Origin of the sequence: Sutcliffiella deserti, from assembly GCF_020037475.1 — a bacterium.
GTDB lineage: Bacteria > Bacillota > Bacilli > Bacillales > Bacillaceae_I > Sutcliffiella_A > Sutcliffiella_A deserti.
Map to the genome: position 1 here is coordinate 1 of NZ_JAIQDB010000009.1, position 57,671 is coordinate 57,671.

Consider the following 57,671-nt stretch of genomic DNA (forward strand, 5'->3'; position numbering starts at 1 on the left):
ATGTACTTACTTCACTCTGGAATGGACATCATCCCGCACCATCCCCTCTTTTCATGTACTTACTTCACTCCGGAATGGACATCATCCGGCACCAACTTCACTTTTCATGTACTTACTTCACTCTGGAATGGACATCATCCGCTGCCACCTCCTCTTTTCATGTACTTACTTCACTCTTCAATGTACATCATCCGCAACCAACTTCACTTTTCATGTACTTACGTCACTCTGGAATGGACATCATCCCGCACCATCCCCTCTTTTCATGGACTAACTTCACTCCGGAATGGACATCATCCCGCACCAACTTCACTTTTCATGTACTTACTTCACTCTGGAATGGACATCATCCGCTGCCAACTCCTCTTTTCATGTACTTACTTCACTCTTCAATGTACATCATCCGCAACCAACTTCACTTTTCATGTACTTACTTTGCCCTGGAATGGACATCATCCGCTCCCAACTCCTCTTTTCATGTACTTCCTTCACTCTTCAATGTACATCATCCGCAACCTCCTCCTCCCTTCATGTACTTACTTCTCTCTGGAATGGACATCATCCGCTCCCAACTCCTCTTTTCATGTACTTACTTTGCCCTGGAATGGACATCATCCGCAACCTACTCCTACCTTCATGTACTTACTTCACCCCTGTTCATTACAACTGAAGAACTAGCGCAGAGGAAAGTGAAGTTCAAATATTATTGTCAACGGACCCAGACACCCCGCCAAAAAATTTGCATTCTTATCAAATAAAAAAAACAATCCAGAACTTGTCCTGGATTGCTTTTTTCGTCGTATTGGAGAAGACTTATTCTTCTTCGTCCTCAGCCATGAATGTGTTTAGCATTTCTTCGATCATATCCCACTCTTCATCTGTTTCTACAGGCTGAAGTTCACCTTCTTGGTTTTCTTCGTTAGGTAAGAAGCTAGATGCGTGGATTTCGATATCATCTTCATCGTCGTTTTCAGCGCCGATTGGATAATATAGAACGTATGACTTTCCGAATTCTTCTGATTCAAATGTAAACAATACTTCACAAAGTTGTTCGTTACCGTCTTCATCTACTACTGTAATTTGTTTTTCTCCATGTTCCATTCTATTCACCTCATATTATTGTTGACTATCCAGGTAGCCTTGAAGAATTACTGATGCAGCCATTTTGTCAATTACCAGTTTTCTCTTTTTTCTACTTACGTCAGCAGAAATCAATATTTTTTCTGCTGCTACAGTAGAAAGTCTTTCATCCCAATAAACGACAGGCAACCCGGTCTTAGCAGTAAGCATTTCACCATAATGCTTACTTGCTTCGCCCCGTGGCCCAATGGTTCCATTCATGTTCTTTGGCATCCCAATTATGACTTTTTCCGGCTTGTATTCAGCAATAATCTGTTTTAATCGCTTAAAGCCAAGGTTTTTTACTGCTTCATCAATTTTTATCGTTTCCAATCCTTGCGCAGTCCATCCCATTTCATCGCTGATGGCAACACCTACTGTTTTGGAACCAACATCTAAGCCTAAAATTCGCATCTGCTACTCCTTGCGGTGTTGGTCTAGATAAGACTTTACTAATTCTTCAATTAGCTCGTCCCTCTCAATTTTACGTATTAATGATCTCGCGTCTTTATGACGTGGAATGTATGCAGGATCTCCTGAAAGCAGGTAGCCAACAATCTGGTTAATCGGGTTGTACCCTTTTTCGTCCAGTGCCTCATACACAGTTGTTAATACTTCATTTACATTGGCTTCCATTGTGTCTTCTTGGAAGCTAAACTTCATCGTTTTGTCAAAGGAGCTCATCATTTGCACCTCTCTTTTAGACTTCAAATTTCTGCTTGTAAATTGTTACTTTTATTGTACACCAAAATTCTTCAATGTTAAACGGATTTTATCCATTCTTCTACACATTGTAGAGCATTGTCGACTTGTTCAGGATTTTTCCCGCCAGCTTGGGCCATGTCTGGACGCCCTCCGCCACCACCGCCGCAGCGTGTTGCAACTTCTTTCACAATTTTTCCGGCATGATACCCTTTTTCAATTAAGTCTTTTGTAACACCAGCAGATATATTAACTTTACCATCCTGAATACTTGCTAATACTATAATAGCAGAACCTAGCTGGTTTTTTAAATCATCCACCATCGAGCGCAAATTATTCATGTCAGTTCCGGCTACCTTACTAACTAGCATCGTTACCCCATTTACTTCTTTCGTATTACTAGAAAGATTAGATGCTTCAATATTTCCTAATTTTGAAGCAAGCGATTGATTTTCTCTTTGAAGCTCTTTAATTTCTGATAACAAGACATCGATTCGGTTCCCAACTTCTTGAGGCTTTGTTTTCAGTTTAGAAGCAGCGGTTTTCAACAGTTGCACCTGTTCGTTTAATGAACGATAAGCTCCTTCCCCTGTTACAGCTTCAATTCGGCGAGTTCCAGCACCAATTCCCGATTCTGAAAGGATTTTAAATAGACCAATACTTGAAGTGTTGGATACATGGCAACCTCCACAAAGTTCTAAACTATAGTCTGCCACTTGCACTACGCGAACAATATTGCCATATTTTTCACCAAATAGTGCCATCGCACCCATCGCTTTTGCCTCGTCTAGTGACTTGTATTCCATCTTCACATCTAGGCTTGCCCAGATTTTTTCATTAACAATGGCTTCAATTTTCTCCATTTCTTCTTCTGTAACTTGTCCAAAATGAGAAAAATCGAAACGCAGGCGCTCTCCTGTAACAAGGGAACCTGCCTGATTTACGTGAGTGCCTAATACATCTTTAAGTGCTTGATGTAAAAGGTGGGTTGCCGTGTGGTTCTTCACGATATGAGCTCGACTCATGGAATCCACTTCTGCTCGAACCGTTTCCTCCAGTTTCAGAACACCTTGCTCGATGACGATCGTATGCAGATTTTGCCCATTTGGTGCTTTTTTAACTTCTTTAACAAACGCTCTTCCATTTTCCCCTGCAATGTAACCATGGTCCGCTATTTGTCCGCCACTTTCTGCATAGAATGGAGTTTCCGCAAGAATGATCTGGACTTCTTCACCAACTTCCGCCTGTTTTACAAGCTCTCCTTGTTTGACGAGTACGGAAATCGTGGTCGTCGTTGTAAGATTATCATAGCCAACAAAGGTACTCTCGGCTTGGATATCGCCTAATACACCTGACTGGACCTGCATCGAGTCTACATCCTGGCGAGCTGATCGTGCACGCTCTCGTTGGAGATGCATTTCTTTTTCAAAACCTGCATGATCTAGTTTCATTCCTTGTTCTTCCACATACTCTTCCGTTAATTCGACTGGAAAGCCATACGTGTCATAAAGGCGGAAAGCATCTGCTCCAGAAATGATTAGTTCTCCTTCTTCTTTTGCTTTTGAAATCACGGTGGACAAGATAGCCAAACCATCGTTTAATGTTTCATGGAACCGCTCTTCTTCTGTTTTGATGACGCGTTGAATAAAGTCTTGTTTTGCTTTTACTTCAGGATAGAATTCTACCATGACTTCTGCTACCACCGGTACAAGCTCATACATGAATGGTCGGTTGATTCCAAGTTGTTTTGCATAACGGACGGCTCTTCTAAGTAAACGGCGAAGGACATATCCGCGACCTTCATTGGAAGGCAATGCCCCATCTCCAACAGCAAAGGTAACCGTTCGGATATGATCTGCCACTACTTTGAATGCTACGTCTTTTTCTAAATCTGTACGGTATTTTTCTCCAGAAACACTTTCTGTTGCTTCAATAATTGGAATAAATAGATCTGTATCAAAGTTTGTCGGCACATCTTGGATGACAGAAACCATCCGCTCTAATCCCATACCTGTATCAATGTTCTTTTTCGGCAGAGGGGTATATGTTCCATCTGGATTATGATTGAACTCCGAGAATACAAGATTCCATATTTCCAAATAGCGCTCATTTTCTCCGCCGGGGTATAATTCAGGATCAGACTCATCATTCCCATAAGCTTCACCACGATCATAGAATATTTCGGTATTAGGACCACTTGGGCCCTCTCCAATATCCCAGAAATTCCCCTCTAGTCTGATAATTCTTTCTGCAGGTACGCCGATTACCTCATTCCAATAGTTGTAAGCTTCGGTGTCTTCCGGATGGATGGTCACAGAAAGCTTTTCAGGATCAAAGCCGATCCAATCTTTGCTCGTTAGGAATTCCCATGCCCAATCAATCGCTTCTTTTTTAAAATATTCACCAATAGAAAAATTCCCTAACATCTCGAAGAATGTATGATGACGTGCCGTCTTTCCTACATTTTCAATATCATTCGTCCGTATTGATTTTTGTGCATTACAGATTCGAGGGTTTTGTGGGATCACTCTACCATCAAAATATTTTTTCAATGTAGCAACACCACTATTTATCCATAATAAGGATGGATCTTCGTGTGGTACAAGTGGTGCACTAGGTTCTACCGAATGACCTTTTTCTTTAAAGAAATCTAAAAACATTTGTCTAACTTGTGCAGATGATAAGTGTTTCATCTTATTCTTCCTCCTTTTTCTGATAGGCTGTTTTCCAAGCCATTGCGTAAAGATTATAAAAAGAGCACGACAGCGCGAGTTGTACCAACTTGCGTAGAGTAACAATCCATGCGAATATTGCCAGCCAAAACAAAAAACTCCCGTCCCCAATAACAGGGACGAGAGTATTCTCGCGGTACCACCCTGATTATGGTAGAAAAGTTTCTACCATCTCTCAGATGCTTTAACGGTGCATACCGGCAGGATTTTATTCTGCACTCTGGATTAGCGTTCTGTTACACTTCATTTTAGAATTCTTTCAGCCAAGGAATTCTTCTCTTTTAAAATGGGCTGTAACATACTCGATCCTTCTTTGAATTAAAATATGTATTTGTTAGGCTCTTTTGCTCGTAATAATATCAAAAACAACCAGTTGTAAAGATTATATGAGAGGTCATGCCTATTTGTCAATGATTGATAAAGTGGCTGCTTATATGAGTGATGGTAACCTTTAAAACCGCAAAAATAGGGACGGCTAAAATGAGACCCACCACACCGCCAATTTCCCCTCCAATGAGCAATGCTAAAATAATTAAGACTGGGTGGATATGAAGACTTTTTCCGACTATAAGTGGTGAAAGTATATTTCCTTCTATAAATTGCAATCCAAAGATAATAATTAACACAAAGATCACCATTTTTACTGAAATGGTAGCTGCTATAATAACTGCTGGAAAGGCACCGATAATTGGCCCAAAGTATGGGATGATATTAGTTATTCCAATAATGATGCCAAGTACTAGTGGATATTTCATTCCAACTAACCAAAGGCTAATGGTCGCCAGTCCTCCAATGATAATACAAACCGTTAACTGGCCTCTTATGTAGCTTCCTAGAGATTTATCAACATCCTTTAAAAATAACATTCCAGATTGGCGCCATTTCCGAGGAGTCAGGTACCACATCGTTTTTTTTACTTGATCAAAATCTTTGAGAAGATAGAAGACAATAAACGGGATGACGATAATAATGAAGAAGGAATTGATTATCCCTTTTAAACCTGAAATTACTTTTACAAGCAGATTTGAAAGCATTCCCTCGAATTCCGTAAAGGTCTGGTCCACCCTTTCGTGAATGCCATCAGGCCAACCTGATGTACTGCTATGTATCTGCTTTATCCAGTCGCTATAAATCCTGGAAAGGCGAGGGAAATTGTCCGACAGCTCCCATAGCTGGTCGATGATAATCGGAATTCCTTTATAGCCAATTAGTCCAAGCGCACCAAAGAAAATGAGGTAAATTAAAAGGATGGCCAACGGTCTTGGCACCCCTCTATTATAAGTGTACTCAACAATAGGGTGAAGAAGATAGGTTATAAAGATACTGATAAAAAAAGGGATACTTACCGTCATTATTACTTTTAGAACAGGGGTCCAGAACGGACTTAGTTTCATAAACACATATAAAATGATCATAACGAGTAGAAGTGTACCTAGGCGTAATAGCCATTTCCACTGATTGTTCAAGCGAAACGCCTCCTACTCGTTATTGTTTATTTAGTTGGAGTAATTTATACAGTGCTTTTAACTCTTGCGGAAAAGAGTATAACAGCAATGAATGTAACGGGTGTAACAACTCTACGTAAAATGCAAAAATATATGCGTAAACAGCCTAACTAATAGATTGGATTGCATCTGATACAGTTCTTATTATAAATTGAAGATCTGCATCTGTTATTGATAGCGGAGGGGCAAGGGTAATCACATTGTTGTAGCCTGCAACCGTTGCACCATTTTTCCCGATAATAAGACCATTTTGTTTACAATAGGAAATAACATGGTTGATTTTATCAAGGCTAATCGGCTCTTTTGTATCTTTGTTTAATACAAGCTCTATTCCTACCAATAGCCCCTTTCCTCGCACATCTCCAACAAAGGAGTGGACGGATAGCCTGGATTTTAACTCACTTAGTAAAACCGCCCCTTTTTCAGCGGAACATTCTATTAGTCTTTCGTTCTCCATTATCTCCAAGTTTTTCAGGGCAAGCGCACACGAGGCAGGACTTCCTCCAAAAGTGTTTACATGACGTAAGTAATCATATTCCTCTGAACCTTTGAACTGCTCATAAATCTCCTTTTTCACAGCTGTTGCTGATAATGGCAGGTAAGCACTTGTTATCCCCTTGGCCATTGTGATAATGTCTGGTTTGACTCCATAGTTCATAAATCCAAATGGCTTGCCTGTGCGACCAAAACCGCAAATCACTTCATCTACTATTAGGAGAGAGCCATGCTTTTTGCAGACTTCCTCTACTGCCTTCATGTATCCATCTGGTGGGGTTAATATTCCTCCTCCTGTAATAATTGGCTCCATTATCATAGCAGCTATCGTTTCACTTAGCTCCCATGTCATGGTCTGATCAATATCCTTCACACTCCGGAGATTTTCTGGGTCCGTTGTGAGCGGTTCTTCCATTCGGTATGTGTCAGGAGGGGCAACGTGTACAAAACCTGGTGCTAGCGGCTCGTATTTATATTTCCTCTGCGCCTGACCCGTTGCAGCCAAAGCCCCCATCGTATTTCCATGATAGGAACGATACCTTGAAACAATTTTGTATCTACTCTGCTCACCTCGCTGTAAATGATATTGACGAGCAATTTTAAATGCGGTTTCGTTTGCTTCCGAGCCACTGTTGGAGAAAAAAATCACATATTCGTCATTTAGCCAATCATTTAATTTCTTGGCTAATTTTATTGCTGGTTCATGACTTTGTGTTAAAGGAAAATACGCCAGTTTTTTTAACTGCTCATAGGCGGCTTCAGCAAGTTCGGTGCGCCCATATCCAATGTTGACGCACCAAAGCCCACTCATGCCATCCAAATATCGGTTTCCATCTATATCCGTCACCCAGGCACCCTTTGCTTCCTTTACTACCATTGTTCCTTGAGGACTATAAGGTTTCATTGAATGCCATACAAACCGATCATCATCCGCTAACAAATCCTGCCCATTTGCCTGATCCATCTTCACCAAATATATTCCACCTTTCGACAGGGGTTTGGCCCCTTTTTCCTTTTTTTAACACTCACTACATTCCATTAGAAATCGAATCTGGAGGTGATCATTTTTTTTCGAGTGAAAAAATTCAGGCCGTCTTTTCCGTTTACGTGTAAGTCTCCGTAGAAGGAATCTTTCCAGCCTGAGAACGGGAAGAATGCCATGGTGGCAGGGACACCCACATTGACTCCAATCATGCCTGCATCTGCCTCTTCTCTAAACTGTCTGACTGCCCTTGCATCCTTTGTATAGATTGTCGCTCCGTTACCAAAGCGGGATTTTTCAATGTGCTGCAACGCTTCATCTAAATCTTTGGCGCGCAGCAAGCTCAGAACGGGAGCAAAGATTTCTTCTTTTGCTATCGTCATTTCAGGCGTAACATGATCAAAGATAGTAGGCCCAAGGAAGTTTCCTTCTGTTCGCTCTTCCATTTCTTTTCTGCCGTCACGTATTAGCGAAGCTCCTTCCACTACTCCTTGGTTGATATAACCTAAAACCTTTTCCCTATGACTCTCCCGAATCACTGGCGTAAGAAGGACTTCTTCATCCATGCCATTACCGATAGACATTGCATCTGCTTTTACTTTTAGCTCTTCGATAAACTTGTCATTGTCACCAACTACCACAACAGCGCTACAAGCCATACAACGCTGACCTGCACTACCAAACGCTGAAGTTAATATATGCTGTGCTGCTTTTTCTATGTCACAATCAGGCATCACAACATGATGATTTTTCGCTCCCGATAATGCCTGCACTCGTTTCCCCATTGCTGCAGAACGCTCATAAACATATTTCGCCACGGGCTGAGAACCGACAAAGGAAATTGCTTTCACATCAACATGATCAAGCAAACCATTAACAACATCGTGTGCACCATGGATCACGTTTACTATCCCGTCCGGAGCACCCGCTTGTGTGAACAGTTCCACTAAACGATTAGCAAGCAACGGAGTTCTCTCAGACGGCTTTAACACGAAGGTGTTGCCGCATGCCACCGCAAGAGGGAACATCCATAACGGAACCATCATCGGAAAGTTAAAAGGGGTGATTCCTCCCACCACTCCCAAAGGATAGCGATACATACTTGAATCAATGTCCTCTGCGATATTGGACAACGTTTCACCCATTATTAATGTTGGCGTTGAAGCGGCAAACTCTACACATTCTAAACCTCTTTGCACTTCACCATACGCCTCTTTATATGCTTTTCCATTTTCCTTTACGATGAGTTTAGCCAGTTCTTCGTGGTGCTCCGTTAATAGGTGGTGATAGGAATACATAATTCTAGCCCTTTTTGGGACAGGGGTATTTTTCCATGTTTGAAAAGCAGCCTTTGCAGCTTCAACTGCGTCTTCTACATCCTCTCTAGTGGAAATTGGTACCTTTGCCAAACACTCATTTGTAGCAGGGTTTATAACATCAAGTACATCAGATCCTTTTGAATCCACCCAAATTCCATTTATATAATTCTGTAAAACAGCTGTCTCTTTTGACGTCGTAGTCATCCACGTACCTCCTAGATATTTTTTTGAATTTTTAGAACTTATGACTATTATCCGACAAAATAGAAAGGCTTTCATTAGACATAATGTAAAACCATTAGCCACTGCCTTTCCACATTATGAATAACAAGCTACCGGTGAAGCACAATTATCAACACTTCTCTATATCAGCGCCTTCTATAACAAAAAACGCCAGTCTGCCTTCCATAATTCAAGAAAGCAAACCGGCAAAGGTTTTAGTCAAGCTATATCTCAACAAGGTGGTATCACATGCTGGGTCACAAATCACCGCAGCAAATTAAAGCTAAGAACTTTTTAATCTCTTTTACCCATTCAAGGTTCTACTATTCTCATTAAAATAACTACTACTCACATTTAAGTACTCGTATACCATTATCATAAACTCAATCACTAGCCTTTTTTCCGACTTCATAAAGTCTGCGCCAAGCAAGGTCTCCAACTTTTGGATGCGATGATAGAGCGTTTGCCTTACTATATAAAGCTGTTCGGCTGTTTCTTTTTTTGAACCGTTACAGGCTAAATAGATTTTTAATGTTTCTAATAATTTCCCGTTATGTTTTTGATCATATATAATAACAGGCTCCAAGTATTCCATAACAAATTCACCTAAATCTTGATTTTTCTGCATGTAGGAAATAAGACGATAAATATGTAAATCCTCAAAAAAGGATAAATAAACTCCTTGAAGCAGCTGTTCTTGAATTTGCAGGGCTTCCCAAGAGGTCCAATAGCTCTTTGAAAATTGATCAAGGGTCTGTACATACTTGCCGATTCCTATGCGAAAAAACGGTTTTCCATGTTTATCACTTTGCCTAGCAATAATAGTATTAACCGCAACCTTGAGCCTTTCTTTCCAATTGGTCCTTTCTCTTCTGTTTAGCAGAATAACTGTTAAAGTATTTTTCATTTCAGTAAAAAAGATGGAAAATCCCTGCTGTTCAAAAATAGAACGCAACAATAAAGTGATATAGGTTTTATCAAGTGAAGGTGCATTTGCACTTAGCTTTTTACATAAAAGAACGACCCCGCCCATGTTTAAAGGAGCTTCATGGCGACTCAGGAATCCTCTAATCGAATCTAGCGATTGCCCCCCTTCTAACCAACTACGCAGCCACTCACTCTCTTCTAGTCTCCTCTTTTCTTCTACATAGAGGCCCCTCAGCAAATGCTGGGCAAGTGCTGTGACTGTTCGATCGAGAATTAATAGATCGAACTCGCTAAAAGTCCGGTCTTTGGAAATTAAGTGGATCGTCCCATATTCTTTATCCAATACTTGGATCGATTGTTTCATATAATGACTTTCCTTTTCTTCTACGGATGACAGTGAGTTTAGAATCTCTTTGCGCTTGTGGATGGGTACACTAGGTATAAAATATCGTTCCTGTTTTTCTTTTTCATAAATAATTTGGGTGCCGATATGCTCGTGAAGGTAGGTAAGAATTTCTTCTTCTTGGGAGATGGTGAGAAGTTTTTTGTTTAAGGTTTGTGCATACATTTCCAAATCAGATACCAACTGATATTGCTGATTGATTAAAATGGAATGGATATCCTGGGTAATCTCGACAAAAGATACCTCTTCTTTAAAAAGGATAAGAGGAAACTGATGAAGATTTGCTAGTTCTACTATTTCCTGTGGAATGATGGAAGTATACCTTCCCTTTTCAATACATAAACCTGCTGCATTACAATTAATCAACTGTTGAACAAAAGAGTAAAAAGCATCAGGCGTTTCACCAAAAGCGACCCCTGTTGATAGTATTAACTCTTGTCCATTTAGTAATTTTTCTATTTTGGTGATTTCCACCACATGAACCCATTTCACTAAACGATGAATACCTTTTTCTCCTGCAATTACTTCGGCTTTGTCAAAATGCTTACGGGTCATTATCTCCTGCAAAGAAAGCATATTCCTCATTTAATCACCTCATTTTTTCCGTATCCTTCATAACTAACCCTACTTTCATTATAACGTAATCTAGCTCTTAAATTATTTTAATATTCAGACATATAATAACAAAAGGTGACAGGAATCAACTTACCGATCCTGTCACCTTTATTTTCTTTAATTAGTTGCTACGTTAAAATACCTCTATTAGTTTCGGTTTCTATTTTAAAAGCTGAAGTAAAGGCGATGACTCTGGCAAAGTTTAGGTCACTTTAGTGACTTTTAGCTTCTGGTGTCCCTAGCTGAGGATCGGAATGAAAAGGCGAAGACTCCTTGCTAAGAAATAGGGCTTAGGGAAGACCCCACAGGCGTTAGCCGAGGAGGCTTCCCATGCGCCCCGCGGACGCGAAGCCTTTCGTGGAGAGTAACAGCGGTGTTCAACGAAACCTAACTATTAATCGGAAAAATTAACTGGATCTCTTTTACCATTTCCTGAAATTCACCTTCATCATTAAAATCACTTGAATCCCAATTTTGTAAAATCCAGTTAACTAGTTCTTCTGGTGAGTTAAAAAATTCTCCGCTCGAATCGGCTTTTCGAATTGTAAAGCGGTTGTTGTCTTCATCAATTGTTACCTCACACGGGTAGGCACTTTCTTTGCATTTCAATTGATATTCCATTTTGATTTGCTCCTTTCACGATGCAGTTTACATGATTTTATTCTTTCTTATCAGATTCTATGAGGGTTTTGTTAACATTCTTTTTTCAACTGTTCGATCAATAGAGAAGCAAAATATTTTCTTGAATCTGCATGCTTTATGTGTAAGGTTTCTTCTTGCGGTTTTTCTTTATTGGTACTGTTTTCTAATATCAAGAAAGCACCCTCTAAGTTTTCTTCTACATTCTTAATTCTAAACCCTTTATTTAGAAAAAAATCAATTTTATCTCGCTCGGCCAAGAATTGTTGAAAATCGCTCATCATATCTCCCCTTTAACTTGTAAGCTTTTTAGGCTCCTCCAGAGAGTTATCTTCCTCTCTTATAATCCAATCTCTTCCAACTGTAATCCCCAAATATTTTTCATCGTCTGGATCTAAGATTTCTGCCTGCTCGTATTTATTAAAATACCAGTATTTTGCCAGAACATAATACACACCTGCACCAACAACAAAGCCGACAACAAAAGAGTAGTTTGTTAAATAATATGCTGCCACTCCTCCTGCAATCCACGCGATAAACCCGGCAATATTAAATCCATGAAAATATTTATATTGCCCTTCCTCTTCATACAGGTCATGTACATTCACTCTACGTTTTCTCAGAAGATAGTAATCTGCAAATAAAATACCAACAATTGCCGATAGAATACCCCCTACAATAAGTAGCAGCGGAATCAAGATATCAAATAGGTTCCATGGTTGCACGACAGAACCGACGATACCTGCAATAAAAACACCTGCCCAAAAAGGAACTTTAGGTCCGCCGACATTAGAGAAAATAGTTGCAGCAGGAATGATATTCGCAGAGGCATTTGTAGACCATTGTGCAAAGATAATCATAAGCAAAAGCACCCCAAGAATAATTCCAGAAGCCGCTTCTTGAAGGGCAACTACAGGGTCATAATTAGATACTGCAATATAAGCAACCCCTCCTATTACCACCATAAAGGTTTGTGTGATCGGTAATGCAATCACACTGCCAACAATGCTTGATTTATTTCTTTTCAACCAGTTGCGTTCATACTTAGGAGCTTTTATAAAGCGTGATATTGATGGAATGTCTGCAGCAAGTGTGGCCCAAAATCCCATATTACTAAAAATGACGATTAAAAATGCTGTTACTGCCGCACCACCTGTTACTGGACTTTCAATCCATGTCCATACACTCTTTCCTTGTTCTAATGCCTTATCTGATAAAGTGGTATACATCCACGCTGAAATAATAATAATAATCGGGGCAGCAAGATCAGCAAAACGCTCGACCGCTTTAATACCAAGTGCAGTATTGACCAACTGAACCAATGCAAAAATTAGAAAACACACAAACCAGTTATCAAATCCAAAAAGAGTAAAGAGAATCGCGTTCATGGCCGTAGCACCGAAGAAAGTATTAATACCAAACCAGAACGATGCTGTTAATCCACGGATAATAGAGGGAATGTGTGTGCCTATTGTGCCAAAAGGGGCTCTCATATACACAGGAAAGGACAGGCCATGCTCTATACCAATATCACCTGTGATCGTCATGCACAGACCAATTGCCACACTTCCAATGATGGTAGCAAGTATCACCCAACCTAAAGATAAGCTTTGTACTCCCGCTCCTCCTATCGCAAAAGCCGCAAGCACAACAGCCATACCAACCCACATAACGGCAAATCCGAGCGTTCCAATTTTTCTTCCAGCATGAGAGATTGGTAACAAGTCAGGAGACTTTAGATAACTTGTATTCTTTTTCATCACAACACCCCATTCTTATTGAATATAGTAACCCCCGCCAATTGCTAGACCTATTCATATCCTATAGGGCAAGCAATTAGCAGATTACAGGTATTAAAAATTTGTCATCTAGATAGAGAGCGTCTCGTTCTGCTTTAATGATTTTGTTGTTCCGTACTTCTCCCGCTTCAAATATTGACCGCTTCCTGCTTTGCCTACAAACTGTTTATCACGGACGACAAATTCTCCCCTCACAAGAACTGAAACCGGTTCTCCAGTTATTTTCATCCCTTCAAAAGCGTTATAATCCACAGCCATGTGATGGGAAGCAGCAGAAAGGACTCTTTCTTTATTGGGGTCGAACAAAACCAAATCTGCATCAGCACCAACGGCAATTGTTCCTTTTTTCGGGAACATTCCAAAAAGCTTTGCTGCACGGGTGGAAATAATATCAACAAACTGATGAATCGAGATTCTTCCTTTTTTCACTCCTTCAGAAAACAACACACTTACGCGATCTTCAATCATTGGACCTCCATTTGGAATCTTCGTAAAATCCCCTTTCCCCAAACTTTTTTGACCATTAAAATCAAAAGAACACTGATCAGAGCCAATTGTTTGAAGTTGCCCGCTCTTCAAGGCATTCCACAATACTTCTTGATGCCATTTTTCTCGAAGTGGTGGGGACCAAACAAATTTCGCTCCTTCAAAATTCGGTCTTTTAAGATGGCTTAGGTCCAGAGTCAAATATTGGGGACACGTTTCACCCCAGATTTCCACTCCTTTGTTGCGTGCTTCCGCTATTTTCTCTACTGCATTTGCACAACTAACGTGAACAACATAAAGCTGCGAGTTTGCCAGAGAAGTGAGTTGAGCTGCTCGCCCGGTCGCTTCACCTTCCACTTCCGGGGGTCTAGTCAAAGCATGATAGATTGGATCTGTGTTACCGTTATTCAACGCCTCCTTTGTTAAATAGTCAATCACATCCCCATTTTCGGCATGAACCATCACGAGTGCACCAAGATCCTTGGCCGTAATTAGTGTTCGGAATAGCGTTCCATCATCTGCTTGAAAGACATTTTTATATGCCATAAATACTTTCAGGGAAGTGATGCCCTCCTCATCAATTACTTGTGGTAACTCCGCAAGTACCTTCTCATTTATTTCTCCAATCATAAGATGGAAGCCATAATCAATCACTGCTTTTTCTTTTGATTTGTTATGCCATGTTTGGATAGCATCTTTTAGTGGTTTGCCTTTTTCTGTTAGGCAAAAGTCAATAATAGTAGTTGTTCCTCCAAAAGCAGCTGCTCTTGTTCCTGATTCAAAATCATCCTTTGTTACCGTTCCACCAAAGGGCATATCGAGATGTGTATGTGGATCAATACCACCAGGGAAAATATAGCATCCTTTGGCATCTATTATTTCTGCATCAGTTGAAGGAAGGGTATCTCCTATGGCAGATATGGTTTCACCATCGATGAGAATGTCTGCCTCATATTGATCACTTGCTGTTACAATCACGCCGTTTTTAATTAGTTTTTTTCCCATTCCCTTTAAATCCTCCTTTATTTATTTTACTGTGTTCACTTCCGTCTGTTTGAGCATTCCTATTGCGCTTTGTCTTTCGTTCCAGGTCATTGCAGGCATATCATGTGGTAGTTCCACCATTGAGATCGCATCATCCACCGGACATACGATGGAACATAAATTACAGCCAACACAATCTTCTTCGCGCACCTGAACATAAGATGCTCCTGATGAATCCTTTAACATATCGATACATTGATGCGAGGTATCCTCACAGGCAATGTGACATTTATTGCAGTTTATACAGGTGTCCTGATTAATTCTTGCAACAATTTTATAGTTAAGATCTAAGTTACCCCAATCTGAATACCTCGGAACTGATTTTCCTACAAGATCCATGACAGATTGTATTCCCTTTGTATCTAAATAATTGGACAATCCGTCTATCATATCATCCACTATCCGAAACCCATGGTGCATTGCGACTGTACAAATCTGGACACCCGTTGCACCCATCAGCATGAACTCCACTGCATTTTGCCAATCTGTTACTCCACCCATGCCAGAGATTGGCACATTAATTCTTGGGTTTCTTGCACACTCTCCGACCATGTTTAGTGCAATTGGCTTCACCGCAGGACCACAATAGCCTCCATGCGCCCCTTTTCCTGCAACATGAGGAATGGTGTTCCAGCTCTCCAAATCGACACCTGCTAGACTGTTAATCGTATTGATCATACTTATTGCGTCTGCGCCCCCGCGAACTGCTGCCTCAGCCGTAACGGTAATATCTGTTATGTTAGGTGTAAGCTTAACGATTACCGGTGTATTGGCAACCTCTTTGGCCCAATAGGTTTGCTTTTCGACAAGTTCTGGAACCTGACCAGAAGCTGATCCCATTCCTCGTTCTGCCATTCCATGAGGACAACCAAAGTTTAACTCCAGCCCATCCACTCCTACTGCCTCTACTTTCTTCACAATTTCATGCCACTTTTCTTGGCTAGGCTCCACCATTAAGGACGCAATTAATGCTCGATCCGGAAATCGTTTTTTTGTTTCAGCAATTTCTTTTAAATTCACTTCAAGTGGACGATCTGTGATCAGTTCAATATTATTGAATCCTGCCACTCTTTGCCCGTTAAAGCTTACTGCCGCAAAACGTGAAGATACATTTAGAATAGGATCTCCAAGTGTCTTCCAAACGGCTCCACCCCAACCAGCCTCAAACGCTCGCTGCACTTGATAACCTGAATTGGTGGGTGGTGCACTTGCCAGCCAGAATGGATTTGGTGATTTAATTCCTGCTAGATTTATCGATAAGTCTGCCATGATTTCCCCCCTCACTCCTGAGTATTATGCTGTTTCTGTTACTCTTTTTACTAACCGTTCATACAAAGCGTATGCCGTCTGCTTGCCTTGTTCCGCTGCAGTGACAACCATTGCTTCCCCTTGGCCTTTTCCAAACACAACATCGCCACAGGCATAAACTTTTTCATGCGAGGTTGCATGCGTGTGTTTGTTAATTTTGACTACACCGTCATCATGTTCCAGCCCAAATTGATTAAAGAGGGGAGTATACCGGGTCTGGCCGATTGCCTTTATAACAACATCCACTTTAAGGAGAAATTCAGAGCCTTCCACCTTAACGGGTCGTCTTCTACCATCCGAACCCTGACTGCTAAGTTCCATCTGCACACATTCAATATGAGTTACTTCTCCTTTTTCATTTCCAATAATTCGGTTAGGTGCCGTTAACCAACGGAATTCCACCCCATCCTGCTTTGCAAATTCATATTCAAAATCATAAGCACTCATCTCTTCAAGTGTTCTTCTATAAAGGACCTTTACGTTTTCCGCTCCTAGCCTAACTGAGCAGGTTGCACCGTCTATTGCAGTATTTCCTGCGCCAATGACAACCACATTTTTCCCCTTAAATTTATCTGAGATGGTATTTGTTTTTGTTTCCTTTACAAAATCAATGGCGTCATAAACTCCTTTTAGCTCCTCCCCTTCAATTCCCAACATCGGCACACTTGCCATACCAACAGCTAAAATAACCCCATCGTATGCTTCAAGAATTTCTTCTACTCCTATATCCACGCCAACTTTTGTATTAGTTCTTATCTCCACATCCAAACTCTTCACTTGTTCCACTTCCCAATAGGACACACGTTTTGGTAAACGAAAGGAAACTATCCCATACGTATTCAATCCTCCAGCTTCTTCCTCAGCTTCAAAAATGGTTACTTGAAAACCGAGTAAGGCTAATTCCCTTGCAGCAGAAAGTCCTGCGGGACCTCCTCCAACGACAGCGATTTTCTTACCATTCGGCATCCCTTTTTCAAAAAGAACCTGCTCATTTTTTATTGCCCAATCTGTTGCATACCTTTGAAGGTCCCCAATAACAATTGGCTTGGTATGATGATTAAGAACACAGGCCCCTTCACATAATTCCTCGGTTGGACATACTCTTGAACAGCTTGCCCCTACTGGATTAGCCGACATAATGGTTTTGGCTGAACCTTTTAAGTTTCCTGATGCGATTTTTTTAATGAATGATGGAATATCGATACTTGTAGGACAGGCCACAGTACAGGGAGCGTCATAGCAATAAAGGCAGCGGTTAGCCTCTTCCATTGCTTCTCTGTCGGTTAAGCCTGGTTTAACTTCCAAGAAATTCAAAGAAAGGTCTTTGTAATCAATTCTATTAGCGGATTTCAATGAAACATCTCCTTTCTATATGATCAATTATTGGTAAAGGCGGTTTGTGCATTGAAAAGAGCCATGGTAAAAAAGAGATAACTCTTCGATGTGTCCCCTTCATCTCGAAAGTAAATTAGGTCACAAATGTTACGAAAGAGTTATCCCTTTTTGGCCTTTTACGGCAAAAGTGCTGTCATTTCTTCATAGGTTTCTGGTCTTCTATCACGATAAAACTGCCACACATCTCTCACTTCGCGTATTAATTTTTTGTTCATCTCACCGATGATTACTTCATCCTGGTCACGACTTCCTACAGATACAAAGGTTCCTCTAGGGTCTACTAAATAGGATTGACCATAGAATTCTCCCATTTTCCACGGACTTTCCACGCCAACTCTGTTTATTGCTCCTACATAATAGCCATTTGCTACAGCATGTGCTGGCTGCTCTAGCTTCCACAAATACTCAGATAGACCTGCAACAGTAGCCGATGGATTGAAAACAATTTCGGCTCCCTTTAATCCGAGTAATCTTGCTCCTTCTGGAAAATGGCGATCATAGCATATGTAGACACCTACCTTGGCGTATGCTGTATCAAATATCGGGTAACCCAGGTTTCCTGGTTTAAAGTAGAACTTCTCCCAGAATCCATGTCCCTGATCCCCCACACCAACCTGAGGAATATGCTGCTTACGGTACTTCCCTAAGTAGCTGCCGTCTGCATCAATCACTGCAGCGGTATTATAATAAGTTGCGATTCCTTCGCGCTCATAAATTGGAAGCACAATAACAACCTCTAATTCTTTAGCCAGCTCTTGAAACAGCTTTGTTGTAGGGCCATGCGGAATTTCCTCGGCTGCCTCATACCATTTAGAATTTTGTTCACTGCAAAAATACGGTCCATAAAAAATTTCCTGCAAGCAGATAATTTGTGCACCCTTGGCCTTTGCTTCTCGTACTAATTTAATGTGCTTTTCAATCGCAGCTTTTTTATGGGCTTCTACAGGTTCATTTCCGTCCACATCATTAGAAGCTTGAATTAACCCTATTTTCACTTTGTCGGACATTCTATTACCCCCTTTATGAATAAATAAATGCTTACTAAAAAATAGTTTTAAAATATTTAGAATAGTATGAACTTTATGTATATTGTACTGTCTTCTTAAGAGTATTACATTATACATAATGTTAAACCGTAGAGGGGGAAGACTGTCCATTCTGTAAAATTAGGATCATCCATCAGGTTTAATGCTTTTCATGTCTTACTTTGCTCTTTTTGGTACATCATCCTTAAGGTTCCCGGCTTTTCATGTACTTACTTTGCTCTTGGATGGACATCATCCGCTACCATCTTCACTTTTCATGTACTTTCCTCACGCTAGAATGGACATCATCCGCTGGCATCTTCACTTTTCACGTACTTTCTTCACGCTCGAATGGACATCTTCCGGCCCCAACTACTCTTTTCATGTACTTACTCTGCTCTTGAATGGACATCATCCGTTGCCATCTCCTCTTTTCATGTACTTTCCTCACGCTTGAATGGACATCATCCGCTGGCATCTTCACTTTTCACGTACTTTCTTCACGCTCGAATGGACATCTTCCGGCCCCAACTACTCTTTTCATGTACTTACTCTGCTCTTGAATGGACATCATCCGTTGCCATCTCCTCTTTTCATGTACTTTCTTCACGCTTGAATGGACATCATCCGCTACCAATTTCACTTTTCATGTACTTTCTTCACGCTTGAATGGACATCATCCGCTACCAACTTCACTTTTCATGTACTTTCTTCACGCTCGAATGGACATCATCCGCTGGCATCTTCACTTTTCATATACTTTCTTTACGCTCGAATGGACATCATTCGCTGCCATCTTCACTTTTCATGTACTTTCTTCACGCTTGAATGGACATCATCCGCTAGCATCTTCACTTTTCATGTACTTTCTTCACGCTTGAATGGACATCATCCGCTACCATCTTCACTTTTCATGTACTTTCTTCACGCTTGAATGGACATCATCCGCTACCATCTTCACTTTTCATGTACTTTCTTCACGCTTGAATGGACATCATCCGCTACCATCTTCACTTTTCATGTACTTTCTTCACGCTTGAATGGACATCATCCGCTACCATCTTCACTTTTCATGTACTTTCTTCACGCTTGAATGGACATCATCCGCTACCATCTTCACTTTTCATGTACTTTCTTCACGCTTGAATGGACATCATCCGCTACCATCTTCACTTTTCATGTACTTTCTTCACGCTTGAATGGACATCATCCGCTACCATCTTCACTTTTCATGTACTTTCTTCACGCTTGAATGGACATCATCCGCTACCATCTTCACTTTTCATGTACTTTCTTCACGCTTGAATGGACATCATCCGCTACCATCTTCACTTTTCATGTACTTTCTTCACGCTTGAATGGACATCATCCGCTACCATCTTCACTTTTCATGTACTTTCTTCACGCTTGAATGGACATCATCCGCTACCATCTTCACTTTTCATGTACTTTCTTCACGCTTGAATGGACATCATCCGCTACCATCTTCACTTTTCATGTACTTTCTTCACGCTTGAATGGACATCATCCGCTACCATCTTCACTTTTCATGTACTTTCTTCACGCTTGAATGGACATCATCCGCTACCATCTTCACTTTTCATGTACTTTCTTCACGCTTGAATGGACATCATCCGCTACCATCTTCACTTTTCATGTACTTTCTTCACGCTCGAATGGACATCATCCGCTACCATCTTCACTTTTCATGTACTTTCTTTGCTCTTCAAAAAAAATCCGCTCCTGCCACAAGGCAGAAACGGATTTTAAATATATCAAGAAAACATACGCTGAGCTTTTTTTCTCATTTTTTTCATATTTCGTTTGGAAGTCATGCCACCAAAAAAGTTTTGCACCTCATTGTTTTTACTCATGCGGCTAGCTGCCGCTCCTAGGCCAATCATTAACAAGGACGTCATTGCTCTGTTCATGCGACTCACTCCCTATTGTAGGTTATATGCTAATTTGTCGATCGTCTTCATGAAACAAATCATCCAGTGAACTTAATGTGCCATCCTCTTCTACTTGGTGAGTATGGACTACTCCTTGGGAGACAGAAAGCTCGATAAAACAACCCCAGCAATAATATTGATTAACACCTATTTTTCCGATATCCTTGCTTTTGCAGTTAGGACAAGAAAGAACCATCTCAGACACCTCTCGTTAGGTTAGTACAGAAACGACGACGGTATCTTTGCCAATAATTAAATCAGAAGGATTCTTGATTATCTTTTTTCCTTCTGCAATATCTGCGAAAAAGCCGTCCGTTACTTCATATCCTACGATTGTGCCCGTTTTTTCTTCAAAGTATACATCTTCAAGCAAACCCAGCTTATCTCCTTCACTAGTTATAAAGGATTTCCCTTTTATGCCATGGTAATGATGAAAATAGATCTTACCATGTTCTTTAATGACCGGAGACAACTTAGGGTCTTTTGCCATGACTCCATCTTCTCCAATGGAATGGATGGTCTCGTAACGGAGAAATTTTGTGCGATGGAACATTCCTTTACCGTCGATAAGCAGCCCTTTTACAATTCCAGGTTCCTCAATGCAGAAGTCTGTGATTCGTCCTATTTTTTTACCGGAAGCTGTATCGTATAGGAGCATCCCAACTACTCTAGAGAATGTTCTCAAAGGAAAACCACCTCTTTTCGAACATTACTATTTTCCGTCATTTCCCCTCAGGTAATACTGCGTAAGGTTTTCCAATTAAGGTGGAGCCTAGCGATAAGCAGAAGAACTTAATCCTCTTCCTCCATAAAATCATAAGGACTAATATTCTCCATCCCAATGTTGGCATCTTTCCAAAATGGAATATCAAAAGGAACAACAATATCCTCTGTCTCTTCTTCTACCAGTTCAACCGGTACTTTTTGTTGCAAACGTTCTTTTAACGATGTTTGCCTTGCCTGCTCATCTGCTCTTTGCACACCAAGCTTAAGTGCATCCTCATCGCCACATAAAATTAAAAATCGCTTAGATCTAGTAACTGCTGTATATAATAAGTTACGGCGAAGCATCCTGTAATAGCTTTTTACGACCGGCAAGACTACAATTGGGAACTCACTGCCCTGTGATTTATGAATGCTGCAGCAATATGCATGTGTAATTTGTCCGAGATCCTGTTTTATATAGGTGACTTCATTTCCATCAAACGAAACAATAACCATATCCTGCTTTTCTGTATTTTCCTTTGCATAAAAGATCGAGACTATTTCACCGATATCGCCATTATAAACCTGGCTTTCCGGTTGATTAACGAGCTGGAGTATCTTGTCACCTGTACGGTACACAACATTCCCGAAACTTATTTCACGTCTCTGCTCACTTTTAGGATTAAATAGTTCTTGCAGCATTTCATTCAATTTGTCTATGCCTGCATTCCCGCGGTACATTGGTGCTAGCACCTGGATGTCACGTGCGGTGTATCCTTTATCTTTGGCGTTAGCACAAACTTTTTTCACAACATCCAATATTTGCGCCTGACCACACTTTATAAAGGAGCGATCCTTCTTTGCGGTTGAGATGTCAGAAGGAATCGTGCCCGCCTTCATTTCATGGGCAAGCTCTATGATAGATGAGCCACCTTTTTGTCGGTAAATATCTGTCAGTTGGACGGTCGGTATTGCCTTCGATGCCAATAAATCCTTTAAAACCTGGCCAGGTCCAACAGAAGGAAGTTGATCTTCATCTCCAACAAGCACCACTTGAATATCTTCTGGCAAAGACTTAAACAATTGATTTGCTAACCAAATATCTACCATCGATACTTCATCCACAATCAGCAGCTTCCCTGAGATTGGATTTTCCTCATTATGCGAAAAGCCTTCTGAGCCATTCCAGCCGAGCAGTCTGTGAATAGTAAGGGAAGGTAAACCAGTAGCCTCACTCATCCTTTTGGCTGCACGCCCTGTTGGTGCTACAAGCATGATGGGAAATGGATCATCCTTATCATAATCTTTTGGATCTAATGAACAGCCATGAAGGTCAGAGTATAACTCAACAATACCCTTTATTACTGTAGTTTTACCCGTACCTGGTCCGCCCGTTAATAGAAGCATGGATGTTAACAACGCCTGTTGTATTGCCTCTTTTTGAGAAGGAGCATATTGAACTTTAAGACGGTCTTCCAATTTACCTAAAGCAAGTAAAAATTCCGATTCCGGAAACTGTTCGGTATACTGAGTTTGAGCAATAACACGTTTAATATTCGTAACAAGCCCTTGCTCGGAAAAATAAAGACTAGGTAAATAAACCCTTTCTTCTTCCGCTTTTAATTTACCTTCCTCCGTCAGTTGTAGAATTTCCCGAGAAATGTCGGATTCTGATACTAAACCGTATTGCTTTTCATTTAGCAAACGAACGACTGCTTCTGAAAGTTGAACATCTGTTACATAACAATGGCCTTCTTGCAGGGAATGCTGCTCTATTGTGTACAAACAGCCTGCTCGTATTCGATCTGGATGGTTTCCTGATATTCCGAAATGGCTGCCTAATTCATCTGCCCGTCCAAATCCTATCCCCTCCACATCTTCCACTAGCTGATAAGGATTCTTTTGCAGCATGGCAATGGTTTCATCCTTATAGGTCTGATATATCTTCATGGAAAGCTGTGGACCAAATCCAAACTGAGATAGTGCAATCATCACCTGCTCTAACCCTTGATGTTCCATTAAGGTGCTATATAACTGCTTCGCTTTGTCTGCAGCAAGCTTAGGAACTTCATCTAATATTGAAGGGTTCTCCAGAATTCTGGATATCGCATTTTCTCCAAGTGCATCTGCAATTTTTTCGGCGGTCTTTTTGCCAATCCCAGAAAATAAGTCACTTGATAAATACTGGACAATGCCGTGGCGCGTTTGGGGGATATCTTTCCGGAAGTGTTCCACGTGGAATTGCTGTCCAAAACGGGGATGGTCCTTCATTTGTCCAAAGAATATGTACGTTTCATCTTCATGAATACGAGGGAAATACCCAGTCACGACCGCTTCCTTTTCCTCCTGTGGAACATTCGTTTCGACCACTCTTATACGAACAACCGAATACATATTGGACTCATTATGGAAGATCGTAACGAGGTGGGTTCCTTTTATGAATTTTTCCTTTTCCTCGAATAGATCGAGAGAGGATTGCTGTTTTTGGTCTTTCATGGGAGTTCCCTCCAACCCTTAGTTTTCAGTGATTATCTTTTTTGCATGTGCTGCCAGCATGTGATCTGTTTGTATTTCCAGTGCCTTATCAAGCATTTCCAGTGCCATTTCCCTTTTGTCCTGATAGGCGTACGCAACACCTAAATTGTAACAAGCATCGGCATGGTTATCATCTTCTGTCACAACTGTCTCAAACTCCGCTGTAGCTTCCTTAATTAAGCCAAGTCCTGCTAAACATAATCCAAACTGGAATCTTGCCTCTGTGTCGTCGGGATTCAACTCTACAGAACGCTGGAAGTAAGGAAGTGCAAGCTTTGGCTGCTCAAATTGTAGGAGTGTCATTCCAAGCATAAAGTAAATATCGCCATCCTCGACTCCTTTTTTCATCGCCAATTCAAAATGACCCTTTGCTTTATCCCACTTTTCCTGCTGAAAAAAGAGCGTTCCTAATCCGTAATGCGCTGTTCCCATATTTTCATCTTTCTCCAAGGCACGCTCAAAAAATTTCTTTGCTTTCTCTTGCTCTCCAACTGCACTTAGCACGTTACCAAAATTAACATAGGCCACGGCATTTTCCGGGTTCTGCTCAATTTCCTGTGAAAAGGCTGCAAGCGCCTCTTCGTACTTACCCTGTTGTAAATATTCAATACCTATTGCATTATTGTCTTTCATCTATGTACACCTCTTTAGTTGTTATTCTCCTATTTTTCCTACCAAGTATAACACAAGAAAAACCTCAACTCCCACTATGAGTTGAGGTTTTGATTATCCAACATACCAAAGTTTTTCATTGTTTTTAAAAACATGATCGATGGTGCCTCCACCCAAGCATTCATCACCATTATAGAACACCACTGCTTGTCCAGGTGTGACAGCTCGAATCTGCTCATCAAAGATAATTTTCACTCTGTTATCTTCAATCAATTGCACATTTACTTTATTATCCTGCTGACGATAACGGAATTTAGCTGTGCATGATAACTCCTCGGTTGGAGGGTTATCTGAAACCCAACTAACGTCTGCCGCTATGATGGAGTCAGAATAAAGAAGCTCATTATGGAAGCCTTGCCCAACATAGAGGGTGTTTTTCTCTAGGTCTTTACCGATAACGAACCAAGGATCACCACTGCCGCCGATTCCAAGTCCATGACGCTGGCCAATTGTGTAATACATTAATCCATCATGTTTTCCTTTTACTTCTCCGTCAAGTGTTACCATGCTTCCCGGTTGAGCAGGAAGGTATCCACTTAAAAACTCTTTAAAATTACGTTCTCCAATGAAACAAATACCTGTGCTATCTTTCTTTGTCGCAGTAGCAAGGTTTGCTCGCTTTGCAATTTCACGCACTTCTGATTTTTCAATATTACCGATTGGGAACATTACTTTCGAAAGCTGTTCTTGACCGAGCTGATTTAGAAAATAAGTTTGATCCTTATTTTCATCAAGTCCCCGAAGCATTTTATATTCCCCATCACGATATTCCACTTGAGCATAGTGCCCTGTTGCTAAATAATCGGCACCCAAGTCGACTGCATGCTCGAGGAATGCTTTGAACTTTATTTCCTTGTTGCACATAACATCGGGATTTGGCGTACGTCCTGCTTTGTATTCATCTAAGAAATATTGAAACACCTTGTCCCAATATTGTTTTTCAAAATTTACCGCGTAATAAGGTATTCCGATTTGGTTACATACTCGAATCACATCATTGTAATCCTCTGTTGCTGTACAAACGCCAAACTCGTCGGTATCATCCCAGTTTTTCATGAAAATACCAATAACATCGTAGCCTTGTTCTTTTAAAAGAAGTGCCGCAACGGAAGAATCGACTCCACCAGACATTCCTATTACTACACGGGTATCTTTTGGTGCTTTTGTCATTGTGATCACCCCGTATTATTTGTTTTTTGTTAATCGCTTTACTACTTTTGCAGTTTCTTTTGCAGCAAATGTAATATCTTCTTCTTTGTTTCCTAATCCAAAGCTAAAGCGGATGGAAGAAGCAATCCTCTTCGAATCTTTGCCGAACATTGCCACTAGAACATGAGAAGGATCAATAGAACCTGCAGTACAAGCTGAACCACTCGAAACTGCTATACCTGCTAGATCTAAGTTGACAAGGAGCGACTCCACATTTGTTCCGGGAAAATAAACATTCATTACATGTGGCAAGGTATCATCCAAGGAACCGTTGATTTCAAAGTTCACCTTTTCTTCCAGCCATATACTCATGATTAATTGTTTGAACATATTATATTGTTTAGTCTTAAAGGGCATTTCCTCCACACTTCGTTCAATTGCCGTCTTCAAGCCAACTATACCAGCAACATTTTCTGTGCCTGCTCGTCGCTTTCTTTCTTGTTCTCCTCCAAAAGATAAAGGAGAGAAGTTGGTGCCAAAACGAGCATAAAGGAAGCCTATACCTTTAGGTCCATTAATTTTATGAGCGGATACAGAAAGAAAATCAACACCAAGCTCCACTACATCTATGGAGCAAAGACCAAAAGCTTGAACGGCGTCTGTATGAAAATAAGCTTGATGATTTTTAAGCAGACTGCCCAATTCCCTCACTGGTTGAATAGATCCTACTTCATTATTTCCGTACATGATTGTCACTAGGATTGTCTGATCTGTCATAGCATTCTTCACATCTTGAACATCAACCACTCCTCTATCATTTACAGGAAGATAGGTGATCTGGTAGCCTTCTTTTTCAAGCTGTTCACATGCGTGAAGAACGGCATGATGTTCAATACTTGTTGTAATAATATGATTCCCGCGATGCCTATTGGCTCTGGCTACACCAATTATTGCAAGATTATCGGCTTCTGTTCCGCCGCTTGTAAAGATGATTTCATTTTCTTTTGCACCAATACTCTTTGCTGCAACATTCCTTGCCTCATCTATAAGATGCCTTGTTTTTCGACCGTAGTGATGGATGCTCGAAGGATTACCAAAGTCCTCTTGCATAACAGACAACATACTATCAATAACAGCTGGATGAATAGGTGCAGTAGCTGCATGATCTAGATAGACAGGTTTCATGGATAATCCCTCCTTTCTTTATTAAATATAAAACATATATGCTTCCTGGTCTTCACCGGAATAATTGGCCAGGTCCTCTAATGTTGTATTATCCAATACATCTTTCACTGCATCACGAATACGAATCCATAGCTGCCGCTTTGCTGGCTCTTCATCTTCCAGTACTTCAACAGGACTGATTGGTCCCTCTAGTACACGAATGATGTCTCCGGCTGTTATTTTCCCCGGCTCATCTGCTAAAATATAACCACCATAGGCTCCACGTATACTTTTAACTAACCCGGCATTGCGAAGTGGTGCAATCAATTGCTCCAAGTAATGTTCGGATAAATCATGCGTTTGTGCAATTGTTTTTAAAGAAAGCGGGCCTTCCCCTACGTTTTTAGCAAGCTCAATCATAATTGTTAAACCGTATCTTCCTTTTGTTGAAATTTTCATTCTCTCACACCCCTATTCTTTCTATATCCAGTACTTTATATTTGAATGGTTACTTTATTATTTTTGTGCTGTATTTTATTAAGAATAGTATCGGTTGTCCTCTGACATGCTGGAAGTGTCCAACCTACAATCGCTCCAATGGATAAGCTGAATAGAATGGTCCCGATAAAAACCGGGCCTCCTAAAAGCCACCCTAAACATAATACTATTAATTCCATCGCTAATCTAATATGTTGCACTTTCCACCCGGCAACTTCTGTTAAGGCAATCATCAAGCTATCCCGTGGACCAGCACCGCATCGGGATGAAATATAAATGCCAATTCCTATTCCGATTACTAATACACCTGCTATAAGCATCAATAATTTCCCTACAAAAGACAAAGGTGTATGTAGAAATGGTAGTAGAAGATAAAGATCGATGAAGGCCCCCACCATAAGCATATTGAGAAAAGCACCAATGGATGGAAGCTTTTTTAAAATGATGGAGGAAATAGCCAAAATAAAAAAGCCTACTATAATAGACCATGTACCAATAGTTAAACCTAGTTGAATAAAGAGACCAATATGAAAAACATCCCACGGGGCACTCCCTAAATCTGCTCGGATCATCAGTACAATTCCAAAAGACATAATCAACAAACCAATAAAAAAGATGAACCACTTTGCCAAAAATACGCTTTTCTCCCTACTACGCTCATCTAACATGTCTCTTACTTCCTTCTATCTCTCGACTATTATCTATAAAATCATTCCCATTATAGCATAGAACTAGATTCTTTACATTTCTAACCATGACTTTAAATGTGGTACAGTGGGTAATAAAGAAAAATGTACAGCAAGTAGGATGGTGATATTTTTTTATGAGTAAAAAACCTTTGGCTTATCGTATGAGGCCAAGAACTATAGAAGAAATGGTTGGGCAGGAGCACCTTGTTGGGGAAGGAAAGATCATCCAAAGAATGGTTAAAGCTAAACATCTTTCCTCGATGATTCTCTACGGACCGCCTGGAATAGGAAAAACTAGCATTGCAACCGCTATTGCGGGAAGTACACAGTATGCTTTTCGCAGCTTAAATGCAGTAGTTCATAATAAAAAAGACATGGAAATTGTTGCTCAAGAGGCAAAAATGTCCGGTAAAGTTATTCTTATATTAGACGAAGTACATCGTTTGGATAAAGCAAAGCAAGATTTCCTGCTGCCACATTTGGAAAGCGGTAGCATCACCTTGATTGGTGCCACAACCAGCAACCCTTATCATGCCATTAACCCCGCGATCAGAAGTAGATGTCAAATTTTTGAACTTCATCCGTTATCTGTCGAGGAAATCAAAGCAGTCATCGAGCAGGCCCGTCATGATGTTGATCGAGGACTAGGTAACTATCATGTAAGATTGGAACCTGATGCTTTAGAGCATTTTGCTAATGGCTGTGGAGGAGACGTCCGTTCCGCATTAAATGCATTGGAGCTTGCGGTGCTTTCCACAACAGCTAATGAGCAAAATGAGGTTGTGATAGATAGGAAAACTGCCGAAGAGTGTTTACAAAAAAAGAGCTTTTACCATGATAAAGATGGAGACGGTCACTATGATGTTCTTTCGGCTTTTCAAAAATCAATCCGGGGAAGTGACGTGGATGCTGCACTTCATTATTTAGGTAGACTGATAGAAGCCGGAGATCTTGTGAGTATTGCAAGACGTTTGCTTGTCATTGCCTACGAAGACATTAGTTTAGCCAATCCACAAGCCGGTGCCCGGACACTTGCTGCCATTGAAGCAGCTGAACGACTAGGATTCCCGGAAGCTCGGATCCCTTTAGCCAATGCAGTGATTGAACTATGTTTATCTCCTAAGTCAAACTCAGCTTATAAAGCATTAGATGAAGCTTTGGCAGATATCCGAAAAGGCATCGTCGGAGATGTTCCAGCGCATCTTAAGGATGCCCATTATAAAGGGGCCGCATCACTAGGTCGAGGCCTTGATTACCTTTATCCCCATGATTACCCATCAGGATGGGTTGCACAGCAATATCTACCTGATAAGCTCAAGCACAAATCATACTACAAACCAAAAGGAACCAGTAAATTTGAAACAACATTGGCTCAGGTTTATGAAAAAACCAAAAAGAAATGAAATGCACTTCTCTGAATTTCCAAGAACTAAAAAGCCTTAACCAACACATTCGAGTTTTTGCTTTACGCAATTTCGAACGCAGTGGTTAAGGTTTTTCTATTAACTATTTATACAGGTAAAGTACCGGAATATCATACATACTATGTTTTTCTGTCTTTGCTTACTTACCTTGCAACAAAATTATTTCTTTAGCTTCTACTTCTCTAGCTTTATTTTTTTCAATGTTGGTTTCTTCTGTTAATACGATTTGAACTTTATCTTCCTCCAACAAGTCGGTAAAATATAAACTGTTTCCGTCCTTATCTGTAATACTTGTTATGTCCGTTACTTTTACTTCACATAATTCCTTCTCTGTTGTCTGACTACTTGCCCACCAAGGCTTTTTAAATGCCCATGAACAATCTACGTAAAAACTATTTTCTTCTATAATTTGTATCGAGGTTAATTCAAAAGAAGTTATTTTAACCGTTGAGTTACATCCAACCAAAATAATAATTATTAGAAAATAGATTATTATCAACCTCATTTGCTAACCTCCTCTTTATAAGGAATACTTTAGTAAACTGTCCTTTTCTGGCATAACTTACAAATTCAAGATGTAAAATATAAAAAGAGCGCATATCCTTGTTGTTCCAGGAAAGCGCTCGATAATTGAATAACCAGAAAAATGATTATAATAATTCTTTAAGTTTTCTACAAACCTCGTTAATTCCAATATGTGTAGTATCTATAATAATATCAGACCTTATTTCTATTAACGGTAATACTTTTTCAAAACTATCTAAAACCAGTCCCTACTCCAGATAACCATGTAAGAAAAATTATTGCCATAATGAGCCTCAAATTAGATATCATATTTTTAAACCAATCGGAATTTTCATTATCAATTTAAAAAAGAACTTCGAATAAGAAAAACATAGGGAGATTTAGTCTTCCTATGTTTTCATTCATATTATTTATCTGTTTGTTTTTGCTTCTTTTTCAAATACTCCGCACGTATTTTTTCAAGTTGTTGCTTTTTATCAAATTTAGCAGGTGTCTGTTTTTCATGAAACTTTGTCACAGCTACCTTACCTTTGGTATCCAATTGATATTTCCCCACTTTGTTCACCTACTTTTCTTGTTTTTAAAGAGAATCTATTCAACAAATATAATATACCTTATCTCAAATTCGCAAATTAACTTCTGAAGATTCCCAGTCTTATTCAATTGAATGGCCCGATTGTGGAATATATGATAATCCATCTTCCACCTTGCTTTTCACATACCTAGCACCTCTTCCCCTTCATGGACTATCCACCCCTCTTTTTATATGTCGGAGATCTGCTACTCAAAGGTGGGAAATCAAGAAGCTTTCGATTTACTATACGATGAAACTTGAACATTATAGCCCTTGGATCTAGACATTTGCAAAAAACTTCAAAAGAACAAATTCTCTTAAAATAGTATAAAAGCCATCCAAGAAGGTAACGATGGTAAAAAAACGTTCGTTTTAAAGGAGTGTCGTTTAATGAAAGTGCGTCAGGATGCATGGTCACATGAGGATGATTTATTACTAGCAGAAACTGTATTACGATACATAAGAGATGGTGGAACCCAGCTTGCAGCATTTGAGGAAGTAGGAGATAAGTTGAACCGTACATCGGCTGCCTGTGGCTTTCGATGGAATGCAGAAGTCCGAAAAAAATATGAGCCAACGGTGGCTATCGCAAAGAAACAGCGGAAAGAGCGCAAGCGTGCCTTGGACAAACAAAAAAAAGAACAACAAGCGGCGGCTCAACCCTTGCAAAGAACAAAGCCCCAACTGCAACTGGAATGGCTTCCTGCACCTGCAACTTCTTCTTTACCTTTACATAAAACTAATGCAGACTCCTACCATTTAGAGGTGGGTGAAGAGACTTCATATGAACCGCTTCCACAAAATAAAGATTCCATTACGCTAGACGATTGCATTCAATACCTACAAACCTATAAACGTGAATTGCAATCAGAACAAGGTCTTAAACTGGAAAACGAACGGTTATTACAAGAAAATGTAATGTTAAAAAGAAAGCAGCAAGCTTTAAAAGAACAGCTTCGGAAGATGGAAGAACAACAAAGTATCATTAATGACGATTACGAAATGCTCGTCCAAATTATGGACCGTGCAAGAAAAATGACTGCTCTACATGACGAGGTAATGTAAAAAGAGGATGGTCCAGAGCAATTGTGCTCTAAGCCATCCTCTTATCATTATTGTTTTCCGCCGACTCTTTGAATAGATATATCCTTTAATAGATCATTAATTACATATCCACCAAGAATTAGGCCAGCTACCGATGGAACAAACGCGTTAGAAGAAGGTGGCATTTTCGCTTTACGAATTTCAGCCTTATCGTTTCCTACGGTTTTCCTTACTTCTTCACGAATTATAATAGGACTTTCATCCGAAAACACAACCTTGATACCACGGTGAATGCCTTCTTTTCGAAGTCTTGTCCGAATGACTTTTGCAATCGGATCTGTATGCGTTTTGGAGATATCTTCCATTTTAAATCGCGTTGGATCTGTTTTGTTAGCCGCTCCCATACTTGATACAATCGGAATCTTACGCTTAAGACATTCTTTCATCAGATGAATTTTATAAGAAATGGTATCTGATGCATCTATAACATAATCCGGTTTATAGCTGAAAAATTCTTCATATGTTTCATCTGTATAGAACATTTTTAAAGAAATAACTTCACAATCCGGGTTAATATCTTCAATACGGGCTTTCATTAGATCTGCTTTAGGTTTCCCTACAGTGGACATTAACGCATGTATTTGACGATTAACATTTGTAATATCTACATCGTCTTTGTCTACAAGGATAAGACGGCCAACTCCAGAGCGTGCTAAAGCCTCCGCAGAAAAGGACCCTACGCCCCCAATACCAAGTACAGCAACCGTACTGTTCTTTAAAATATCTAATCCTTCTTTACCTATTGCTAGTTCGTTTCTTGAAAACTGATGTAACATTCCTATCAACTCCATTTATCTCTTATCACATAGTCTTTTTAGTCTTTGTAAAGATTGTACCCGAAATCGAATATATCATACTTCATAGGAAATGCAAGTAGTCTTATAGGAATTTCTAATTAATGACGAAAAGGTTTATCTCCCATATTATAAAGGGAATAGTAGTTGGATATGTTTATATATATTCACTAATAAGATTTAATTAAACATGCACTAAAGAAAGTGGGATTATTATGCTGAAAATCTTCTTAAGGCTCTTTTCCTTTCTTTTCCTCTTAATAGGTGGATTGGTAACAATCCTAAAGCTGAATAACAAAAACCGGCAGATGCTTGATAAAGAAAGGCTTACCTTTCAAGTTAGGCAAACATTAGGAGCCGTTTCTTCCACTTTAGAAGCTAACAAAAACAACCATTCTGATTCTGAACCGGAAGAGTTCCTACTAATTAAAGGAAATAAGAATGCACGTGGAGAGCTAATTTACCATGTACCTGGTGGAGCATTTTATGAGAGAACTAACCCTGTGGAGCTGTTTAGAACCGAGGAAGAAGCACTTCAAAAAGGGTATCGTAAATCTTCTAGGTAGCAGCTATAAAAAGCTGTCTTTCTCAAGAGGCAAGTCAAAGCAAAGAAAGTAAAATACTAATTAAACTTAAAAAACCAACATTCTAAATTTAGAATGTTGGTTTTTACTTCCGTTATGTAAGCAAGTCCCAATTGTGCCGTCGTTGATGCCTTCGTTTTGAACCCGCTAACTGCAGGTGGGTGCTCTGTTTCATGCATTTGTACGTCCTCAAGACAAAGGAGGCATGTACGCAGCAACGAAAACTCTGAGCTCCCGTATAATCTATTGTTCGGTCAAAACAATAGGTTATACGACGAACACATCAGGACTTACTCTTGCTTGAAAATATAATAACACATGCATTTTTCGTTTGCAAGGTCACTTCGTATAGGAAAATCTACTCTTTTTTGACAGCAAGCGACAAGTGTAATTCATCTAATTGCCCGCCTGCAACAGGGCTTGGCGCCTGTGTTAAAATACAGCTCGCACTTGCTGTTTTAGGAAACGCTATCGTGTCTCGAAGATTTGTTCTTCCAGCTAACAGCATAACCAATCGGTCCAATCCAAGGGCAATACCGCCATGTGGAGGTGTTCCATATTCAAATGCTTCGAGTAAGAAACCAAACTGCTCTATTGCCTCTTCTTTTGTAAAACCAAGCACTTCAAACATCTTCTCTTGAATGTCACGCTCATAAATCCGTAAAGAACCTCCACCTAGCTCATATCCATTTAATACCAGGTCATACGCTTGTGCACGAACTTCACCTGGATTTGTATCTAGTAAAGCTAGGTCTTCACGGACAGGCATTGTGAACGGATGATGGGCTGCAAAGTATCTGCCTTCTTCCTCGCCGTATTCAAGCAATGGCCAGTCCGTCACCCATAGGAAGTTAAATTTGGATTCATCAATCAATCCAAGCTCTTTTCCAAGCTTCATACGTAATGCTCCAAGTGCATCGGCAACGACTGATTTTTTATCAGCTACAAATAACAGAAGATCTCCCTCCGCCGCATCCAATATTTGAATAAAGCTTTGCTGTTCTTCTTCGTTAAAGAATTTAGCGATTGGACCTTTTAGGCCATCACTTTCTACTTTTAACCAAGCGAGGCCTTTTGCACCGTATACAGATACGAATTCTGTCAGAGCATCAATATCCTTGCGGGAATAGTTGCTTGCCGCCCCTTTAACATTGATTCCTTTTACTTGGCCACCGTTCGCAACGGCTCCAGTAAAGACTTTGAATCCACACTCTTTCACTTGCTCGGAAAGATCTACTAGCTCCATTTCAAAGCGTGTATCAGGCTTATCCGAACCATAACGATCCATTGCTTCTTGATAGGTCATTCGCGGGAAGGAAGCTGGAACATCTACCCCTTTTGTATTCTTCATCACCATCGCCATCATATCTTCCATCATACTAATAATTTCTTCTTGAGAAAGAAAGGATGTTTCTATGTCCACTTGCGTGAATTCCGGTTGACGATCAGCACGTAAATCCTCATCACGGAAGCAGCGAGCAATTTGGTAATAACGCTCTACCCCAGATACCATCAGCAATTGTTTAAAAATCTGTGGTGATTGCGGTAATGCGTAGAACTCTCCTGGATGTACACGGCTTGGAACTAGATAGTCACGCGCTCCCTCTGGCGTGCTTTTTGTTAAAATCGGTGTTTCAATTTCCATAAACTGCTGGTCGTTTAAAAATTCTCTTATGGATTTTGTCACTTCATGACGCATTTTTAAGGTGTCAAACATAACCGGTCTGCGAAGATCCAAATAACGATACTTTAAGCGAACATCTTCACTTACTTCTGTTTTGTTATCTAAAACGAATGGCGGTGTTTTTGCAGCGTTTAATACTTCGATTACGTCTGCCTGTACTTCAATTCCACCTGTAGTCATTTTACGGTTTACCGTTGCAGCCTCACGTGCAACCACTTTCCCTTTGATGTACAGTACATATTCGTTACGAACATGCTCAGCAGTTTTTAATGCTTCTGGAGAGACATCAGGGTTAAACACGATTTGAACCAATCCTGTTCGATCTCGCAGGTCTAGGAAAATAAGGCCGCCAAGGTCGCGTCGTTTTTGGACCCACCCTTTAAGCTCGATTATTTCACCAATGGATGATTCCGGAACTTCCCCACAAAAATACGTTCTACCTGTCATATAGATCTCTCCCCACTTTTCTTTTCAGATATATAAGTTGTTACTTCTTCTAATGCAATTTCCTTCTGCTCGCCGGTTGCCATTTCTTTTACTGAAACGACACCTTTTTGAAGCTCATCATCTCCAAAGACAATGGTGTACTTTGCCTGAAGACGGTCTGCAGCTTTAAATTGTGCTTTTAGCTTTTTGTCTTGGTAATCTTTTTCAGCTACAATTCCTGCTTTTCTTAAATCAAACAAAAGCTTTACTGCCGTTTCTTTTGCCTGGTCACCTAATGCAACCACATAGCAATCAATTGCTTCATCCGTTGGAAAATCCACATTCTCTGCTTCCATCGCAGAGAGTAACCGCTCAATACTCAAAGCAAATCCGATACCAGGTGTTTCAGGCCCGCCAATTTCCTGAACAAGACCGTTATACCTTCCTCCACCACATAAGGTTGTAATAGCACCGAAACCTTCCGAAGTACTCATTATTTCAAATGCAGTGTGGTAGTAATAGTCAAGTCCTCGGACAAGGTTGGGATCAATTTCATAGCTGATACCTAGAGCGGAAAGATAAGCTACTACTTTATCAAAATAAGCTTTCGATTCATCATTTAAATATTCCAAAATAGAAGGAGCAGTTGCCATAAGTTCATGGTCGCGATCTTTCTTGCAATCTAAAATCCTTAGTGGATTTTTTTCCAATCTTCCTTGGCAATCACTGCAGAATTCATTGATACGAGGCTGGAAGTGTTGAATCAATGCATCACGGTGTGCCTGACGGCTTTCTTTATCTCCAAGACTGTTAATAACTACTTTCAGGTTTTTCAACCCTAAACTTTTATATAGTTCCACTGCTAATGCGATTACTTCTGCATCAATGGATGGATCATTACTGCCTAGAGCCTCGACTCCGAACTGAACAAACTGACGAAAGCGTCCAGCCTGTGGGCGTTCATAACGAAACATCGGGCCGACGTAATAAAGTTTAGTAGGCTGATTAGGTGAGCCGAACATTTTATTGTCTACAAAAGAGCGTACCGTAGACGCTGTACCCTCTGGGCGTAATGTAAGACTTCTGCCCCCACGATCCTCAAAGGTATACATCTCCTTTTGCACCACATCCGTCGTCTCCCCGACACCCCTAAGAAATAACTCAGTACTCTCAAAAATCGGCGTTCTTATCTCCTTATAATTATAAAGCTGACAAATCTCCTTCGCCTTCGCTTCAATATACTGCCACTTCTCCACAGTCCCAGGCAAAATATCCTGAGTTCCACGCGGTATCTGTATTGCCATAATCGGTTCCTCCTTTAATTTCCAAAAGGGGTCTGCCCCCTTTTACCTTTTATTACCATTTATAGTTCACAATCTATTCTTCCGTTAATACAAAAAACTCCCGCCCCTTGCTTAACTTATGTTAAACAAGGGACGAGAGTTATCTCCCGTGGTGCCACCCTAATTGAAGCATGCTAGAATAGCCTATTGAGCTATATGCTTCCACTTAAGCAGTTAACGCCTGCAACGTCCTTCTCCTAGTAGAACGGGTCTGCTATCTTCAAAGAGCAACCAGTTTTTTCAGAGTGGATCCTACGGAGTGTTCATTCATTAAGATTTCATGGGGAAATGCTTTCAGCCTAGGACATTTCTTCTCTTTCCATGATGTTTCTTAATTACTATTCTCCATCATTGGTATGTTTGTATGAAGCCATTGAAGGCTTGTAATATGTACTACTAGCTATACTAACCTATTGTTGCTTAGGTGTAAGCTAAGACCTTGTAAGTAGATACTTGCTAGTATATATAGATTAGAAAGCAGTTGTCAAGGTTTTATTCTATTCGATTTAAGTGTTTTTTCATTACCTTAACGTCTCGCATTGTAATACCAAATTCAGAAGCCAATTCAACGTAGGTTGAGTCTTTTTCTTTTTCGATAAAATCGTGAAAGCTTACACCAAAAACATCTCTACCTCTACTTCCATATGCTTGATTGTTTTTATCACTAAATTTCATAAGTAGTCGCCCCTTTTTCTATTCGCTAATCCTTATCCTTCCCTTTTTCATAAGAAAACTTTCATCAGTAGCAGGATTTTTTGGCTTTGTTGTAGAAATAGGGTGGTTGTGATTAATCTTCAGATCTAGGAGGCATAACTATTGCATCAAAAATTACATATTTTTATTATCGGACTTTTTCTATTTTCTACGTTTATTACTTTCTTTAACACCTCGACTGCCTATGCAAATAGAACAATTGAGGTAGCAACGGATGTACTTAATGTACGTGAGAAACCTGATGCAAATTCCAGTATCATTTCCAAAGTAGTACGAGGGGAAACCTATCCTGTTATCAGTACCCAAGGAGAATGGTTGAAAATCCAGGTTAGTGACAGTAAATCTGGCTGGGTTGCATCCTTCCTAGTATCAGATAACAATCAGCCCCACTCTTCTCCAAGTGTTACGGAAGCATCTGAAGTTCAAGTATTAACAGATGATTTGCGGGTACGTTCCGGTCCTGGAACCAATTTTTCTGTGACAGGCTTTATTCATAGTACAGATGAAGTTAGGTATGTGGACGAAAATGAAAATTGGATCAAAATTAGGGCTAATGGGATAGACGGCTGGGTTTCTAAAGAATTTATCAGGATTCAAGAGAAAGATCCAAATGAGACGGAAGATCCACCTACATCTCAACCGGAACCTGATGACCCACAAACAGCAACGATTACTACTAACGGCCTTAACGTTCGTAGCGAACCCACTACACAAAGTGAAGTGCTCGATTCTCTGTCGGAAGGAAAAGTTGTCTTAGTACTAGAGCAAAAATTAAATTGGTTAAAAATTTCTTATGATCAGAAAACCGGATGGATTCATCAAGATTATGCAAAAATAGACAACCAAAGTTCTAATAGCACGTCATCAAATGAGACTAATTCAAGTGCTATCATTTCTGTTTCCGGATTAAATGTCCGTAGTGACCCGAGTTTTAGCGGAAAAGTTATCGGCCAGGTTCTTCAAGGGGAAGAAGTGACAATAGTAAGTGAAAAAAATAACTGGTGTGAAATTGAATACGAAAGCGGGGAAACTGGTTGGGTAGCAGGCTGGTTTCTTGCTAAAAAACCTTTGTCTGTTGACTCTTCCTCACTTGATGGCGAAGGTACTGTCCTTATCCTTGAAGATGGCACAAATATCCGAAGTGAGGCTGCCACATCCGCTAAAGTTATTTATCGGGCTGCGGAAGGTCAATCCTTCCCGATTATTGGTGTAGAAAATAACTGGTATCAAATTCAACTGCAAGACGGCACGAAGGCCTATGTAGCCGGGTGGATCGTTACAACAAAAGGAAAAGCACCTACCTTCACTCGTGCTGGAGCAGAGCAATATCTATTGAATAAGGTTATTGTAATAGACCCGGGTCATGGTGGAAAAGATGTAGGAGCCATTGGTGCACAGGGAACCTATGAAAAGGATATTACCCTACGAACCTCGAGGTTGCTGCAGGATAAACTGAAAGCTGCTGGAGCTACAGTCTATTTAACAAGGCAAAACGACACCTTTGTCAGTCTGCCAGTTAGAGCACAAACTGCTAATCACCATCACGCAGATGTATTTTTAAGTCTTCATTATGATAGTATTGATGATTCAAGTGTGACTGGAACCACAACGTACTATTATGACGCTGCAGATAAGAGGCTAGCAAATCATGTTCATCAATCTCTTATACAGTTCACTAACTTACGTGACCGTAATGTACGTCAGGAAAATTACCTTGTTTTAAGGGAGAGTCTCCAACCGTCCCTATTACTTGAACTTGGTTATATAAGTAATCGCGGGGAAGAACTTACCGTACTGACGAGTGAATTCCAAGAACGTGCATCCACTGCCATTTATCAAGGATTGGCGCAGTATTTTAGAGATAGATAAGAACAAAAGCGCAAGGCGCCCGCTTAGAGACGTACAAACTGGACTGAGCCGTATGAGATAAAGGAAACACGAAGAGCGCTAGCGATTCGATGTTGAGCTTATCGTAAGGAGGCGAGGGAAGTTTGATAGTCTCTGGCGCCTGGAGCTGGACGCTGCTTACTTTTGAATAAATTATCCACAAACGAAACTTTATATAATTTCCTAAACCATAAAAAAGTGCCGGCAGTAAATTAGTCGGCACTTTTATCTTCTATCCATATATTCTAATTAAACTCTTCACAATTTTAAAAAATGCATGCTGCACAAACTAAGCAGCATGCATTTTCTCATTCAAGTTACTTACTTTCCACAATCAAGGTAACAGGGCCATCATTAATAAAATCAACTTCCATCATGGCGCCGAATTTCCCAGTTTCCACCTTACCTACTCCTTTTTCAAGAAGCTTCTCGTTAAACGCATTATAAATACGTTCCGCATGGTCAGGTTTTGCTGCAGCCATAAAATTCGGACGCCTTCCTTTTCTACAGTCACCATACAATGTAAACTGTGAAACAGATAAAATTCCACCCTTGACGTCCAATAAGGATAAGTTCATTTTTTCGTTCTCATCTTCAAATATCCGTAAATTTACTATTTTATCAGCAACATAGATGGCATCTTCTACTGAATCTTCATGTGTAACGGCAACAAGGAGCATTAATCCCTTATCTATACTGCCGACCACTTCATTATCTACTCGAACTTCCGCTCTTTTTGCCCGTTGCAATACAACTTTCATTCTCCAAAACCCTCACTTATTGCATAATTCGTCGCACTGAATAGATTTCAGGAACTTGCTTAATCCGCTCTACGACTTTTTGCAGGTGACTGATATTATGAATCGCAATAGCCATATTGATGGTGGCCATTTTATTGCGGTCCGATCTACCTGAAACAGCGTTAATGTCAGTTTTAGTCTCGTTAACTGCCTGTAGCACTTCATTCAGAAGACCTCGGCGATCATAGCCAGTGATTTCAATTTCTACATTATACTCCCGGCTATCTTTAATATCACCTTCCCACTCGACCTCAATTATGCGGTCATTCATTCCTTCTGCAACAACGTTTGCACAATCTAATCGGTGAACGGAGACTCCACGCCCTCTTGTGATAAACCCGACAATTTCATCGCCTGGTACAGGATTACAGCACCTTGAGAGACGTACTAAAAGGCTGTCTATACCCTGGACAACGACACCTGCGTCCTTCTTGTTTTTGACTGGAACAGTTTTCTTCTTCTCGGCATTTTCCGTAATGTCTGTTACCTGCTGCTCTAGATCACGTTTACGGCGCAGTTTTTCCGTTAAACGGTTTACCACCTGAAGTGCGGTAATACCACTATAGCCAACAGCTGCGAACATATCTTCTTCATTCATAAAATTAAACTTTTCCGCTACTCGATTGATGTTCTCGGAAGTTAACACTTCTTTTAGGTCGAAATCCATTGCCTTGATTTCTTTTTCTACAAGGTCCCGCCCTTTTTCAACATTTTCTTCACGACGCTGCTTTTTAAAGAATTGGCGAATTCTGTTCTTTGCCTGAGACGTTTGTGCTAATTTGAGCCAGTCCTGACTAGGTCCATAAGAATGTTTGGAGGTCAAAATCTCTATAATATCACCGGTTTTCAGCTTATAATCCAGTGTAACCATTTTTCCATTAACCTTGGCACCAATTGTCTTGTTCCCAATTTCCGAGTGAATACGGTAGGAAAAGTCAATAGGCACAGACCCAGATGGGAGTTCAATGACATCTCCTTTAGGTGTGAACACAAAGACCATATCCGAGAACAGATCAATTTTAAGAGATTCCATGAACTCTTCAGCATTGGTTGCATCGTTTTGCCATTCCAAAATCTCCCTGAACCAGGTGAGTTTATCTTCTAATGTTGAACGCTCATCCTCTTCCTTGCCTTCCTTATAAGCCCAATGTGCAGCAATTCCATATTCTGCAATTTGATGCATTTCCGATGTTCGTATCTGAACCTCAAGAGGATCTCCCTTTGGCCCCATGACCGTGGTATGGAGAGATTGATACATATTCGGTTTTGGCATCGCGATATAATCTTTAAAACGACCAGGCATAGGTTTCCAGCACGTGTGAATAATCCCAAGCACTGCATAGCAATCTTTAATGCTATCCACAATAATTCGGACAGCCAATAGATCGTATATCTCACTAAACTGCTTATTTTGCATCGCCATTTTACGGTAAATGCTATAAATGTGCTTTGGCCGACCGGAAAGCTCCGCCTCGATACTAACCTCCGCAAGGCGTTCTGTTACCTCACCCATTACCTCTTTAATATAAAGTTCACGCTCCGCACGTTTTCGCTTCATTAAATTAACGATGCGGTAATATTGCTGAGGATTAAGATAACGTAGTGCTGTGTCTTCCAATTCCCATTTAATTTTCGATATCCCTAAACGGTGTGCAAGTGGAGCAAAGATTTCTAATGTTTCATTGGAAATCCGGCGCTGCTTTTCTTGGGGAAGATGCTTTAATGTCCTCATATTATGCAGACGATCAGCTAGCTTAATTAAAATAACGCGAATGTCCTGAGCCATTGCAACAAACATTTTTCGGTGATTTTCTGCTTGCTGCTCTTCCTGGGATTTGTATTTAATTTTCCCAAGCTTTGTCACTCCGTCCACCAGCATGGCCACTTCTAAATTAAAAGCTTCTTTTATTTCATCCATCGTAATGGCGGTGTCTTCTACCACATCATGAAGAAATCCAGCAGCAATGGTAGCCGGATCTAAATCAAGGTCAACAAGTATCCCTGCGACCTGTATTGGATGTATAATATAAGGCTCTCCAGACTTACGATACTGTTCTGCATGAGCATTTTTAGCAAACTCATAAGCCTTTTCTAAAAATACGATATCCTCGCTCTTCAAATAGCGCCTCGCATTATCTATCACTTGGTCTGCAGTTAACACTTGCTCATTTGCCATATTTCTACTCACCTTTTGACTTTCTTATTATTTGTAGGAAAACTTGAACCGTTCCAAGTTTAGTTAATTAATTATGTTGTAATTATTATCGTGAATATTTAAGGAGATGTAAAGGGTTTAGGTAGTAAAAATAAAGATTTGTCGACATATTTTTCAGGAACCTCTGTAAATTTTATACTTTTTTCGTTGGTAACCCTGTGTTTTATATGGAAATACTTTATATATTGGAATTTTCCTAACTTGAGCATGGGGCGAAACCTTTATATACTACTCTGCTAATAGGTAGGGTACTGAATTAACTCCCTGTTCCTTTCCGTTGCAGGTGCTCGCTTTCCGCGGGGCGGTGCGGGAGCCTCCTCGGCTGCGCCTGTGGGGTCTCCCGTCTACCGCTATCGCCCGCAGGAGTCGAGCACCTTCCACTCCAATACACAGGGGGGAATACTTTATATTTTAGGGTATTTTCAAGTTTAAATTATGATGGGAATTCTCTAAGCACTACCCTGTTAATAGGTAGGTTACTTCTGAATCTCCCTGTTCCTTTCCGTTTCTGGTGCTCGCTTTTCGCGGGGCGGTGCAGGAGCCTCCTCGGCTACGCCTGTGGGGTCTCCTGTCTACCGTTATCTCCCGCTGGAGTCGAGCACCTTCCACTCCACTACACAGGGGGGAATACTTTATATTTTAGGGTATTTTCAAGTTTAAATTATGATGGGAATTCTCTAAGCACTACCCTGTTAATAGGTAGGTTACTTCTGAATCTCCCTGTTCCTTTCCGTTTCAGGTGCTCGCTTTTCGCGGGGCGGTGCAGGAGTCTCCTTCGGCTGCGCCTGCGGGGTCTCCTGCCTACCGCTATCTCCCGCTGGAGTCGAGCACCTTCCACTCCAATCCACAGGGTGGGATACTTTATAGATTAGGAAGTTTTCAAGTTTGATCATGTGGCTAAATCTCTAAGTACTCCCCTGATATAGGTAGGTTACCTCTGAATCTCCCTGTTCAATTCCGTTTCAGGTGCTCGCTTTCCGCGGGGCGGTGCAGGAGCCTCCTCGGCTACGCCTGTGGGGTCTCCTGTCTACCGTTATCTCCCGCTGGAGTCGAGCACCTTCCACTCCAATGCACAGGGTGGGATACTTTATATATTAGGAAGTTTTCAAGTTTGATCATGTTGCGAAATCTCTAAGTACTCCCCTGATATAGGTAGGTTACCTCTGAATCTCCCTGTTCAATTCCGTTTCAGGTGCTCGCTTTCCGCGGGGCGGTGCAGGAGCCTCCTCGGCTACGCCTGTGGGGTCTCCTGTCTACCGATATCTACCGCTGGAGTCGAGCACCTTCCTCTCCAATGCACAGGGTGGGATACGTTATATATTAGGAAGTTTTCAAGTTTGATCATGTAGCGAAATCTCTAAGTACTCCCCTGATATAGGTCGGTTACCTCTGAATCTCCCTGTTCAATTCCGTTTCAGGTGCTCGCTTTCCGCGGGGCGGTGCAGGAGCCTCCTCGGCTACGCCTGTGGGGTCTCCTGTCTACCGTTATCTCCCGCTGGAGTCGAGCACCTTCCACTCCAATCCACAGGGGGAAATTCTTTATAGATTATGACCTTTTCAACATTCTTGACAACTTATGCTACTCTGAAACCGTATAGGGGACTACTATAGTTCTAGCTACTTCTAGCTGTTGATCGGAACGAAAGGCGGAGACTCCTGCGGGAGGTAGTGGAAGCCGCTGAAAAAGTACATAATTTTAGGTTTGGGTTAAACTCCGCTGTTACTTTCCGCAAATGGCTTCGCTTTCCGCGGGGCGACCTTGAGCCTCCTCGGGCTATGCCCTGCGGGGTCTCAAGCTTGTCGCTACTCCCCCGCTGGAGTCTACGCCATTTGCTCCAATCCACAGCTAGAAGCCACCCAAATCTATATGTTTTCAGTTTTTCAGTGGCCTCGAGGTAGTGCTTAGGGAAGACCCCGCAGGCGTTAGCCGAGGAGGCTTCCCAAGCGCCCCGCGGACGCGAAGCCTTGCGTGGAGATCAACAGCGGTCAATGAAGCAGACACCTTAATTAATCGTTTGGCAGGAACCTACCTCAATCCACGACTCCTACTAAAAATGGACACTTGTAACATGCGAAAGAGCAGCATCCATTTCTAAAAACCTAGCTGTTAATCGGAAAGAAAGGCGCAAACTCCTGCTGGTAATACTCACAGATATAAGAAAACTAGAGCAAGGTTTAGTTGCTCTAGCTTGTGTGAATTTTAGTATTTCATTAGTGTTAATATATCAAAATCGTCTAGTTTGCTACGTCCATCTAAATAGGTTAGTTCAATTAGGAATGCGATCCCTGCTACTACCCCGCCTAGCTCCTGAACAAGTTTAATGGTTGCTTCAATTGTTCCGCCCGTTGCTAGCAGGTCGTCTGTAATCAGGACACGCTGCCCTGGCTTGATTGCATCTTTGTGGATGGTTAACACATCTTTACCGTATTCTAATCCGTATTCTACTCTGGCAACTTCACGTGGAAGCTTTCCTTCTTTACGAACTGGTGCAAAACCTACACCTAAAGAATAGGCAACCGGACAACCAATAATAAATCCACGAGCCTCTGGTCCAACAATTAGGTCAATTTCTCTTTCACGAGCATATTCCACAATTTGGTCTGTCGCATAACGATACGCATCGCCATTATCCATTAATGTAGTAATATCCTTAAATTGTATACCTGGTTTTGGCCAGTCGGGAACAATTGTAATATATTTCTTTAAATCCATCTTCTTTTTTCCTCCTATGAATGAACAGTGCTCTTTTTGGTTAGATGCTGATCAAACCACTCTTTTAATTGTTTGTAAGACGAGTATAAAAACAAGTTTTCAAGCATCAGTTGCTGCTGTTTTTGAACAAATGTAGCAGACTCTTCAAAGTCTCGTTTATTGGCAGCATGGTTTAATGCGATAAAGCCCTTGTCTATTGTAACAAATTCTAATTCAAAAAACACCTGTGACATAAAATCTATCGTTTCTTTTGACCAACCGCGGTGCTTCGCGATTTCTTCTGCATACCTTTTCAGATCAAATGGACCCTTTTTGGTTAAAAAGCCATAGTACCATTTAAAGTGATCTCTCGTTGGTATGGTTGAGAAATAATGGTTTTCTTTTTGATAGAATGATGCATAGATGCGAGAAGGGGATGTTCTCTGCAAGAGTTCCGCTAATGTTTTTTCTTCATTGGGAATGTCTAATAGAACTACATATTTCCCTTCTAAATCTATTTCTGTACCTTGTACTACATGATTAAGGTATGGAATGAACTCTTCCCCTACCTTCAAATCTTCTATAGTGCTAGTGTTAAAAAACAGTATTTGTAGTTTCTTTTTATCTATTCCTTGTAATGCTTGATTTAACTGTTTAGTGGAGCGAATATCAAATAGCTGCCAACCTGCTACACGTATATCTTTCAAAAAGAGTTGCGGCTTTCTGAAATTATTCCATTCATTAATGGCAAGTTCCCCTAATATATCTAGAGAAGCAATTGGAGAAATATGATGGTAAGTTGGACCAAAACCAAAGCCAACACAATCGATGGAATTTCCATCCTTTTCTATTACAAGCTTTAGATGATTATTTTTGTTTCCTATTTGACGAATTTGTTGTGGAAACGCCTCTTTTACCAAGACTCTTGGTTTTGGATTTGCCACTCCATAAGGTGCGAGCTTTTCTAACTGTTCAATCGTTTCAATGGTTACTTCATCTAGTTCACACTCAATATCTACCTCTGTGATAGGTGTGAAATCTTCTTCTGTAAGCACTTCATTTGCGATCATGTTCATTCGTTTTCGCAACTCTTCCACATCTTCTATCTTTAATGTCATCCCTGCCGCCATTGGGTGTCCACCGAAGTGTGGCAGAATATCACGGCAGGAGGATAGATGTTCAAAGAGGTCAAAACCAATAATAGACCGAGCAGATCCTTTAGCAAGTCCTTTTTCTTCATCTAGGCTTAGTACAATGGTAGGACGATAAAAGCGATCAACGAGCCTTGATGCCACAATCCCAATAACTCCAGCGTTCCAATTGTGACCTGCTACAATTATAAAGGAGTTTTCGTCTGGCGGATAATTTTCCTCCACCTGTTGGATGGCTTCTTCTGCAATTTGTGTAACGATCTGTTGTCTTTCTTTATTGCAGACTTCCATTTCTTCAGCAAGTTCCTTCGCTTCTTTTGCATCCTCTGTCATTAATAAGTGAACAGCAGGATCTGCGCTATCAAGTCTACCTACCGCATTGATTCTCGGACCAATGGAAAAACCGATTGTTTCTTCTGTAATAGTATGGGCTTCTACTCCACATTTATGAAGCAAGGCCATTAAACCGACTCTAGTCGTTTGCCTCATTTTTTTTATGCCTTTAGAAGCTAATAATCGATTTTCGTCTACAAGAGGCACAAGGTCAGCAATGGTTCCTATTGCTGCAATTTCCAGTAAATGCACTGGGTTCTTCCCTAAAAGCGCATGAGCAACCTTATAGGCAACACCTACTCCTGCTAACTCTTTAAAAGGATAAGAACATGTTTCTTTTTTAGGATGAATAATACCAAACGCCTCAGGTAATACTGGTCCTGGTTCATGGTGGTCTGTAATAATTAAATCAAGGCCTATTTCTTTAGCAATCGTTGCTTCATGGAGAGCTGATATACCTGTATCCACCGTGATAATTACCGTGTAGCCACTCTCTTTCGCATGCCTGAAAGCCGCTTCATTCGGTCCATAACCTTCTGTAAAACGGTTAGGTATATAAAAGTCTACTAAAGCGCCCTTTTCACGGAGTGCTGTCATCATTACCGTAGTACTGCTTACGCCATCCGCATCATAATCTCCGTAAACTAGTATCTTTTCGTTCTTTTCTATTGCCAGTTCAATTCTCTGAACGACTTTTTCCATATCTTCCAATAGAAATGGATCATGAAACTCTTTATCATCTGTATTCAGAAAATCCTTTGCCTGTTCAAGGTTATCCATTCCCCTATTAACTAATAGAGAAGCGATTAGTGGTGCTATATTTAAAGATTCAGCTAGATGCTGTACAGTTTCAACATTAGGTTTATTAATATTCCAGCGTGATTTAGAAGCTAACAATGTAATTCCTCCCTTAGCCTACCCTATTATACTAGAGTGTGAGAAACCCATCAATATGAGCTATAGTTTTATCACTAGGAAAGAAGACTTTAATTAGGCAAAACAGAAAAACACCGACCATCAAGGTCCGTGCTTTTCATCTAGCTTATTCAAGTTTTCATCTTGAGGTTTATCTGATTTGTTAGGTCCTTCTGGTTGTTTATGATGCATTTTTCTCTTTAGCAGTACTACTTGATATACACCAATTGAACCGGCTATCACAATTCCCATCAGGGTGGAAAATAAGATAACTAAAACCAAGGGCCACTCTCCTGTTCCGAAGAAAAAGTTCACTTCAACAGGAGCAACATTCAGTACAGCAAATATTGCAATGATTATTGTAAAAATAAAGCCGGCTAACAGATACCACTGACTTTTCATCTACGTAACCTCCCCCCTAAACAATATCTATGCATCCGAATAAGGATTTATATGTACCATCACATCTCGGACATCTTTATTTTCTAGTAACTTAGCCTTTACCTTTTTGCCAATCAAATGTCCTGCCTCTACAGTGATATAGGGATCAACAGATATCTTTAAATCGACAATAACATAGTGACCATGCTCACGTGCATGCAATTCATCTAGTTTTAATACTCCAGGAACGGCAACAACCACATTTCTTAACTCTTCTGTGTCCTCTTCGTGCATCACATGATCCATTGTATTGTGGATAGATTCTGAGCCAAGCTGCCAAGCGATTTTAATAATAATTGCAGCTACAAATAATCCGGCAACAGGATCTAGGTAAACCAGCCAATCCACTCCAATGTTTTCTCCAATGATAGCACCACTGATACCAATAAGCGCTGCAAATGATGAAAATACATCAGATCGGTGCTCGTACGCATTAACTATGATAGCGTCGCTCTTTATTTTCTTTCCCAAATTATACTTATAGCGAAACATCGCTTCTTTGACAATGATGGAGATTATGACTGCATAAATTGCCATCACTTTCGGTGCTTCAAGCGGTTCAAAGAAGGCTCCAACAGAAGACTTTCCTATTTCAAAACCAACAATTAGCAATAGTACCGCGACAATGATGGCTGCAATATTCTCTGCCTTACCATGGCCATATGGATGGTCTTCATCTGGTGGTTGCTTGGCTGCTTTTAGTCCTACATATACCGCCATTGATCCTGCAACATCTGATGCTGAATGTACTGCATCAGCAACAAGGGCCCGGCTATTAGCGACTACCCCAACCCAACCTTTAAGAATCGCTAATATAATATTACCAAACACCCCAACCAAGGCTGCAAACTCTGCTTTTTTGAAACGCTCGTTATTTTCCATAACTTACACCTCTCTTTTCATTTCACCTTATTATACCCGATTACAGGGAAATTCTAGGATGATTAATGAAAAATGTCACAGAATATAAATTCTGTGACATTTATGCCTTTACACCTCTGGTTCAGGGTCTTCCACTGGTGCTTTTTTTACTTTCATCAATTGCTTATGTTTCCATATCAACCATAACTGTGCTGCAATGAATAGAGAAGAATAGGTTCCCACTACAAGCCCCACTAGTAATGCGATAGAAAAGTTAGTAATTGATTCACTACCAAATACCATTAACGCCAATACCGCAAATACGACCGTAATGACAGTGTATATGGAACGAACAAAAGTTTGCTGTAAGCTCTTATTTACCACCTCTGCTAAATCTTCGAAGGTTTTCACTTTCTTTTTCTTCTTCAGATTTTCCCGGATTCGGTCAAAGGTAACGATGGTATCATTTATCGAATAACCGACAATCGTCAAGACAGCCGCAATGAAGGTGATATCCACCTCTAATCGAACAAGACTGAAGAATGCTACTATGAAGAATGCATCATGAAACAGTGCCACGATCGCAGCTAATGCAAACAGCCATTCAAAACGTATCGTTACGTAAATAATAATTCCGACCGCAGCAATCAAGATTGCAAAGAACGCGTTTCTCGCCAATTCCTGTCCGACTGTCGGAGAAACGGTGCTCACATTTGGTTCAGAACCATATCGCTCAGCAATACCAGATTTAATCTCGGCAATCTCTTCTTGTGAAAAGTCCTCAAGATATCTTGCTACCGCAATTTCATTATTTGCACCTGCAAGCACAATGTCCTTCGGAGCGTAACCCATTGAATCCAGCTCCTCTGTAACCTCTTGAGCTGTGAGCGAAGTTTCAGATAGGACCTCCACTCGTGTACCACTGGCAAAATCAATTCCTAAATTCAATCTGAAGGTTACAAGCACAATAATCCCCAATGTAATCAAAACACCAGATAGAATAAAGAATTTTTTCCGGTGCTTTACAAAATCCACATTTTCATATTTATTAGGAGGCTCGGTAAATTCATCCGTTTGATTTATATCAAGTACCTCTTCTTTTTTAACTCCGAATAAATGTGGCTTGTTATTCATATATCGACTGCTTACCCACAACCCTAACAGCATACGTGTACCAAATACAGCCGTTAAAAAGCTTAAAAGAATACTGACAATCAACATCGTAGCAAAGCCCTGGACAGAGCTAGTCCCATAGACGAACATGACAGTTGCCGCTAGCAGGGTAGTAATGTTGGCATCAAGTATAGTGGATAGCGAGTTTCGATTACCTGCTCGGAAAGCCGACATTGGAGATTTTCCAAGCTTTAATTCTTCCTTTATCCGTTCATAGGTAATGATGTTGGCGTCCACGGCCATCCCCACACCTAGAATTAGAGCGGCAATACCTGGTAGGGTGAGTACCCCATTCATCATTTTGAAAACCCAAAGAATTAAGAATATATACGAACTTAGCGTTACGACTGCGACTAAACCAGGTAAGCGGTAAACAACAAGCATAAATATTAAGATAACACTTATCCCAATTATTCCTGCAAGCACCGTTTTTTGCAATGCTGTTTCTCCAAACTTTGCCCCAACAGAAGTGGAGTAGATTTCTTCCAATTCAACCGGTAAGGAGCCAGCGTTTAAAAGGTCGGCAAGTTCTTTAGCGGATTCAACCGAAAAATTCCCACCTTGAATTTGGACATCCGTTGTATTGAAAACTTCCCCTACTGTTGCAGCAGAAAGATATTTAGGGTTCGGCTTTTGAGATTCCTCTGCATAAGAGTCTACTCCCTCTTCAAAATCCAGCCAAATAACCATCATATTCTGCGGATACATGTCAACAATTTGACGGGTTACCTCTCTAAATTGCTCTGCAGATCTTAATTTAAGCGCAACACTCGGTCTGTTGGATTCGTCAAAGGACTGAGTTGCTCCTCCTTCTGCAAGTGAAGAACCATCCATCAATTCATTGTCATTCACATCTCGGAAAGTTAATTTTGCTTCAGTCGATAAAAGCTCACGAGCATTAGATTGATCTTCCACCCCAGCAAGCTGAACTCGGATGCGATCATCGCCTTCAATTTGAATATTAGGTTCACTTACACCTAAAACATTCACACGTTTATTTAGTGCACTTACCGTACTGACGAGTGTTTCCCTATCAATAACCGAATCATCATTAATTGCTGTTACTTCATAAAGAATTTCAAAACCGCCTTGAAGATCAAGGCCTAGCTTTATATCTTTTGTTATGGGATTGGTGAAGACTCCTATTACACTTCCGACTAAAACCAGAAGTAAAAAGAAAGCCACAATCCGTCCTCTTTTAACCACAATAAATCCTCCTTCTGCTTTTACAACGGGTGTGTTTTTTTCTGTTACTGAAATACTGAACTTGGCATTAAAACGGAGCTTCTTTAAGTTTATATGTAATAAAAAGTGCAGATTAGTTTAATTAAGACTGTTTTCGCATTTATTTTTTTTGCGAAAAAACTTATTAAAAAAGTCAATATTCTGCCATCATGTACCATTATGAGTTAACTTTTTCCTACTGTCAATTGTAGCTTTGGTATAAGTTCTAAACCTTTTGGCTTTCAAAAAAGTTCGGTGCTTTATAAGCTTCTATTGTGATGTAGCTCATATAATCAGTAATCGAAAGGCTGTAAATATCATTCACAAGGTGATGAAGCATCTTTGTTTCGGGACGCTTCCATTTTTTCCTTGTCAAACACTCCCAAAGCTCTTCTTCTGTTACAGTACTATGGCCAAAAAGCTGAAACTCCTCGAGCTTGCTCCGTAAAACAGGCGTTAGGTCGCTTCGGAAAAGATCATAAGCGTGATGTTCTTTCTCTATCATTACTTTTACCTCCATTCAAATTTAACACACTTCTAACTTTTCTTTAATGATTGTTCTTTCCCTAGAGTTACGACGAATTCCTTGTCATGCTTGGCCTATGTACAAGCATATAGATAATTGTATACGATATAACGTTAATTGAGAAGGCAGGTTATCGCATGACAAAGCAAACCTTTTTAAGGGGAACGTTGATACTTATAATTGCAGGATTTATCACCCGGATACTTGGGTTTATTAATCGCATTGTTGTAGCAAGGTTTATAGGCGAGGAAGGCGTAGGCCTTTATATGATGGCGGTGCCGACGCTGGTTCTTACCATTACCATCACACAATTGGGATTACCTGTTGCCATTTCCAAGCTTGTCGCAGAGGCGGAAGCACAAGGCAACCATAGAAAAGTTAAAAAGATATTAGTGGTTTCCCTTGCCACTACCGGAGCACTTAGTGTAATTTTCACTCCAGCTATGATTCTCTTAGCTCCTTATTTATCCAACCATCTCTTCACGGATCCAAGAACCTATTATCCACTGCTTGCCATTGCACCTGTCGTGCCAATCATTGCAATATCCTCTGTACTGCGGGGCTATTTCCAAGGTAAGCAAAACATGAAGCCTTCCGCTATCTCCCAGGTAATTGAGCAAGTAGTACGTATCTCACTTGTTGCCGTTTGTACAAAAGCACTTCTTCCCTACGGAATCGAATTTGCCGCTGCAGGTGCAATGATATCTGCTGTCGTAGGAGAATTAATGTCGCTGCTTTATATGCTATTTGCATTTAAAAATAAAAAGAAATTCCGCTTACGGGCAAAATTCTTTCATTATGTAGGAGAGGGCAAGGAAACCTTTCATGACTTAATGCGCATTGCGCTCCCTACAACAGGCAGCAGAATGATCGGCTCGATTGCGTGGTTTTTTGAACCAATTGTTGTGGCACAAAGCTTAGCCATTGCCGGAGTTGCCACTTCACTAGCAACTAAGCAATATGGTGAGCTTGTGGGGTTTGCCCTGCCGCTTCTTATGCTGCCATCCTTTATTACTTATTCCTTATCGACAGCCCTAGTTCCTGCAATAAGTGAAGCAGCTGCGAAAAATAATATGATTCTTATCGAACATCGTCTCCAGCAAGCGTTACGTTTGTCTTTTGTCACAGGAGGAATAGCGGTTGTCCTTCTTTTTGTATTTGCTGACCCCATTATGTTATTCATGTACGGTAGCAGTAAGGCAGCTATATATATAAAAGTGCTGGCACCTTTCTTTCTCTTCTACTATTTTCAAGGACCACTTCAAGCTACCTTGCAAGCATTAGATTTAGCAAAGGCAGCGATGATTAACAGCTTTCTTGGGGCTCTGGTCAAAACAGCCGTAATTTTTCTACTTGCAAGCAAGCCTGCATTTGGTATCATGGGGGCGGCATTAGGCATTGTAATTGGGATGGTGCTTGTAACACTTTTGCATATGGCCACAATTATGAAAGTTTTGAGTTACAGTTTTTATGTGAGGGATTATATTAAAAGCTTTATCACGATGGGGATTTGTACTCTGAGTGGGAAGTGGATGTTTGACTACTTGTTGCTCGACATGTCGCTTGGTAAAAGGAGCGTACTTTTTATTATGCTGACTTGTTTGCTTTATGTTGTGCTGTTGTTAGTTTTTGGTTTAGTGAAGCGAGAAGAGTTAGCCCGCATTCCGTTTATTAAGAAATGGGTGTAATACTTGTGATTCTTGAAAGTTAGGGACGACAATGCTTTTAAGTGGAAATGCTCTACCTAGTGGATTAAGGGTTCGGCTATAGATCGCTGTTACTCTCCACCATAGGCTTCGCGTCCGCGGGGTGCTTGGGAAGCCTCCTCAGCTGCAATGCAGCCTGCGGGGTCTTCCCAAAGCACTATCTCCCGCTGGAGTCTCCTCCTTTCGTTCCGATCCACAGCGGAGTAGGCAAAGGATTATGTAGTGGTCTATATAATTTTAAAAATTGGTGGTACCTATTCTCAAGGTAGAACTTTATGTAAAGCCTCCCCTCTTTAAAGAGTAGAGAATACCGTCACCCTATTCAAAGTACTCCCCCCTGTGGATTGGAGTGGCAGGTGATCGACTCCTGCGGGCGATAGCGGTAGACAGGAGACCCCGCAGGCGCAGCCGAGGAGGCTTCTGCACCGCCCCGCGGAAAGCGATCACCTAGAACGGAAAGGAACAGGGAGTTTCAGAACTAACCTACCTATTCTCGGAGTAGTTTATTTAGTCTTCTCAATGTAATTAAGGGAGAGGAAGTCATCATATCTAATGTCCTCCCCCCTGTGGATTGGAGTGGCAGGTGATCGACTCCTGCGGGCGATAGCGGTAGACGGGAGACCCCACAGGCGCAGCCGAGGAGGCTCCTGCACCGCCCCGCGGAAAGCGAGCACCTGAAACGGAAAGGAACAGGGAGTTAGCCTTCATACCAAACTTTATTAAGGAAGATTGCACACCCCTTCCCTACCTACTATTCATCCATCAAATCAATAAAAAACACCCCATTATTATAACTGCAATAGGAAATCTTTTTGAAATCTTTATAACCGAGACTGCGCAATTGCTGCCGAAGCCAGAGATTTGTTTTTCCTGCTTTGGCTAAATGCTCCTCCTGTATGACACCATCCATTATCAAAGGCAAATTTAATGTACCTTCCTCGTTATTGTCTTGATCCTTGTTTTTCTCAAAAACCGATAACTTCCCAGAAGGCTCTAAGATTGCAAACTCTACGTCCGAGACATTTTTGACATTTTTATCCCTTAGCTGAACGAGTAAATCATCAAAGTTATACCGTTGCTTTTTCATTGCTTTTTCATCTATTTCTCCATTATTAATAATCACACTTGGCTTTCCATCTATTAGATCTCTGATTTTTTGGCTTTTAAGAGAAACGAACGCAAGGATAATCTGGATGCCCATAAGAATAAACATAGGCACTAACGCAACCAGGAGCTCATCTTTTGGATTTTCAATTGCTACGACGGCCATCTCTGCAATCATAATAAAGACGACTAAATCAAGTACACTAAGTTCTCCTATTTCACGTTTGCCCATTACACGGAAAATAAAAAGTATAACGAGGTACATGAAAATGGTCCGTGCAATAATTACTGCATACTCTTCCATCAGATCGTCTGCCTCCCTTGCTGGTCAAGAGCTCACCAAGAACACATGTTACTTCTATCTTTTGCAAAAAAAAAGCCAAATATGTCATACAGCATTTACCATTATTTGAGCATTTGCATTCTGACCACGGGACTTCACAGCACTCTCCATTCAAGACACTCACTTTTCATGGGGGTTTACTAGAGCCTCTTACTTCTAATAGTAGATAAGATATCGGAAATAAATGTACACCGAGGAAATTAAAAGTGAAAATACAACCACACTTAATCCTATTTTTAAAAAGGCAATAAAATTTACCGGATGATTAGCTTTTGCGGCCAAACCAGCTACAACTAAATTGGAAGAAGAACCGAGCAATGTACCATTTCCACCTAGGCACGCCCCAAGTGCAAGCGACCACCATAATGGATCAAGATTTGTCATTCCATAGTCTTCAAACTCAACTATTACTGGTATCATGGCAGCTACAAAAGGGATGTTATCAAGAAAGCCTGATAAGATTCCGGTCATCCACAGAATCAAAAGTGCGGTGGTTTTGTAGTCTCCTTCCGTTGTATAGATAATTCCTCGGGCCAGCTCATCAATAATTCCGACCTCTTCTAACCCACCAACCAATAAGAATAACCCCATAAAGAAGAACAAGGTTCCCCACTCTATTTCTTTAAAAATTTCTTCTGGCTTATATACATCATGAGTTAAAAATAAGAGCAATAAAGCACCAGCCATCGCTACAGTAGTTAAATCCAAATGAAGGTAGGTATGAAGCATAAAACCAATAATCGTTAAAGCCAGTACCCCCATTGACTTAAGTAAAGTGTAATTCCATTTTACATAGGAAGATGCCTGGATTGTTTGCAGTTTTTGTTGATGCTCGCCACTCACTTGTAATTTTTTTCGATAAAGTAAAAGAAGCAATCCCATTGTCCCTGCAAAAATTACAAGAACAATGGGAGCCAAGTGATAAAGAAATGCATTAAATGTAAGATGTTCCACAGCCTGACCGATCATTATATTTGGTGGATCTCCAATGAGAGTCGCAGTGCCACCAATATTTGCTGATAAAATTACTGCTATTAAATAAGGGATAACAGGTAAACCAAGAATGCTTGTTAGCTTAAGAATAATAGGAACCAAAAGTAGAACGATGGTGACATTTGCTAAAAAGGCTGACCCTATCGCAGTTAGTATTGATACTACTAGTAAAAGAGGAATTCCTCTTCCCTTTACAATTTTTGCGAGCACAATGGCAATGTATTCAAATATCCCTGTTTGACTGGTGATTGTGACAAGCACCATCATCGAGAAAAGCAATGTGATTGTGTTCCAGTCCATATAAGTTAAAAATGCCGCATCAATGGAAAGCACTCCAGCAAGCAGCATAATTACTCCGCCAATACAAGCAATGAGGGCTCGGTCATATTTTTCGGTCATAATCACCACATACGTTAAAATGAAAATACTTAAGGTGAAAATAGTAAGCATTCCTTCTCATCCACCCTCTCTTTTTTCTCTCCATTACTACAGTGTATGACGCATGTCCTCAAAAATATTTGTATTCTATATTTTAATATTTGTGAATATGCTTGTATTACTTAGGACAAGGAAAGGGGAGAAGGACATTGGAATCAAAAAGATTAGGCTATGCCATTATGTATGGTCTTATAACTATTTTTATGTTTGCAGTTGCCATTAGCTTTGTATTTTCATTACTATTAAGATTTACTTCGTTACAGGAGTCCAGTATCGCTTGGATCATTTTAACTTTATCGTTCTTAACGCTATTTATTGGGGGATTTGTATCTGGAGGAAAAGGAAAAGAAAAAGGATGGGTGCTAGGTGCCACAACTGGTGGCGCTTATACGCTTGTTATTTTTCTGTTTCAATATTTGGGTAATGACTCTCTTTTCACGTTACATCAAATGTTATTTCACCTAGGATTTATTGGGGTGGCGACGTTAGGCGGGATTATTGGGGTTAACATGAGTGGCGGTAATGTTAAGAAAGCCTGAATTAAATAGAGCAAATAGAAAAAGAGCATGGCTACTTCAAGTGAAGTGGTCATGCTCTTCTTTATGGTAATTAGTCTTTGTTTACGTCTCTGATTGCTTGACGGTCAAAAGTAAGACGTGAGCCGTCCCCTGTTTTCAACACAATCTTGTCCTCATCAAGTGCATCCACGAATCCGTGTAAACCACCGATTGTAACAATTTTGTCGCCCTTTTGCAGGTTTGTCTGCATTTCACGAACCGCTTTTTGACGCTTTTGTTGTGGACGGATTAAAAGGAAGTAGAAAATAGCAAACATCAGTAGTAAAGGCCATATCATTCCAAGAATATCTCCCATTTATAGTTCCTCCTTTCTTTAATTATATTTATTTGAAGAAGTTTTAAAAGTTTTTAGCGTTTGGTTTATTAAAGCCATATTTCTCAAAAAACTCTTCTTTGAAGTCACCAAGTCGATCTTCTCTGATTGCTTGACGGACTTGCTCCATTAATTTTACCAGAAAATAAAGGTTATGGTAAGTTGTTAATCGAATTCCTAAAGTTTCTTCACATTTAATTAGGTGACGAATGTAAGCTCTGGAATAATTTTTACAAGTATAGCAATCGCAATTTGGATCAAGAGGTCCGAAATCACGAGCGTACTTCGCATTTTTCACGATGAGACGGCCTTCACTCGTCATTAATGTTCCATTACGGGCAATTCTTGTTGGCAGAACACAATCAAACATATCGATTCCACGAATTGCTCCGTCGATTAACGAGTCTGGTGAGCCTACCCCCATTAAATAACGCGGCTTATCGGTCGGCAGCCATGGGGTTGTGAATTCTAATGTACGGTTCATCACGTCTTTTGGTTCTCCAACAGATAATCCACCTATTGCATACCCTGGAAAGTCCATTGAGATGAGATCCTTGGCGCTTTGCTTACGTAAATCTTCATATTCCCCACCCTGTACTATCCCGAACAATCCCTGATCCTGTGGACGCTCGTGTGCCTTTAGACAACGTTCTGCCCAGCGTGAAGTTCTTTCCACTGACTTTTTCATATAGTCATGCGTAGCAGGGAATGGTGGACATTCATCA

49 protein-coding genes, 1 other RNA gene and 2 other annotated features (1 of these 52 running past the window's edge) are annotated in these 57,671 nt (G+C 40.6%); of the genes, 6 read left to right on the forward strand and 44 right to left on the reverse strand.

Features of this window, described 5'->3' with window-relative positions; all coding sequences use genetic code 11:
* Positions 1-813 precede the first annotated feature (813 nt).
* From K9B36_RS13725 to K9B36_RS13845, 25 genes are all read right to left on the reverse strand, one after another.
* Positions 814-1,101 (reverse strand): DUF1292 domain-containing protein, encoded by a 288-nt coding sequence (locus K9B36_RS13725; RefSeq protein WP_223702806.1) that lies wholly within the window; start codon positions 1,099-1,101, stop codon positions 814-816.
* A 15-nt stretch (positions 1,102-1,116) separates the two neighbouring features.
* Positions 1,117-1,533 carry a Holliday junction resolvase RuvX gene (gene ruvX / locus K9B36_RS13730; RefSeq protein ID WP_223702808.1) on the reverse strand — a complete coding sequence of 139 codons (417 nt, stop codon included), beginning with the start codon at positions 1,531-1,533 and terminating at the stop codon, positions 1,117-1,119.
* A 3-nt stretch (positions 1,534-1,536) separates the two neighbouring features.
* On the reverse strand, positions 1,537-1,803 hold the full coding sequence (locus K9B36_RS13735) for an IreB family regulatory phosphoprotein (RefSeq protein WP_223702946.1): 267 nt from the start codon (positions 1,801-1,803) through the stop codon (positions 1,537-1,539).
* Positions 1,804-1,880: 77 nt separating this feature from the next.
* Positions 1,881-4,514: an alanine--tRNA ligase gene (gene alaS / locus K9B36_RS13740; protein WP_223702810.1), complete on the reverse strand. Its 2,634-nt coding sequence runs from the start codon at positions 4,512-4,514 to the stop codon at positions 1,881-1,883.
* Positions 4,515-4,665: 151 nt separating this feature from the next.
* Positions 4,666-4,876, reverse strand: a binding site (T-box leader).
* A gap of 84 nt (positions 4,877-4,960) precedes the next feature.
* Positions 4,961-6,019 carry an AI-2E family transporter gene (locus K9B36_RS13745; RefSeq protein ID WP_223702811.1) on the reverse strand — a complete coding sequence of 353 codons (1,059 nt, stop codon included), beginning with the start codon at positions 6,017-6,019 and terminating at the stop codon, positions 4,961-4,963.
* Positions 6,020-6,164: 145 nt separating this feature from the next.
* Positions 6,165-7,517 (reverse strand): aspartate aminotransferase family protein, encoded by a 1,353-nt coding sequence (locus tag K9B36_RS13750; protein ID WP_263399385.1) that lies wholly within the window; start codon positions 7,515-7,517, stop codon positions 6,165-6,167.
* Between the two features lie 74 nt (positions 7,518-7,591).
* Entirely contained in the window at positions 7,592-9,058 is a 1,467-nt protein-coding gene (locus tag K9B36_RS13755; protein ID WP_223702813.1) for a CoA-acylating methylmalonate-semialdehyde dehydrogenase, read from the reverse strand.
* Positions 9,059-9,380: 322 nt separating this feature from the next.
* Positions 9,381-10,991 carry a PucR family transcriptional regulator gene (locus K9B36_RS13760; protein ID WP_223702814.1) on the reverse strand — a complete coding sequence of 537 codons (1,611 nt, stop codon included), beginning with the start codon at positions 10,989-10,991 and terminating at the stop codon, positions 9,381-9,383.
* A gap of 417 nt (positions 10,992-11,408) precedes the next feature.
* Entirely contained in the window at positions 11,409-11,642 is a 234-nt protein-coding gene (locus tag K9B36_RS13765; protein WP_223702815.1) for a hypothetical protein, read from the reverse strand.
* Between the two features lie 71 nt (positions 11,643-11,713).
* Positions 11,714-11,941 (reverse strand): hypothetical protein, encoded by a 228-nt coding sequence (locus tag K9B36_RS13770; protein WP_223702817.1) that lies wholly within the window; start codon positions 11,939-11,941, stop codon positions 11,714-11,716.
* 12 nt (positions 11,942-11,953) lie between these two features.
* A complete protein-coding gene (locus K9B36_RS13775) occupies positions 11,954-13,420 on the reverse strand; it encodes an NCS1 family transporter (RefSeq protein ID WP_223702819.1) in 1,467 nt (488 codons plus the stop codon).
* 108 nt (positions 13,421-13,528) lie between these two features.
* Entirely contained in the window at positions 13,529-14,950 is a 1,422-nt protein-coding gene (gene hydA, locus K9B36_RS13780; RefSeq protein WP_223702821.1) for a dihydropyrimidinase, read from the reverse strand.
* Positions 14,951-14,971: 21 nt separating this feature from the next.
* On the reverse strand, positions 14,972-16,258 hold the full coding sequence (preA, locus tag K9B36_RS13785; protein WP_223702822.1) for an NAD-dependent dihydropyrimidine dehydrogenase subunit PreA: 1,287 nt from the start codon (positions 16,256-16,258) through the stop codon (positions 14,972-14,974).
* 24 nt (positions 16,259-16,282) lie between these two features.
* A complete protein-coding gene (locus tag K9B36_RS13790) occupies positions 16,283-17,650 on the reverse strand; it encodes an NAD(P)-dependent oxidoreductase (protein WP_223702823.1) in 1,368 nt (455 codons plus the stop codon).
* A gap of 158 nt (positions 17,651-17,808) precedes the next feature.
* A complete protein-coding gene (locus K9B36_RS13795; protein WP_223702824.1) occupies positions 17,809-18,699 on the reverse strand; it encodes a nitrilase-related carbon-nitrogen hydrolase in 891 nt (296 codons plus the stop codon).
* A gap of 505 nt (positions 18,700-19,204) precedes the next feature.
* Entirely contained in the window at positions 19,205-19,360 is a 156-nt protein-coding gene (locus tag K9B36_RS13800; protein ID WP_223702825.1) for a hypothetical protein, read from the reverse strand.
* A 1,132-nt stretch (positions 19,361-20,492) separates the two neighbouring features.
* Positions 20,493-20,648, reverse strand: a complete 156-nt coding sequence (locus K9B36_RS13805) for a DUF3918 family protein (RefSeq protein ID WP_223702826.1) — start codon at positions 20,646-20,648, stop codon at positions 20,493-20,495.
* A 22-nt stretch (positions 20,649-20,670) separates the two neighbouring features.
* Positions 20,671-20,865: a hypothetical protein gene (locus tag K9B36_RS13810; RefSeq protein ID WP_223702827.1), complete on the reverse strand. Its 195-nt coding sequence runs from the start codon at positions 20,863-20,865 to the stop codon at positions 20,671-20,673.
* Positions 20,866-20,880: 15 nt separating this feature from the next.
* Entirely contained in the window at positions 20,881-21,354 is a 474-nt protein-coding gene (locus K9B36_RS13815; RefSeq protein WP_223702829.1) for a PRC-barrel domain-containing protein, read from the reverse strand.
* Between the two features lie 107 nt (positions 21,355-21,461).
* Positions 21,462-23,870 carry an SF1B family DNA helicase RecD2 gene (recD2, locus tag K9B36_RS13820; protein ID WP_223702830.1) on the reverse strand — a complete coding sequence of 803 codons (2,409 nt, stop codon included), beginning with the start codon at positions 23,868-23,870 and terminating at the stop codon, positions 21,462-21,464.
* An 18-nt stretch (positions 23,871-23,888) separates the two neighbouring features.
* Positions 23,889-24,542 carry a tetratricopeptide repeat protein gene (locus tag K9B36_RS13825; RefSeq protein WP_223702832.1) on the reverse strand — a complete coding sequence of 218 codons (654 nt, stop codon included), beginning with the start codon at positions 24,540-24,542 and terminating at the stop codon, positions 23,889-23,891.
* A 93-nt stretch (positions 24,543-24,635) separates the two neighbouring features.
* Entirely contained in the window at positions 24,636-25,751 is a 1,116-nt protein-coding gene (gene mnmA, locus K9B36_RS13830) for a tRNA 2-thiouridine(34) synthase MnmA (protein ID WP_223702834.1), read from the reverse strand.
* Between the two features lie 15 nt (positions 25,752-25,766).
* Entirely contained in the window at positions 25,767-26,915 is a 1,149-nt protein-coding gene (locus K9B36_RS13835; RefSeq protein ID WP_223702836.1) for a cysteine desulfurase family protein, read from the reverse strand.
* 21 nt (positions 26,916-26,936) lie between these two features.
* The gene (gene cymR, locus K9B36_RS13840; protein ID WP_223702838.1) at positions 26,937-27,353 is read right to left on the reverse strand and encodes a cysteine metabolism transcriptional regulator CymR; all 417 of its coding nucleotides are present in this window, start codon (positions 27,351-27,353) and stop codon (positions 26,937-26,939) included.
* Between the two features lie 35 nt (positions 27,354-27,388).
* Positions 27,389-28,060 (reverse strand): YczE/YyaS/YitT family protein, encoded by a 672-nt coding sequence (locus K9B36_RS13845; protein WP_223702839.1) that lies wholly within the window; start codon positions 28,058-28,060, stop codon positions 27,389-27,391.
* A gap of 155 nt (positions 28,061-28,215) precedes the next feature.
* Between K9B36_RS13845 and K9B36_RS13850 the strand changes: the two genes are divergently transcribed.
* Positions 28,216-29,484: a replication-associated recombination protein A gene (locus K9B36_RS13850; protein WP_223702841.1), complete on the forward strand. Its 1,269-nt coding sequence runs from the start codon at positions 28,216-28,218 to the stop codon at positions 29,482-29,484.
* A 160-nt stretch (positions 29,485-29,644) separates the two neighbouring features.
* On the opposite strand, the gene K9B36_RS13855 is transcribed toward K9B36_RS13850, so the two are convergent.
* Together K9B36_RS13855 and K9B36_RS13860 are read right to left on the reverse strand one after the other, a co-directional pair.
* A complete protein-coding gene (locus K9B36_RS13855) occupies positions 29,645-30,010 on the reverse strand; it encodes a hypothetical protein (RefSeq protein WP_223702843.1) in 366 nt (121 codons plus the stop codon).
* 426 nt (positions 30,011-30,436) lie between these two features.
* Positions 30,437-30,586, reverse strand: a complete 150-nt coding sequence (locus tag K9B36_RS13860; protein WP_088090641.1) for a hypothetical protein — start codon at positions 30,584-30,586, stop codon at positions 30,437-30,439.
* A gap of 408 nt (positions 30,587-30,994) precedes the next feature.
* Here K9B36_RS13860 and K9B36_RS13865 point away from each other — a divergent pair, with 408 nt between their 5' ends.
* Positions 30,995-31,669, forward strand: a complete 675-nt coding sequence (locus K9B36_RS13865) for an RsfA family transcriptional regulator (protein WP_223702845.1) — start codon at positions 30,995-30,997, stop codon at positions 31,667-31,669.
* Between the two features lie 47 nt (positions 31,670-31,716).
* Here the strand turns inward: K9B36_RS13865 and K9B36_RS13870 are convergent, their stop codons facing one another.
* Positions 31,717-32,484, reverse strand: coding sequence for a tRNA threonylcarbamoyladenosine dehydratase (locus tag K9B36_RS13870; RefSeq protein ID WP_223702846.1), 768 nt, complete (start codon positions 32,482-32,484; stop codon positions 31,717-31,719).
* Positions 32,485-32,717: 233 nt separating this feature from the next.
* On the opposite strand from K9B36_RS13870, the gene K9B36_RS13875 reads away from it, so the two are divergent.
* The gene (locus K9B36_RS13875; RefSeq protein WP_223702848.1) at positions 32,718-33,068 is read left to right on the forward strand and encodes a sunset domain-containing protein; all 351 of its coding nucleotides are present in this window, start codon (positions 32,718-32,720) and stop codon (positions 33,066-33,068) included.
* Between the two features lie 120 nt (positions 33,069-33,188).
* Here the strand turns inward: K9B36_RS13875 and ssrS are convergent.
* The 4 genes from ssrS to K9B36_RS13895 form a co-directional block, all read right to left on the reverse strand.
* A non-coding RNA gene (gene ssrS, locus K9B36_RS13880) (6S RNA) lies at positions 33,189-33,379 on the reverse strand.
* 65 nt (positions 33,380-33,444) lie between these two features.
* Positions 33,445-35,217 (reverse strand): aspartate--tRNA ligase, encoded by a 1,773-nt coding sequence (gene aspS / locus K9B36_RS13885; protein WP_223702850.1) that lies wholly within the window; start codon positions 35,215-35,217, stop codon positions 33,445-33,447.
* Positions 35,214-36,500 carry a histidine--tRNA ligase gene (hisS, locus tag K9B36_RS13890; protein WP_223702852.1) on the reverse strand — a complete coding sequence of 429 codons (1,287 nt, stop codon included), beginning with the start codon at positions 36,498-36,500 and terminating at the stop codon, positions 35,214-35,216. Before hisS ends, aspS begins: the two co-directional genes overlap by 4 nt.
* Before the next feature lie 125 nt (positions 36,501-36,625).
* Positions 36,626-36,900: a binding site (T-box leader), on the reverse strand.
* A gap of 131 nt (positions 36,901-37,031) precedes the next feature.
* The gene (locus K9B36_RS13895) at positions 37,032-37,214 is read right to left on the reverse strand and encodes an RNA polymerase subunit sigma-70 (RefSeq protein WP_223702854.1); all 183 of its coding nucleotides are present in this window, start codon (positions 37,212-37,214) and stop codon (positions 37,032-37,034) included.
* 141 nt (positions 37,215-37,355) lie between these two features.
* Between K9B36_RS13895 and K9B36_RS13900 the strand changes: the two genes are divergently transcribed.
* Complete coding sequence (locus K9B36_RS13900) at positions 37,356-39,122, forward strand: SH3 domain-containing protein (protein ID WP_223702856.1); 1,767 nt, start codon at positions 37,356-37,358, stop codon at positions 39,120-39,122.
* A gap of 335 nt (positions 39,123-39,457) precedes the next feature.
* Here K9B36_RS13900 and dtd read toward each other — a convergent pair whose 3' ends face one another.
* The 8 genes from dtd to K9B36_RS13940 all read right to left on the reverse strand — a co-directional run bounded on the left by dtd (position 39,458) and on the right by K9B36_RS13940 (position 51,450).
* A complete protein-coding gene (gene dtd / locus K9B36_RS13905) occupies positions 39,458-39,901 on the reverse strand; it encodes a D-aminoacyl-tRNA deacylase (RefSeq protein WP_223702858.1) in 444 nt (147 codons plus the stop codon).
* A 16-nt stretch (positions 39,902-39,917) separates the two neighbouring features.
* On the reverse strand, positions 39,918-42,116 hold the full coding sequence (locus tag K9B36_RS13910; protein WP_223702861.1) for a RelA/SpoT family protein: 2,199 nt from the start codon (positions 42,114-42,116) through the stop codon (positions 39,918-39,920).
* Between the two features lie 2,239 nt (positions 42,117-44,355).
* Positions 44,356-44,868 carry an adenine phosphoribosyltransferase gene (locus tag K9B36_RS13915; RefSeq protein WP_223702864.1) on the reverse strand — a complete coding sequence of 171 codons (513 nt, stop codon included), beginning with the start codon at positions 44,866-44,868 and terminating at the stop codon, positions 44,356-44,358.
* 14 nt (positions 44,869-44,882) lie between these two features.
* On the reverse strand, positions 44,883-47,228 hold the full coding sequence (gene recJ / locus K9B36_RS13920) for a single-stranded-DNA-specific exonuclease RecJ (protein ID WP_223702866.1): 2,346 nt from the start codon (positions 47,226-47,228) through the stop codon (positions 44,883-44,885).
* A gap of 120 nt (positions 47,229-47,348) precedes the next feature.
* The gene (locus K9B36_RS13925; protein WP_223702868.1) at positions 47,349-47,648 is read right to left on the reverse strand and encodes a LapA family protein; all 300 of its coding nucleotides are present in this window, start codon (positions 47,646-47,648) and stop codon (positions 47,349-47,351) included.
* Between the two features lie 27 nt (positions 47,649-47,675).
* Complete coding sequence (locus K9B36_RS13930) at positions 47,676-48,569, reverse strand: cation diffusion facilitator family transporter (protein WP_223702870.1); 894 nt, start codon at positions 48,567-48,569, stop codon at positions 47,676-47,678.
* A gap of 108 nt (positions 48,570-48,677) precedes the next feature.
* On the reverse strand, positions 48,678-50,927 hold the full coding sequence (gene secDF / locus K9B36_RS13935) for a protein translocase subunit SecDF (protein WP_223702873.1): 2,250 nt from the start codon (positions 50,925-50,927) through the stop codon (positions 48,678-48,680).
* A 244-nt stretch (positions 50,928-51,171) separates the two neighbouring features.
* A complete protein-coding gene (locus K9B36_RS13940) occupies positions 51,172-51,450 on the reverse strand; it encodes a post-transcriptional regulator (protein WP_223702875.1) in 279 nt (92 codons plus the stop codon).
* Positions 51,451-51,608: 158 nt separating this feature from the next.
* On the opposite strand from K9B36_RS13940, the gene spoVB reads away from it, so the two are divergent.
* Positions 51,609-53,159: a stage V sporulation protein B gene (spoVB, locus tag K9B36_RS13945; protein ID WP_223702876.1), complete on the forward strand. Its 1,551-nt coding sequence runs from the start codon at positions 51,609-51,611 to the stop codon at positions 53,157-53,159.
* Positions 53,160-53,928: 769 nt separating this feature from the next.
* Here the strand turns inward: spoVB and K9B36_RS13950 are convergent.
* Both K9B36_RS13950 and K9B36_RS13955 read right to left on the reverse strand, forming a co-directional pair.
* Positions 53,929-54,585, reverse strand: a complete 657-nt coding sequence (locus tag K9B36_RS13950; RefSeq protein WP_223702877.1) for a DUF421 domain-containing protein — start codon at positions 54,583-54,585, stop codon at positions 53,929-53,931.
* Positions 54,586-54,780: 195 nt separating this feature from the next.
* On the reverse strand, positions 54,781-56,067 hold the full coding sequence (locus tag K9B36_RS13955) for an ArsB/NhaD family transporter (RefSeq protein ID WP_223702878.1): 1,287 nt from the start codon (positions 56,065-56,067) through the stop codon (positions 54,781-54,783).
* A gap of 167 nt (positions 56,068-56,234) precedes the next feature.
* On the opposite strand from K9B36_RS13955, the gene K9B36_RS13960 reads away from it, so the two are divergent.
* A complete protein-coding gene (locus K9B36_RS13960) occupies positions 56,235-56,594 on the forward strand; it encodes a TIGR04086 family membrane protein (protein ID WP_223702948.1) in 360 nt (119 codons plus the stop codon).
* Between the two features lie 70 nt (positions 56,595-56,664).
* On the opposite strand, the gene yajC is transcribed toward K9B36_RS13960, so the two are convergent.
* The gene (yajC, locus tag K9B36_RS13965) at positions 56,665-56,928 is read right to left on the reverse strand and encodes a preprotein translocase subunit YajC (protein ID WP_223702879.1); all 264 of its coding nucleotides are present in this window, start codon (positions 56,926-56,928) and stop codon (positions 56,665-56,667) included.
* Between the two features lie 43 nt (positions 56,929-56,971).
* Positions 56,972-57,671: the 3' portion of a tRNA guanosine(34) transglycosylase Tgt gene (gene tgt / locus K9B36_RS13970; RefSeq protein ID WP_223702880.1), read on the reverse strand. Its footprint extends 440 nt past the window's final position; 700 of the gene's 1,140 nt are visible here — the last part of the coding sequence; its start codon lies beyond the right edge, outside the window; it ends in the stop codon at positions 56,972-56,974.

Bases quoted from the DNA above. Each gene is read 5' to 3' on its own strand.
- hydA (WP_223702821.1), bottom strand. From the start codon at position 14,950: ATGGGAAAAAAACTAATTAAAAACGGCGTGATTGTAACAGCAAGTGAT.
- K9B36_RS13750 (WP_263399385.1), bottom strand. From the start codon at position 7,517: ATGGATCAGGCAAATGGGCAGGATTTGTTAGCGGATGATGATCGGTTT.
- preA (WP_223702822.1), bottom strand. From the start codon at position 16,258: ATGGCAGACTTATCGATAAATCTAGCAGGAATTAAATCACCAAATCCA.
- mnmA (WP_223702834.1), bottom strand. From the start codon at position 25,751: ATGACAAAAGCACCAAAAGATACCCGTGTAGTAATAGGAATGTCTGGT.
- K9B36_RS13810 (WP_223702827.1), bottom strand. From the start codon at position 20,865: ATGGTTCTTTCTTGTCCTAACTGCAAAAGCAAGGATATCGGAAAAATA.
- K9B36_RS13930 (WP_223702870.1), bottom strand. From the start codon at position 48,569: ATGGAAAATAACGAGCGTTTCAAAAAAGCAGAGTTTGCAGCCTTGGTT.
- K9B36_RS13725 (WP_223702806.1), bottom strand. From the start codon at position 1,101: ATGGAACATGGAGAAAAACAAATTACAGTAGTAGATGAAGACGGTAAC.
- K9B36_RS13765 (WP_223702815.1), bottom strand. From the start codon at position 11,642: ATGGAATATCAATTGAAATGCAAAGAAAGTGCCTACCCGTGTGAGGTA.
- K9B36_RS13950 (WP_223702877.1), bottom strand. From the start codon at position 54,585: ATGGAAGAGTATGCAGTAATTATTGCACGGACCATTTTCATGTACCTC.
- K9B36_RS13895 (WP_223702854.1), bottom strand. From the start codon at position 37,214: ATGAAATTTAGTGATAAAAACAATCAAGCATATGGAAGTAGAGGTAGA.
- aspS (WP_223702850.1), bottom strand. From the start codon at position 35,217: ATGACAGGTAGAACGTATTTTTGTGGGGAAGTTCCGGAATCATCCATT.
- K9B36_RS13870 (WP_223702846.1), bottom strand. From the start codon at position 32,484: ATGTTACATCAGTTTTCAAGAAACGAACTAGCAATAGGTAAAGAAGGA.
- K9B36_RS13775 (WP_223702819.1), bottom strand. From the start codon at position 13,420: ATGAAAAAGAATACAAGTTATCTAAAGTCTCCTGACTTGTTACCAATC.
- K9B36_RS13850 (WP_223702841.1), top strand. From the start codon at position 28,216: ATGAGTAAAAAACCTTTGGCTTATCGTATGAGGCCAAGAACTATAGAA.
- K9B36_RS13755 (WP_223702813.1), bottom strand. From the start codon at position 9,058: ATGACTACGACGTCAAAAGAGACAGCTGTTTTACAGAATTATATAAAT.
- K9B36_RS13915 (WP_223702864.1), bottom strand. From the start codon at position 44,868: ATGGATTTAAAGAAATATATTACAATTGTTCCCGACTGGCCAAAACCA.
- K9B36_RS13955 (WP_223702878.1), bottom strand. From the start codon at position 56,067: ATGCTTACTATTTTCACCTTAAGTATTTTCATTTTAACGTATGTGGTG.
- K9B36_RS13940 (WP_223702875.1), bottom strand. From the start codon at position 51,450: ATGATAGAGAAAGAACATCACGCTTATGATCTTTTCCGAAGCGACCTA.
- K9B36_RS13925 (WP_223702868.1), bottom strand. From the start codon at position 47,648: ATGAAAAGTCAGTGGTATCTGTTAGCCGGCTTTATTTTTACAATAATC.
- yajC (WP_223702879.1), bottom strand. From the start codon at position 56,928: ATGGGAGATATTCTTGGAATGATATGGCCTTTACTACTGATGTTTGCT.
- hisS (WP_223702852.1), bottom strand. From the start codon at position 36,500: ATGGCAATACAGATACCGCGTGGAACTCAGGATATTTTGCCTGGGACT.
- recD2 (WP_223702830.1), bottom strand. From the start codon at position 23,870: ATGAAAGACCAAAAACAGCAATCCTCTCTCGATCTATTCGAGGAAAAG.
- alaS (WP_223702810.1), bottom strand. From the start codon at position 4,514: ATGAAACACTTATCATCTGCACAAGTTAGACAAATGTTTTTAGATTTC.
- K9B36_RS13825 (WP_223702832.1), bottom strand. From the start codon at position 24,542: ATGAAAGACAATAATGCAATAGGTATTGAATATTTACAACAGGGTAAG.
- K9B36_RS13735 (WP_223702946.1), bottom strand. From the start codon at position 1,803: ATGAGCTCCTTTGACAAAACGATGAAGTTTAGCTTCCAAGAAGACACA.
- K9B36_RS13960 (WP_223702948.1), top strand. From the start codon at position 56,235: ATGTATGGTCTTATAACTATTTTTATGTTTGCAGTTGCCATTAGCTTT.
- cymR (WP_223702838.1), bottom strand. From the start codon at position 27,353: ATGAAAATTTCAACAAAAGGAAGATACGGTTTAACAATTATGATTGAG.
- K9B36_RS13835 (WP_223702836.1), bottom strand. From the start codon at position 26,915: ATGAAACCTGTCTATCTAGATCATGCAGCTACTGCACCTATTCATCCA.
- K9B36_RS13855 (WP_223702843.1), bottom strand. From the start codon at position 30,010: ATGAGGTTGATAATAATCTATTTTCTAATAATTATTATTTTGGTTGGA.
- K9B36_RS13795 (WP_223702824.1), bottom strand. From the start codon at position 18,699: ATGTCCGACAAAGTGAAAATAGGGTTAATTCAAGCTTCTAATGATGTG.
- K9B36_RS13805 (WP_223702826.1), bottom strand. From the start codon at position 20,648: ATGAACAGAGCAATGACGTCCTTGTTAATGATTGGCCTAGGAGCGGCA.
- K9B36_RS13910 (WP_223702861.1), bottom strand. From the start codon at position 42,116: ATGGCAAATGAGCAAGTGTTAACTGCAGACCAAGTGATAGATAATGCG.
- ruvX (WP_223702808.1), bottom strand. From the start codon at position 1,533: ATGCGAATTTTAGGCTTAGATGTTGGTTCCAAAACAGTAGGTGTTGCC.
- K9B36_RS13865 (WP_223702845.1), top strand. From the start codon at position 30,995: ATGAAAGTGCGTCAGGATGCATGGTCACATGAGGATGATTTATTACTA.
- K9B36_RS13770 (WP_223702817.1), bottom strand. From the start codon at position 11,941: ATGAGCGATTTTCAACAATTCTTGGCCGAGCGAGATAAAATTGATTTT.
- K9B36_RS13760 (WP_223702814.1), bottom strand. From the start codon at position 10,991: ATGAGGAATATGCTTTCTTTGCAGGAGATAATGACCCGTAAGCATTTT.
- K9B36_RS13845 (WP_223702839.1), bottom strand. From the start codon at position 28,060: ATGTTAGATGAGCGTAGTAGGGAGAAAAGCGTATTTTTGGCAAAGTGG.
- K9B36_RS13875 (WP_223702848.1), top strand. From the start codon at position 32,718: ATGCTGAAAATCTTCTTAAGGCTCTTTTCCTTTCTTTTCCTCTTAATA.
- dtd (WP_223702858.1), bottom strand. From the start codon at position 39,901: ATGAAAGTTGTATTGCAACGGGCAAAAAGAGCGGAAGTTCGAGTAGAT.
- spoVB (WP_223702876.1), top strand. From the start codon at position 51,609: ATGACAAAGCAAACCTTTTTAAGGGGAACGTTGATACTTATAATTGCA.